General features: G+C 42.1%; 57 protein-coding genes and 4 tRNA genes (1 of these 61 cut by a window edge). 58 read left to right on the top strand and 3 right to left on the bottom strand.

Annotation, left to right across the window (positions count from 1 at the left end):
• From fmt to H0Z23_RS02465, 17 genes are all read left to right on the top strand, one after another.
• Window positions 1-919, top strand: the 3' portion of a protein-coding gene (fmt, locus tag H0Z23_RS02545) for a methionyl-tRNA formyltransferase (protein WP_296867392.1). It extends 8 nt beyond the left edge of the window; the window shows 919 of its 927 coding nt (coding positions 9-927); its start codon lies off the left edge, out of view; it ends in the stop codon at window positions 917-919.
• Window positions 916-1,659, top strand: a complete 744-nt coding sequence (locus tag H0Z23_RS02540) for a hypothetical protein (RefSeq protein ID WP_296867391.1) — start codon at window positions 916-918, stop codon at window positions 1,657-1,659. Before fmt ends, H0Z23_RS02540 begins: the two co-directional genes overlap by 4 nt.
• A 73-nt stretch (window positions 1,660-1,732) precedes the next feature.
• Window positions 1,733-1,954 (top strand): 4Fe-4S dicluster domain-containing protein, encoded by a 222-nt coding sequence (locus H0Z23_RS02535; protein WP_296867390.1) that lies wholly within the window; start codon window positions 1,733-1,735, stop codon window positions 1,952-1,954.
• 19 nt (window positions 1,955-1,973) lie between these two features.
• On the top strand, window positions 1,974-3,023 hold the full coding sequence (vorB, locus tag H0Z23_RS02530; RefSeq protein WP_296867389.1) for a 3-methyl-2-oxobutanoate dehydrogenase subunit VorB: 1,050 nt from the start codon (window positions 1,974-1,976) through the stop codon (window positions 3,021-3,023).
• Between the two features lie 16 nt (window positions 3,024-3,039).
• Window positions 3,040-3,798 (top strand): thiamine pyrophosphate-dependent enzyme, encoded by a 759-nt coding sequence (locus H0Z23_RS02525; protein WP_296867388.1) that lies wholly within the window; start codon window positions 3,040-3,042, stop codon window positions 3,796-3,798.
• 1 nt (window position 3,799) lies between these two features.
• Window positions 3,800-4,360: a 2-oxoacid:acceptor oxidoreductase family protein gene (locus tag H0Z23_RS02520; protein ID WP_296867387.1), complete on the top strand. Its 561-nt coding sequence runs from the start codon at window positions 3,800-3,802 to the stop codon at window positions 4,358-4,360.
• Window positions 4,361-4,363: 3 nt separating this feature from the next.
• Window positions 4,364-4,912: an NUDIX hydrolase gene (locus H0Z23_RS02515; protein WP_296867386.1), complete on the top strand. Its 549-nt coding sequence runs from the start codon at window positions 4,364-4,366 to the stop codon at window positions 4,910-4,912.
• Between the two features lie 22 nt (window positions 4,913-4,934).
• The gene (locus H0Z23_RS02510; protein WP_296867385.1) at window positions 4,935-5,828 is read left to right on the top strand and encodes a tyrosine-type recombinase/integrase; all 894 of its coding nucleotides are present in this window, start codon (window positions 4,935-4,937) and stop codon (window positions 5,826-5,828) included.
• 20 nt (window positions 5,829-5,848) lie between these two features.
• Window positions 5,849-6,682 carry a purine-nucleoside phosphorylase gene (locus tag H0Z23_RS02505; RefSeq protein WP_296867384.1) on the top strand — a complete coding sequence of 278 codons (834 nt, stop codon included), beginning with the start codon at window positions 5,849-5,851 and terminating at the stop codon, window positions 6,680-6,682.
• Window positions 6,675-7,985: a thymidine phosphorylase gene (locus H0Z23_RS02500; RefSeq protein ID WP_296867383.1), complete on the top strand. Its 1,311-nt coding sequence runs from the start codon at window positions 6,675-6,677 to the stop codon at window positions 7,983-7,985. The genes H0Z23_RS02505 and H0Z23_RS02500 overlap by 8 nt, the downstream gene beginning before the upstream one ends.
• 32 nt (window positions 7,986-8,017) lie before the next feature.
• Complete coding sequence (locus tag H0Z23_RS02495; protein WP_296867382.1) at window positions 8,018-8,506, top strand: sigma-70 family RNA polymerase sigma factor; 489 nt, start codon at window positions 8,018-8,020, stop codon at window positions 8,504-8,506.
• Window positions 8,507-8,573: 67 nt separating this feature from the next.
• Window positions 8,574-8,670, top strand: a tRNA-Sec gene (locus H0Z23_RS02490).
• 177 nt (window positions 8,671-8,847) lie between these two features.
• On the top strand, window positions 8,848-9,678 hold the full coding sequence (locus H0Z23_RS02485; RefSeq protein ID WP_296867381.1) for an acetoacetate decarboxylase family protein: 831 nt from the start codon (window positions 8,848-8,850) through the stop codon (window positions 9,676-9,678).
• A 115-nt stretch (window positions 9,679-9,793) separates the two neighbouring features.
• The gene (locus H0Z23_RS02480; RefSeq protein WP_296867380.1) at window positions 9,794-10,876 is read left to right on the top strand and encodes a BMP family ABC transporter substrate-binding protein; all 1,083 of its coding nucleotides are present in this window, start codon (window positions 9,794-9,796) and stop codon (window positions 10,874-10,876) included.
• A gap of 161 nt (window positions 10,877-11,037) precedes the next feature.
• Window positions 11,038-12,573: an ABC transporter ATP-binding protein gene (locus H0Z23_RS02475; RefSeq protein ID WP_296867379.1), complete on the top strand. Its 1,536-nt coding sequence runs from the start codon at window positions 11,038-11,040 to the stop codon at window positions 12,571-12,573.
• Complete coding sequence (locus H0Z23_RS02470) at window positions 12,574-13,644, top strand: ABC transporter permease (RefSeq protein ID WP_296867378.1); 1,071 nt, start codon at window positions 12,574-12,576, stop codon at window positions 13,642-13,644.
• A complete protein-coding gene (locus H0Z23_RS02465) occupies window positions 13,644-14,573 on the top strand; it encodes an ABC transporter permease (RefSeq protein ID WP_296867377.1) in 930 nt (309 codons plus the stop codon). The genes H0Z23_RS02470 and H0Z23_RS02465 overlap by 1 nt, the downstream gene beginning before the upstream one ends.
• On the opposite strand, the gene gpt is transcribed toward H0Z23_RS02465, so the two are convergent.
• On the bottom strand, window positions 14,574-15,071 hold the full coding sequence (gpt, locus tag H0Z23_RS02460) for a xanthine phosphoribosyltransferase (protein ID WP_296867376.1): 498 nt from the start codon (window positions 15,069-15,071) through the stop codon (window positions 14,574-14,576).
• A 25-nt stretch (window positions 15,072-15,096) separates the two neighbouring features.
• Complete coding sequence (gene cysS / locus H0Z23_RS02455) at window positions 15,097-16,530, bottom strand: cysteine--tRNA ligase (protein ID WP_296867375.1); 1,434 nt, start codon at window positions 16,528-16,530, stop codon at window positions 15,097-15,099.
• Between the two features lie 135 nt (window positions 16,531-16,665).
• Between cysS and H0Z23_RS02450 the strand changes: the two genes are divergently transcribed.
• From H0Z23_RS02450 to H0Z23_RS02260, 39 genes are all read left to right on the top strand, one after another.
• On the top strand, window positions 16,666-18,129 hold the full coding sequence (locus tag H0Z23_RS02450; protein ID WP_296867374.1) for an excinuclease ABC subunit UvrC: 1,464 nt from the start codon (window positions 16,666-16,668) through the stop codon (window positions 18,127-18,129).
• Complete coding sequence (gene ribD, locus H0Z23_RS02445) at window positions 18,122-19,261, top strand: bifunctional diaminohydroxyphosphoribosylaminopyrimidine deaminase/5-amino-6-(5-phosphoribosylamino)uracil reductase RibD (RefSeq protein ID WP_296867373.1); 1,140 nt, start codon at window positions 18,122-18,124, stop codon at window positions 19,259-19,261. Before H0Z23_RS02450 ends, ribD begins: the two co-directional genes overlap by 8 nt.
• On the top strand, window positions 19,234-19,893 hold the full coding sequence (locus H0Z23_RS02440) for a riboflavin synthase (RefSeq protein ID WP_296867372.1): 660 nt from the start codon (window positions 19,234-19,236) through the stop codon (window positions 19,891-19,893). The genes ribD and H0Z23_RS02440 overlap by 28 nt, the downstream gene beginning before the upstream one ends.
• A gap of 22 nt (window positions 19,894-19,915) precedes the next feature.
• Window positions 19,916-21,160, top strand: coding sequence for a bifunctional 3,4-dihydroxy-2-butanone-4-phosphate synthase/GTP cyclohydrolase II (locus H0Z23_RS02435; protein ID WP_296867371.1), 1,245 nt, complete (start codon window positions 19,916-19,918; stop codon window positions 21,158-21,160).
• Window positions 21,161-21,214: 54 nt separating this feature from the next.
• On the top strand, window positions 21,215-21,706 hold the full coding sequence (ribE, locus tag H0Z23_RS02430; protein WP_296867415.1) for a 6,7-dimethyl-8-ribityllumazine synthase: 492 nt from the start codon (window positions 21,215-21,217) through the stop codon (window positions 21,704-21,706).
• On the top strand, window positions 21,699-22,970 hold the full coding sequence (gene serS, locus H0Z23_RS02425; RefSeq protein ID WP_296867370.1) for a serine--tRNA ligase: 1,272 nt from the start codon (window positions 21,699-21,701) through the stop codon (window positions 22,968-22,970). The genes ribE and serS overlap by 8 nt, the downstream gene beginning before the upstream one ends.
• Window positions 22,971-23,089: 119 nt before the next feature.
• Complete coding sequence (locus H0Z23_RS02420) at window positions 23,090-24,814, top strand: WecB/TagA/CpsF family glycosyltransferase (protein ID WP_296867369.1); 1,725 nt, start codon at window positions 23,090-23,092, stop codon at window positions 24,812-24,814.
• Window positions 24,804-25,271, top strand: coding sequence for a CBS domain-containing protein (locus H0Z23_RS02415; protein ID WP_366928869.1), 468 nt, complete (start codon window positions 24,804-24,806; stop codon window positions 25,269-25,271). Before H0Z23_RS02420 ends, H0Z23_RS02415 begins: the two co-directional genes overlap by 11 nt.
• Window positions 25,258-25,626: a hypothetical protein gene (locus H0Z23_RS02410; protein WP_296867367.1), complete on the top strand. Its 369-nt coding sequence runs from the start codon at window positions 25,258-25,260 to the stop codon at window positions 25,624-25,626. Before H0Z23_RS02415 ends, H0Z23_RS02410 begins: the two co-directional genes overlap by 14 nt.
• Window positions 25,623-27,539: a V-type ATPase 116kDa subunit family protein gene (locus H0Z23_RS02405; RefSeq protein WP_296867366.1), complete on the top strand. Its 1,917-nt coding sequence runs from the start codon at window positions 25,623-25,625 to the stop codon at window positions 27,537-27,539. Before H0Z23_RS02410 ends, H0Z23_RS02405 begins: the two co-directional genes overlap by 4 nt.
• Complete coding sequence (locus tag H0Z23_RS02400; RefSeq protein ID WP_014163060.1) at window positions 27,524-27,742, top strand: ATPase; 219 nt, start codon at window positions 27,524-27,526, stop codon at window positions 27,740-27,742. The genes H0Z23_RS02405 and H0Z23_RS02400 overlap by 16 nt, the downstream gene beginning before the upstream one ends.
• Window positions 27,743-27,758: 16 nt before the next feature.
• Window positions 27,759-28,397, top strand: a complete 639-nt coding sequence (locus H0Z23_RS02395; RefSeq protein ID WP_296867365.1) for a V-type ATP synthase subunit E — start codon at window positions 27,759-27,761, stop codon at window positions 28,395-28,397.
• Window positions 28,378-29,430 carry a V-type ATPase subunit gene (locus H0Z23_RS02390; protein ID WP_296867364.1) on the top strand — a complete coding sequence of 351 codons (1,053 nt, stop codon included), beginning with the start codon at window positions 28,378-28,380 and terminating at the stop codon, window positions 29,428-29,430. Before H0Z23_RS02395 ends, H0Z23_RS02390 begins: the two co-directional genes overlap by 20 nt.
• Before the next feature lie 6 nt (window positions 29,431-29,436).
• Entirely contained in the window at window positions 29,437-29,730 is a 294-nt protein-coding gene (locus H0Z23_RS02385; protein WP_296867363.1) for a hypothetical protein, read from the top strand.
• Window positions 29,723-31,486 (top strand): V-type ATP synthase subunit A, encoded by a 1,764-nt coding sequence (locus tag H0Z23_RS02380; RefSeq protein ID WP_296867362.1) that lies wholly within the window; start codon window positions 29,723-29,725, stop codon window positions 31,484-31,486. Before H0Z23_RS02385 ends, H0Z23_RS02380 begins: the two co-directional genes overlap by 8 nt.
• Entirely contained in the window at window positions 31,483-32,877 is a 1,395-nt protein-coding gene (locus tag H0Z23_RS02375) for a V-type ATP synthase subunit B (protein ID WP_296867361.1), read from the top strand. Before H0Z23_RS02380 ends, H0Z23_RS02375 begins: the two co-directional genes overlap by 4 nt.
• On the top strand, window positions 32,874-33,545 hold the full coding sequence (locus tag H0Z23_RS02370) for a V-type ATP synthase subunit D (protein WP_296867360.1): 672 nt from the start codon (window positions 32,874-32,876) through the stop codon (window positions 33,543-33,545). The genes H0Z23_RS02375 and H0Z23_RS02370 overlap by 4 nt, the downstream gene beginning before the upstream one ends.
• A 23-nt stretch (window positions 33,546-33,568) precedes the next feature.
• Window positions 33,569-34,033 (top strand): 23S rRNA (pseudouridine(1915)-N(3))-methyltransferase RlmH, encoded by a 465-nt coding sequence (locus H0Z23_RS02365; protein WP_296867359.1) that lies wholly within the window; start codon window positions 33,569-33,571, stop codon window positions 34,031-34,033.
• A 42-nt stretch (window positions 34,034-34,075) separates the two neighbouring features.
• Window positions 34,076-34,384, top strand: coding sequence for a YbaB/EbfC family nucleoid-associated protein (locus tag H0Z23_RS02360; protein ID WP_296867358.1), 309 nt, complete (start codon window positions 34,076-34,078; stop codon window positions 34,382-34,384).
• A 3-nt stretch (window positions 34,385-34,387) separates the two neighbouring features.
• Window positions 34,388-35,023: a recombination mediator RecR gene (gene recR, locus H0Z23_RS02355; RefSeq protein ID WP_366928867.1), complete on the top strand. Its 636-nt coding sequence runs from the start codon at window positions 34,388-34,390 to the stop codon at window positions 35,021-35,023.
• 4 nt (window positions 35,024-35,027) lie between these two features.
• A complete protein-coding gene (locus tag H0Z23_RS02350; RefSeq protein WP_296867356.1) occupies window positions 35,028-36,179 on the top strand; it encodes a PIN domain-containing protein in 1,152 nt (383 codons plus the stop codon).
• Entirely contained in the window at window positions 36,176-37,339 is a 1,164-nt protein-coding gene (ispF, locus tag H0Z23_RS02345) for a 2-C-methyl-D-erythritol 2,4-cyclodiphosphate synthase (RefSeq protein WP_296867355.1), read from the top strand. Before H0Z23_RS02350 ends, ispF begins: the two co-directional genes overlap by 4 nt.
• A gap of 157 nt (window positions 37,340-37,496) precedes the next feature.
• Window positions 37,497-38,972, top strand: a complete 1,476-nt coding sequence (guaB, locus tag H0Z23_RS02340) for an IMP dehydrogenase (protein ID WP_296867354.1) — start codon at window positions 37,497-37,499, stop codon at window positions 38,970-38,972.
• A gap of 184 nt (window positions 38,973-39,156) precedes the next feature.
• Entirely contained in the window at window positions 39,157-39,678 is a 522-nt protein-coding gene (gene rimP, locus H0Z23_RS02335; RefSeq protein WP_296867353.1) for a ribosome maturation factor RimP, read from the top strand.
• Window positions 39,678-40,778, top strand: coding sequence for a transcription termination factor NusA (gene nusA, locus H0Z23_RS02330; protein ID WP_296867352.1), 1,101 nt, complete (start codon window positions 39,678-39,680; stop codon window positions 40,776-40,778). The genes rimP and nusA overlap by 1 nt, the downstream gene beginning before the upstream one ends.
• Window positions 40,771-41,439 carry a DUF448 domain-containing protein gene (locus H0Z23_RS02325; RefSeq protein WP_296867351.1) on the top strand — a complete coding sequence of 223 codons (669 nt, stop codon included), beginning with the start codon at window positions 40,771-40,773 and terminating at the stop codon, window positions 41,437-41,439. Before nusA ends, H0Z23_RS02325 begins: the two co-directional genes overlap by 8 nt.
• Window positions 41,432-43,402 (top strand): translation initiation factor IF-2, encoded by a 1,971-nt coding sequence (gene infB / locus H0Z23_RS02320; protein ID WP_296867350.1) that lies wholly within the window; start codon window positions 41,432-41,434, stop codon window positions 43,400-43,402. Before H0Z23_RS02325 ends, infB begins: the two co-directional genes overlap by 8 nt.
• Window positions 43,403-43,405: 3 nt before the next feature.
• Window positions 43,406-43,732 carry a DUF503 domain-containing protein gene (locus H0Z23_RS02315; protein WP_296867349.1) on the top strand — a complete coding sequence of 109 codons (327 nt, stop codon included), beginning with the start codon at window positions 43,406-43,408 and terminating at the stop codon, window positions 43,730-43,732.
• A gap of 1 nt (window position 43,733) precedes the next feature.
• Window positions 43,734-44,096 (top strand): 30S ribosome-binding factor RbfA, encoded by a 363-nt coding sequence (gene rbfA / locus H0Z23_RS02310; protein ID WP_296867348.1) that lies wholly within the window; start codon window positions 43,734-43,736, stop codon window positions 44,094-44,096.
• Window positions 44,093-45,082 (top strand): bifunctional oligoribonuclease/PAP phosphatase NrnA, encoded by a 990-nt coding sequence (locus tag H0Z23_RS02305; RefSeq protein ID WP_296867347.1) that lies wholly within the window; start codon window positions 44,093-44,095, stop codon window positions 45,080-45,082. The genes rbfA and H0Z23_RS02305 overlap by 4 nt, the downstream gene beginning before the upstream one ends.
• A complete protein-coding gene (truB, locus tag H0Z23_RS02300; protein ID WP_296867346.1) occupies window positions 45,054-45,992 on the top strand; it encodes a tRNA pseudouridine(55) synthase TruB in 939 nt (312 codons plus the stop codon). The genes H0Z23_RS02305 and truB overlap by 29 nt, the downstream gene beginning before the upstream one ends.
• A gap of 1 nt (window position 45,993) precedes the next feature.
• Window positions 45,994-46,914 (top strand): riboflavin biosynthesis protein RibF, encoded by a 921-nt coding sequence (gene ribF, locus H0Z23_RS02295; protein WP_296867345.1) that lies wholly within the window; start codon window positions 45,994-45,996, stop codon window positions 46,912-46,914.
• 76 nt (window positions 46,915-46,990) lie between these two features.
• Window positions 46,991-47,066: transfer RNA gene (locus H0Z23_RS02290), tRNA-Arg, on the top strand.
• A gap of 118 nt (window positions 47,067-47,184) precedes the next feature.
• Window positions 47,185-47,841, top strand: coding sequence for a protein-L-isoaspartate(D-aspartate) O-methyltransferase (locus tag H0Z23_RS02285; protein ID WP_296867344.1), 657 nt, complete (start codon window positions 47,185-47,187; stop codon window positions 47,839-47,841).
• 29 nt (window positions 47,842-47,870) lie between these two features.
• Complete coding sequence (locus H0Z23_RS02280; protein ID WP_296867343.1) at window positions 47,871-48,434, top strand: DUF1850 domain-containing protein; 564 nt, start codon at window positions 47,871-47,873, stop codon at window positions 48,432-48,434.
• A gap of 122 nt (window positions 48,435-48,556) precedes the next feature.
• Entirely contained in the window at window positions 48,557-50,536 is a 1,980-nt protein-coding gene (locus tag H0Z23_RS02275; protein WP_296867342.1) for a TRAP transporter permease, read from the top strand.
• 95 nt (window positions 50,537-50,631) lie between these two features.
• Window positions 50,632-53,421, top strand: a complete 2,790-nt coding sequence (gene ileS / locus H0Z23_RS02270) for an isoleucine--tRNA ligase (RefSeq protein ID WP_296867341.1) — start codon at window positions 50,632-50,634, stop codon at window positions 53,419-53,421.
• A gap of 51 nt (window positions 53,422-53,472) precedes the next feature.
• Complete coding sequence (locus H0Z23_RS02265; protein WP_296867340.1) at window positions 53,473-53,838, top strand: TraR/DksA C4-type zinc finger protein; 366 nt, start codon at window positions 53,473-53,475, stop codon at window positions 53,836-53,838.
• A 28-nt stretch (window positions 53,839-53,866) separates the two neighbouring features.
• Window positions 53,867-54,847 (top strand): RluA family pseudouridine synthase, encoded by a 981-nt coding sequence (locus H0Z23_RS02260; protein WP_296867339.1) that lies wholly within the window; start codon window positions 53,867-53,869, stop codon window positions 54,845-54,847.
• On the opposite strand, the gene H0Z23_RS02255 is transcribed toward H0Z23_RS02260, so the two are convergent.
• On the bottom strand, window positions 54,798-56,471 hold the full coding sequence (locus tag H0Z23_RS02255) for an NFACT family protein (protein WP_296867338.1): 1,674 nt from the start codon (window positions 56,469-56,471) through the stop codon (window positions 54,798-54,800). The genes H0Z23_RS02260 and H0Z23_RS02255 overlap by 50 nt on opposite strands.
• A gap of 224 nt (window positions 56,472-56,695) precedes the next feature.
• On the opposite strand from H0Z23_RS02255, the gene H0Z23_RS02250 reads away from it, so the two are divergent.
• Window positions 56,696-56,782 (top strand) — tRNA-Leu (locus tag H0Z23_RS02250).
• Window positions 56,783-56,830: 48 nt separating this feature from the next.
• A tRNA-Met gene (locus H0Z23_RS02245) sits at window positions 56,831-56,904 on the top strand.
• Window position 56,905 lies beyond the last annotated feature (1 nt).

The raw sequence follows: 56,905 nt of genomic DNA, 5'->3' as shown, positions 1-56,905 counted from the left end.
TTGGTTTTTTGGGTCGGGAGGTTTTGCTGCCAGGTGTTTGGAGCAAATAGTAGAGTATGTATCCATTAGTTTAGTTGTCACCAATGAACCTTCTAAAGCAGGAAGAGGCCTTAAGGCACGTCCTACTCCGGTGGACGTCCTGGCAGACAGGCTAGGCCTAAAGGTATATAGAACCCATAACCTTTTGAAAGATACATCCCTTGTGGACCTTCTAAAGCAAGATTCACCGGAGGGCATATTTGTTATAGACTTTGGCCATATGGTGAATGAGCCCTATCTTTCTTGGGGAAAAGTAGGTTGCCTCAATGTGCACCCTTCTTTGCTACCCCGCTATAGGGGCGCTGCTCCTGTTCAGAGGGCTATCATGAATGGGGAAAAGAAAACGGGCATAACTGTTTTCAGGTTGAACAAAGAGATGGACGCTGGTCCCATTTTACTGCAGGAAGAAGTTGAAATACCAGAAAATGCTACAGCTGGAGAAATGCTGGAGTCGATGGCAGTTAAAAGTGGCAAAATATTATTAAATGCTCTACAATTATTTTTGGAAGGTAAACTGTTGCCTAGAGAGCAAGGCGAAGTAGGGGCGACATATGCGCCAAAAATAGATAAAGCCGAGAGTAAGTTGAGTTGGGATCTACCTTCCGAAAGATTCCATAATATAGTGAGGGCCCTGAACCCTAATCCAGGGGCATACTTGATGTACAGAGGCAAGAGGTTGAAGGTGTGGAAGACCTTACTGGTGGTTCCCGCCGAGGGCAAGCCTGGGCAGATCATAGGTCTGGATAAGGGTTTTCCTGTTGTGGCTTGTAGTGATGGTGCTGTGGCTTTGTTAGAGGTGCAAATGGAAGGCAAAAAACGCCAAACTGGAGCAGCTTGGCTGTTGGGAACAGGCTTAAAGGAAGGGGATATGATTATTTGATTATCAGGGAGGAGATCGTAAAGCACTTAGTAGGAAACTATTCTTGGCCGAAGGCAATAGCGGTTACAGGGGCGCTGGGCTCTGGAAAGACAGAATGGGTTTTAAACCTTGCATTTGCGCTAAAGGCAATGAATGTGCCGATTACGGTAGCAGACGTAGATATAATAAACCCTTATTTTTGCGTGAGGCAGATTCAAAAGCTTTTAGAGGATGATGGGCTTACTATAATATCGCCACCTGAGAGCGCCAAATGGTCGGACATGCCGGTTCTTTCACCGAAAGTGGGTTGGGCGCTTAAAGACCCTAGAGGTAAATTGTTGTTAGACATAGGTGGTGATGCCATAGGTGTCAGAGCATTAAAACAGTTTGCCGACCTTTTAGAAGAGGTGGGCTATCTTTTGATTTTGATTGTTAACACATTCCGCCCTCAAACTTCAGATCTAGAGGGAATTTCTGACATGATTCGACGGATGGAAAGCATAAGTTCTTTGAAGATAGGAGCCATTGTTGCTAATTGTCACCTGATGGAGCAGACAACGTTGGATGAGTTGGTGCAAGGAATATATAAAGCTTCGAATGCTGCAAAAGAGCTTGAGCTTCCTTTGCTTTATGCTACAGTACCTCCTAACCTTCATAATGAAATAAATAGAATTTCATCTTCTGTTGATGTTCCTCTTTGGCCTCTCGAACGTAGGATGATGCTGCCGTGGGAGGAAAATTATAACTGGACAGGGCGTTGAAGTCCCCCCCATTTCGATGGGTGGGGTTTTATGAGGCAGAGAAGATAATATTAGGGGAAAGGTGGGTGTGGTAATGGCAAAAGGTCGTGTTGAAGTTCTTGAGGAATACTGTAAAAGTTGTGGGCTTTGTGTGGCAGCTTGTCCGATGAAGGTGTTGCGCATATCTGAAAAGATAAACAGCAAGGGATACAGGCCTGTCGAGCAATATAAGGAAGGTTGTATAGCTTGCAAGATGTGTGCTATGACGTGTCCAGATGCTGCTATAGAAGTTTACAAAATTGAAGATAACCAATAGGCCTCCGGAGGTGAACCACATGGCAAGAGTTTTGATGAAAGGAACAGAGGCTATAGCTGAAGCTGCCATACAGGCAGGATGTAAGTATTTTTTCGGTTACCCCATAACTCCACAAAACGAAATTCCTGAATATATGTCTGCTAAATTGCCTAAAATAGGGGGAGCATATGTTCAAGCTGAGAGTGAGGTTGCTGCGATTAACATGGTAATGGGAGGCGGAGCTACTGGCACAAAAATTATGACGTCTTCCTCGAGTCCCGGAATTTCTCTTATGTCAGAGGGGTTAAGTTATATTGCTGGCTGTGAGATCCCGGCTGTCATAGTTAACGTAATGAGGGCTGGACCTGGCCTTGGCGGCATTTTGCCTGCTCAGGGGGATTACTTTCAGGCGACTAAGGGCGGAGGCAATGGTGATTATCGCCTTTTAGTGCTTGCGCCAAGTACTTTGCAGGAAGCGGTTGATTTAACTCAATTGGCTTTTGATCTTGCATTTAAGTACAGGAATCCAGTGATGATATTGGCAGATGGCTTCATGGGACAGATGATGGAAGCCGTCGAAATTAAGGAATATAAAGGGCAAGATTACGATGTCGTACCATGGGCGCTTGGGAACATGGAGAAAAGAGGTAAACGGACTATATTGAAGAGTTTGTACCTTGATCCTGGGGATCTGGAGCATCACAACATTAAGCTTAATGAAAAATATAAAAAGATGCAGGAAGAAGAAGTTCGGTATGAGGAGTTTTATGCTGATGATGCAGACGTTTTAATTGCAGCCTTTGGTACTACTGCCAGAATAGCTAAATCTGCTATCGTTAACCTCCGCAAGGAAGGAAAGAAGGTTGGAATGGTAAGGCCTATTACCCTTTTCCCCTTCCCGTATGATGTTATCAAAGAGCGGGCAAGCAAGGCCAAGCATGTGCTTGTTATGGAAATGAACATGGGACAAATGCTTGAGGATGTCAAGCTGGCGGTAGGGGAGAGAACACCGGTTTCTTTCTTTGGCCATGCGGGTGGTATATCCCATTCGGTTAAAGAAATAGAAGAGAAAATAAGAGAAATCCTCTAGTAGAGGAGGTTGAATGATGAAAGAGACGAAAATATACGAACGCCCAAAGAGTTGGAAAAAAGGTGTTCATACCCATTATTGCCCTGGGTGTGGACATGGCATTACTCATAGGATTCTTTGTGAAGTAATAGATGAACTTGGAATTCAGGAGAAGACCATAGGAATAGCTCCTGTTGGATGTGCGGCAATGATGTATGATTACATTGATGTAGATTTTTGTGAGGCTGCTCACGGAAGGGCGCCAGCTCTTGCTACAGGCTTAAAAAGAACCAGGCCCGACCAGGTTGTGTTTACATATCAAGGGGATGGAGACCTGGCTTCCATTGGTACTGCTGAAATTGTACATGTGGCAAATAGAGGCGAGAAGATAACCACCATATTCATTAATAATGCAATTTATGGCATGACCGGAGGACAAATGGCTCCCACCACTCTTGTAGGGCAGAGAGCTACTACTTGTCCAGAAGGCAGGGACCCAAATCTGGCCGGTTATCCTATGAGAATGTGCGAGCTTTTAGCAACCCTTAAGACTCCTGCGTACATAGCCAGGGTTAGCGTGGCACAGCCAAAGTATATAATTGAGGCCAAGAAGGCCATTAAGAAAGCCTTTGAATATCAGATCAGCGGTAAAGGTTATTCCTTTGTGGAAGTGTTGTCTAACTGTCCTACGAACTGGGGCATGCAGCCAGTTAAAGCCTTTGAATGGACTGTTAGTGCCATGATGCCATATTACCCTCTGGGTGTTTTCAAGGATTTTGACAAGGAGGCTGAATAATATGGGAGGCTTCTATAGGAGTTTAATAGCGGCTGGTTTTGGTGGACAGGGCATCATGGTTTTAGGGCAACTGGTGGCTTATACGGCTATAAACGAAGGTCGCCATGTGACATGGATACCCTCTTATGGCCCAGAAATGAGAGGTGGAACGGCTAATTGTGGAGTGGTTGTAAGCGACGAAGAAATAGCGTCTCCAGTGGTGGCAGAGGCGGATGTGGCTGTTATCATGAACAATCCTTCGTTGGAGAAATTTAAGGATAAAGTAAAACCAGGAGGGTTACTTATTTATAACTCTGATTTGGTTAACTATCCTAATCCGCGTACTGATATAACGGTCTTACCGGTACCTGCTCACAGTGTAGCCTTATCCCTGGGTAGTGAAAAAGTATCCAATATTGTAGTTTTGGGGGCTTTAGTGGAAGCATGTGATATAGTTTCCAAAGAAGCTTGCCTTGAGACAATAAAAGAGAAATTGGGGAAAAGAAAACCCGAGTTTCTGCCTATGAATCTTGAGGCATATAAAAAAGGACAAGAAATAGCAAAGGAATATTTATCTAAATAAAGGATGACAGGTAAGGTATATATGAAGAAGGAAGAGAAAGTGTATACAAATACGGTTTATAAGGGGCGCATCGTCAATCTGAGGGTTGACGGTGTGCTTCTCCCCTCGGGGAGAAAAACGTTAAGGGAAGTTATAGAACATGCCCCTGCTGTAGGCATATTAGCTGTAACAGATGAGAGTAAAGTTGTTTTTGTAAAACAATATCGCTACGCTGTTGGTGAATTTTTGATGGAGATACCAGCAGGTATAGTAGAAGAAGGGGAATCTCCTGAGGTTGCTGCAAAGAGAGAATTGATGGAGGAAACAGGTTACAGGCCTGGTAAGTTAGTAGAAGTATGCCGAGTTTATCCGTCGCCGGGTTTCAGTAACGAGGTTATTATATTGTATTTGGCCACCGAACTTACTGAGGAATCTATGGAACAGGATGATGATGAAAATATAGAAGTTGTGCTCCTTACAGAACCAGAGATAATAAAGATGGTGGAAGAAGGTAAAATAAAGGACGGAAAAACTCTTTTGGCCATATTGTGGTATTTGGAAAACCAGAAATAAATAGAGAGGTGCGTAACCTCATATGTCCCAAAAAAAAGAGATAACCCTTCTGGATAGTTTTTTGAAGTACCTAAAGTATGAGCGTGGCTGTAGTGACAACACCTTGAAAGCTTATGAGCGGGACCTCAAAAGGTGGTTTGATTACTGTGAACAAATGGGTTTCCCTCATTTCCTTCCATCTGCGGATAAAGCAGATGGTTTTTTAAAGTACCTCACGTCAATGAATTTAAGCAGATCGACGATTCAGCGCCATGCGGCTACTTTGAGATCATGGGCAAGTTACTTGTTCTACGAAGGTATAGCGGGTGCTGGAGATTTTAAAATCCCTCTACCTGCACGAGGCAAGGCCCTTCCTAAGATATTAGGCGAAGGAGAAATATTAAGAATAATAAGTGCTTGTTCTGGAAGTGCTTCTTTAGATTTGCGCGATAAAGCAATGATTCAGCTTGCTTATGGTTGTGGCCTTAGGGCTAGTGAGGTTGTGTCTCTTAAAGTGCGCGATGTTGACTTTTCGGGGCGTTCCATAAGACCTATGGGAAAGGGAATGAAAGAGAGGGTTGTTCCTCTACTTGGAGAAGTAGCGGAAACTTTGAAAATATATATAGAAAACGCTAGGCCGTTGTTGAATAAAAACGAGTTAGATATTTTATTTCTTTCCAGGAACGGCCATTCCCTTAGGCGAGAAGATTTTTGGAAGATTGTTCAAAAGAGGGGCAAATTGGCAGGTATTTCTGCTTCCAGGCTGCATCCTCATGTATTGAGGCACTCTTTTGCTACCCATCTGCTTAGGCGAGGGATGGATCTGAGAACATTGCAGGAGCTTTTAGGACATGCTTCCATAGCTACTACGGAGAAGTATACACATTTTGACCTAGAGTTGAGGGATATCTACGATAAGACTCATCCTAGAGCTTGAATGTAAAGGAGGACAAAGCCGTGTCAATGTTTGAGAAGGTGCAGAAAGCAAAGGAATATTTAAAATGCAAGATAAAAGAGACCCCAAAATATGTAGTAGTGCTTGGATCTGGCCTTGGAAGCTTTGTTGAATGCCTAAAAGACCCTATAGAAATAAAATATGAAGATATACCAGGCTGGCCATTATCAACTGCTCCAGGTCATGCGGGAAGATTGGTATATGGCAAGAAAGAGAATGCTAATGTTTTAGTAATGCAAGGAAGGGTTCACTATTATGAAGGCTACTCCATGGAAGAGGTGGTATTTCCTGTAAGGGTCTTTGGAGCGATGGGAGTAAGGTACTACATTGCAACTAACGCTTCGGGAGGAATAAACAAGGAATTGTCTCCTGGAGATATAGTTTTAGTGGAAGACCATATTAATCTTCTCGGTGACAACCCTCTGCGGGGAAGAAATGTTGATGAGTGGGGACCCAGGTTCCCTGACATGACGAAAGCCTATGATCGCGAGATGATAAGGTTGGCAGAAAAGTGTGCCTTAGAAACAGGAGAGAAACTTAAAAGAGGGGTATACATAGCCTTTACAGGGCCTTCTTTTGAAACTCCAGCGGAGATAAGAATGGCCAGGGTAATGGGTGCAGATGTGGTTGGGATGTCGACCGTCCCAGAAGTGATAACAGCTCGTCATATGGGAATGAGGGTTTGTGTCTTTTCTTGTGTTGCAAATTATGCTGCCGGGATAACTGATTCTCCACTTACCCATGAGGAAGTCTTGGAGGCCATGGGGAAAACAGCGGGCAAGTTAAACAGAATTTTGGAAAGCCTGATACTTGCTCTGGAGGCAAACGATGTTTGATGTTTTAGGTTTCATAGAACAAAAGAGGGATGGCAAATTTCATACCCCCGAGCAGCTTGAGGATTTCGTTAATGGCTGCATGAAAGGGGAAGTTCCAGACTATCAAGCGGCAGCGTGGCTGATGGCAGTTTATTTTAGAGGCTTGAGTGAGGGAGAGCTTCTATCCTTCACCAAGGCTCTAGCGGATTCGGGAGACAAGATAACTTTTCCTAAGGATATAGTAGTTTTAGATAAGCACAGCACAGGTGGAGTTGGAGATAAAACAACGTTGATAGTGCTTCCCATAGTCGCATCTCTCGGGGTACCAGTTGCGAAACTAAGTGGTAAGGGGCTTGGTTTCACAGGTGGAACTATAGACAAACTTTCATCAATTCCCGGCATGAACTTGCAGCTTAGCGCTAAAAAATTCATCAATCAGGTCATGGAAATAGGCTGTGCTATAAGTGGGCACTCGGAAGCTCTTGCTCCGGCGGAGGGTTTTTTCTACTCTTTAAGAGATGTCACTGGCACAGTGCCATCCATCCCTTTAATAGCTAGCAGCATAGTTAGCAAAAAGCTTGCAGGAGGAGCAAGTAGCTTTGTGTTTGATGTGAAATTTGGCAAAGGATCTTTCATGAAGGGGAAGGAAAAATCCTTTCAATTGGCTGATGCCTTGGTTAATTTGGCCAAGGCTTTTGATAAGAAGGCTTTAGCACTTTTGACAAATATGAATGCACCGTTGGGAACATGGGTAGGTAACAGTGCAGAGGTGCAGGAGGCTTTGGATGTTTTAAGAGGAGAAGGCCCTCAAGATACTAGGGAACTTTGTTTAAGCTTAGCTGGAGCCATGTTATTTATCGCGGGAAAAGTTAAATCTATAGAGGAAGGGAAAGCTGAAGCTGGAAGAGCCATATCTGATGGCAGGGCACTAAGGCAATTTGAGAGGTTGGTAAGAGCCCAAAAAGGGACGCTAGACGAGGGTATCATAAGTGGAAGTAAAAAAATGCCCCTTGCAAAGAATGTCAAGGAGATAAGATCCCTCGAGGAAGGGTATGTGGCTGAGTGTAATGCGCTCAATATAGGATTGGCTTTAAGGAAGCTTGGTGGAGGTCGGTCAAGAAAGGGTGAAAGTATTGACCTTACTGTGGCTGTGGAGATACTCAAGAAGAAGGGTGCCTTTGTAAATGAAGGAGAACCTTTGGCTAGGATATATTTTAATAGGACAAATTTGTTGGAGGAAGCAACGGAATTGGTCTCCAGTGCATTTATTGTAGGTCACGAAAAACCCTCTGGAGAATTGCTTGTGGAAAGGGTCGTGGAATAAGATTTAAGAGTCAACGAGGAGAGCAATAGCTAATGGCAAACTTAGATTACTGCGGGAGAAATGCAGCTCTCTCAAAAGAAGATATATCCTTTATAAGGAGCATAGCAAAAAGCCTTATTAATCCCAACTCGCCGGATTTTGATGATCTGGTGCAGGAAGGGAGTATTGCTTTTATGAGGGCCCTTGCTACATACGATTCAGAGAAGGCTTCCTTTAGGACTTACGCCGCTAGGTGCATAAAAAACGCAATGCTTGACTATCTCAGGAAGAAAATAAGGCATGATAGATCAGAATTTACAGAGAGAGTAGATTGTTATTCTACACAAAAACCAGACGATATATTGGATTTAAAGATGGAATTGGAGGAGTTGAAAAGCAAACTTACGAATACTGAAAAACAAGTGTTGGATGCTATTTTATTATGTGGGTCTGCTAAGGCTGCATCTGAACACCTTAAATGGCATCCTAAGAAGCTAGAAAATGCCATGGCACGCATAAGAAGAAAGGCTAGAAAATCCTAAATGTGTAGAAATTTTCCAGAGTACGTATGGACAGTTTTTGGGATAATCAGTAAAATTGACCAAGCGGGGAGGCGAATGGTGACTGGTGTTGCCCACGGGCTTCAAACCCGTTGAGAGTCTGTAAGGCAGGCTCTGGTGGGTTCGATTCCCACACGCCTCCGCCATAGGTTTTAAGCTAGCTATAAAAGGAAGCGGCAAGTTCGTAAGGCTGCTTCCTTTTTTGTTTTGAAGATCTCAATATGGATTTTTTCTGAGGCGGGTGCTTGCCGGCTAGATAGTAAGAAGGTAAACTAAAATTGTTTAACGCGTAAAACTACAGGTGATTCACAAAGAAGAAGGAGATGATTGGAATGCACCCAGATTTCAAGCTTAAAGGTTTTTCCTATCCCCTCACCCCTAAGGGTATTTCGTCAGTGATTCAGTCTTTTCCTTGGCATTATGGAACAGAATATCTCAATATATTATTTAGGACAGATCCTGATGTAGTTAAAAGCTTCTTGCCTGAGCCTCTAGAGTTGGGGCCTGATCCAGGCTTGGGTTATGTTGCTTTCAGTAAATGGTGGTCCATCTCAGATGAGAACAAGGATATGCCATTGATAAATCCTGAACGTACTCAGTACAAGGAGGCGGCTATATGGGTGGGTTGCAGCTTTAGGGGCAACCCAGGGCAAATATGTCTTTTTGTGTGGGTAGATAATGATTTTACTATGGCTAGAGGTTGGTTCATGGGATTTCCTAAGAAATTGGGACAGGTTTATATAACCGATTACCACTTTCTAAACCCAGGCATGCCGCAAAAAATGGAAGGTGCGACCTTCAAGGGTATAGCAAGTGCCCATGGAGAGAAGCTGATGGAGGGAACCATGACGGTAGAAAGAAAGATAAAACAATCCGATTTGCCGCCAATAATGACGGCTCCTCCTTATCATATTAGGCATTTCCCAAATATAGAAAGCCCCACAGCTCCGCCGTCAGTATTGGAATTAGTAAGATTGGGAGCAGAAAACAAGAAGGTTGGGGAAGAAATATGGGAAGGAAGTGGCACATTGAAGTTTTATGAATCAGAGATAGAGGAGCATTTCGCCTTAAGGCCCAAAGAAATTTTAGGAGCATATAGATTTTCCTCTGGTTATACATTTCCAGGAGGTGAAATAGTTTATAGTTGGGTTTAAATATAAAAATTGATATTCTCTGGGATGGGAAAAAGTTGTATAATTACGCAAAACCCTTAAATAAAATACAATTGTTGGGTAATTGTAAGGGAAAATATGACGGGAGGCTGAGGGTATGTTGAGAAAAGTAATGTTATTTTTGGCTATTGTGTGTTTTGCTGTGAGTTCAATGGCGGCATACGCTGCTGAAGGAATTCCAGAAGAGAAATTGACGGCAGGTTTTGTTTACATTGGCCCTATTGGTGATGGAGGATGGACTTATATGCACGACCTTGGTCGCCTTGAAATGGAAAAAGCCTACCCTAAAATGAAGACATTTTTTGCCGAATCTGTGCCTGAGGGGCCTGACTCAGCGAGAGTTATGGAGACTTTTGTGAGAAACGGCGCACAACTGGTTTTTGCGACTTCTTTTGGATACATGGATTTTGTGCAGGAAGTAGCTAAGAAATATCCGAAAGTTAAGTTTATGCATTGTTCTGGATACAAGCGAGCAGAAAATGTTGGCACTTATTTTGGTAGAATGTACCAGGCCAGGTATCTTTCCGGTTTGGTGGCTGGCAAGGCGACTAAGTCAAATATCATTGGCTATGTGGCGGCTAATCCAATACCGGAAGTAATAAGGGGTATAAATGCATTTGCTTTAGGTGTGCGAAAAGTGAACCCCAAGGCTAAAATTAAGGTTGTGTGGCTGTTTTCTTGGTTTGACCCTGGCAAGGAAAAAGAGGCTACTTTGGCTTTGATAGATTCTGGTGCTGATGTTATAGCAATGCATGCTGATTCTGGTGCTGCTCCTCAGGCTGCTGAAGAAGCTGGAGTATATGTTATCGGCTACAATAACGATATGAGTAAATATGCTCCTACTAAGCACCTTACTGCTCCTATATGGAACTGGGGCACAGTTTATAAATATGTGGCAGGACAGGTGATCAACGGAACGTGGAAATCGGAAGATATATGGTGGGGGCTTAAAGAAGGGCTAGTAGATCTTGCGCCTTTTGGAAAAGATGTGCCAGAATTAGTTAAAGAAATGGTAAAAGTCGAGAGAGACGCTATAATAAACGGTAAGCATGTCTTTGTTGGGCCTATAAAAAACCAGAAAGGCGAAATAGTAGTTAAGGAAGGCACTGCCATGACCGACGAAGAGATGCTGGGAATGAACTGGTTTGTAGAAGGTGTAGAGGGCGATATACCTAATTAGCCTTCTTCATATAAAGGGATTTTGAAATTTAAATAAGTGACCAGAGGGGCGCATCTGGCGCCCCTCTGGTTTGCGATGACAATTTCCTATCTTGGGATCGGGGTTGATATGTAGTGCTTTTGGGGAATTTGCAAAGCAGCAATCATAAATCCCTTGTTGAAATGAAAGGGATTACAAAAAGCTTTTATGGAATAAGAGCAAATGACGAAGTCAATTTCGAAGTAAGGCCAGGGGAAATACATACTCTTTTGGGCGAAAACGGTGCGGGTAAGAGCACATTGATGAATATTCTATGTGGTTTGTATACGCCAGAGAGGGGAACAATAAAGATAAATGGAGAAAAATGTTTTTTTAAATCGCCCAAAGATGCCATAAATGCAGGGATAGGCATGTTGCATCAGCATTTTATGCTTGTTCCTGTCATGACGGTGTGGGAGAATGTTGCCTTAGGTGATAAAGAGCTTCCTCAGGTTTTGCCTAAGAATAAAGTGATAGAACAAATAAAGGAATTGTCAGACGTTTACGGATTGAGTGTTAACCCTCTAGCTCCTGTGTGGCAGTTGAGCGTTGGAGAGCAGCAGAGAGTCGCCATTGTAAAGCTCCTTTATAGGCGAGCAAAAGTACTCATACTGGATGAGCCTACTGCTGTTTTGACTCCTCAGGAAGCGAGGCACTTGTTTAGGGTGATAAAAAAAATGGCAGAGGAAGGCCACGGAATAGTCTTTATTTCCCATAAATTGGACGAAGTGCTTGAGATATCCGATAGGATAACAGTGTTGAGAAAAGGAAGAAACGTTGGAACGGTAGCTAAAGAAGAAGCTTCTAAGGAAAAACTTGCCGAAATGATGATAGGAAAAAGAGTTGCTTTTGCGATAGATAAACCTATACAGAACCCTGGGAAAGAGGTTCTTAATGTAAAAAACATAAAGGTGCTTGGTGATAGGGGAAGACTTAAAGTTAATGGTATTAGCTTTAGCTTGAGGCAAAGAGAAATACTTGGCATAGCAGGGGTTTCAGGCAATGGGCAGGAGGAGCTGGCGGAAGCCTTGACTGGATTGAGAAAACCTATTAGCGGTAAGGTTTTTGTTGATGGCGATGATGTAACTACTGGGAATCCTAGAGATTTTATGAAAAGAAGGGTCAGCTACATACCAGCAGACCGAAAAGGTACGGGCCTTATTGCAAACATGAACTTGCGAGAGAATATAGCCTTGAGAAAATATTGGAAAAGTGAATACACAAGGTTTGGATTTTTTATAAATTGGGAAAGAATAGCTGGCCATACGGGAAAACTCGTCGAACGATTCAGTGTGGCTAATCCGAGTTTGAGTTATCCTGTAAGGCTCTTGTCTGGCGGGAATATGCAAAAATTGATGCTGGCCAGGGAGTTGTCAGATAACCCAAGAGTTATAGTAGCTGTTCAGCCCACTTGGGGACTAGATATAGGAGCGACACATTACGTAAGGGAAGTTTTGGTTTCTCAAAAAGAAAAAGGCTCTGGGATTTTATTAATTACTGATGATCTAGAGGAAATATTGGCCCTTAGTGATAGAATTGCCGTCATACATGGTGGCGAAATTGTGGGAATAGTAGATAATCCTGATAAAGTTACAGAAGAGGAACTAGGCTTAATGATGGCGGGGACAAAGCTGGAAAAATACCCTGTCTACGATCTGAAGGAGGATGAGCTTGAATAAATGCCCAGGTTAATAATAGAACGACGTTTTAAAACTCCTTTTATTTTAAGTATAGTATTTCCTTTGCTTTCGATAGTCCTTGCGCTGTTAACTTCATCTTTGCTTCTTTTGGCCTTAAATGTGTCTCCCCTTGGTGCTTTAAAGGGGATGATAAATGGTGCCTTAGGTAGTTGGTATGGAATAAGTGAGGTTCTGGTAAAGGCAATTCCCTTGGTTATTTGTGGAATAGCCGTAGCTTTAGCTTTTACAATGAAAGTGTGGAATATTGGAGCAGAAGGGCAGATATATTTAGGGGCGCTGGCCTCAGCTGCTGCTGTTAGATATTTCCCGGTAGAGAATACATTTTTTATGTTATCTGTGATGGCTGTGATGGCTATTCTAGCTGGAGCTTTTTGGGGAGGTATAGCAGGCTACCTGAAAGGCAGATGGAACGTCAACGAGATAATAACAACATTGATGTTGAACTATGTGGCTATTCACCTTGTAGATTATTTTGTCTATGGCCCGTGGCGAGACCCTTCAAGCCTTGGATTCCCCATGACTGCCCCTTTCCCAGATTTTGCAAGGCTCCCTACTTTTGGTGGTACTAGGGTTCATGCTTGGATTTTTCTGGCTTTAATAATAGTGATCTTATACAGGGTAGTTATACGTTGGACCCGGTGGGGATTCGAGATAAGGGCTATAGGGGAAAATCAACGAGCTGCTTTGTATGCAGGTATTCCTTATATAAAAAATGTAGTTTTAGTTATGGCTGTATCTGGGGCCTTGTCTGCTTTGGCAGGTATGGGGGAAATCGCTGGTCTCCAAGGGAGACTCCAGCATGGCTTTTCGCCTGGTTATGGATATACGGCAATAATAGTTGCATGGCTTGCCAGGTTAAACCCCTGGGGAACAGTTTTAGTCTCCATATTTATGGGCATTATCATGGTTGGTGGAGAGACTCTGCAAGTTATAATGAGATTGCCTTTGGCTAGCGTGCAAGTCATTCAAGGGCTTATATTGCTGTTTGTGCTAGCTTCAGAATTCTTCAGGAATTATAAAGTAAGGATATTGTCAGGGGATGGTCGATAATGGAAGTGCTTATTAGCATTCTAGCAGCGGCAGTTAGAAGTGGGACTCCTATACTTTATGCTACTTTGGGAGAGATCCTTACAGAACGGGCAGGAGTCCTGAATTTAGGTCTGGAAGGCCTAATGTTAATGGGCGCCCTTAGTGGTTTTTGGGTTGCTTATTCGACATCCAGTGTTACATTTGCCCTTGTTGCAGCTTTTTTAGTAGGGGCTGCGATTGCCTTGATACATGCCTTTTTGTGTGTCCATTTGGGAGCTAATCAGGTTGTAAGCGGTTTGGCTATAACTATGTGCGGCACTGGAGCTAGTTCCCTCTTAGGAAGGGGATTGGTAGGTGAGACAATAAAAGGCATTGGTGTTTTGCCTATACCCGTTCTTTCTAAAATACCTATTATAGGCCCTGTTCTGTTTAATCATGATCCTCTAGTATATCTATCCTATGTGCTCGTTATCGGCATGAGTTGGTTTTTGTATTCCACTAAGGCAGGTTTGAATTTGAGGGCTGTGGGGGAGGCTCCTGGAGCTGTGGATGCTGTGGGACTGGATCCCGTCAAATTAAGATATCTATATACAGTAATAGGCGGGGGCCTTGCGGCGATAGGCGGCGCCTATCTTTCTTTAGTGTACACAAAAATGTGGGGAGAACACATGACTGCGGGAAGAGGATGGATAGCTGTTGCGCTAGTTATTTTTGCCATATGGCATCCTGCGAGAGCAGCGTTAGGGGCATACCTTTTTGGTGGAGTAGGAGCCCTTCAGTTGAGGATGCAGGCAGCTGGTACAAGCATACCTGCCCCGTTATTGCTTATGCTTCCCTATCTTTTAACCATACTGGTCCTTTTAGGCATTTCCATTAAAAAAGGGAAGGGGATTTTGTTGGGTGCCCCTTCCGCCTTAGGTGTTCCTTATCAAAGGGAAGAACGTACTTAGTTATGGATGTCTTTGGGAAACTATAGGTTTTATATACTGGTATTGAGGTTCTGAGTCCCAGGGGAAAAGGATCCATGTATCTTGGCTAACCTCGGTTATGAATGTATCAACCTCAGGTCGACCGTCTGGTTTGGCATATACCGTCGCAAAGTGGGCGTTTGGGATCATTTGGCGGACCACTCTTGCGGTGGAGCCGGTATCAACCAAGTCGTCAATTATTAATATCTTTTTGTCATTATCATGTGTTATTTTTTTCAATATCTTAGTTTCTCCTTGTGTCCTGAGGGTGTAACTGGAGACACAAACTGTGTCGACAAAACGGATGTCCAGCTCTCTAGCAATTATTGCCGCTGGGACTAATCCCCCTCTTGCTACAGCTACTATCTTATCCCAGGAGCCTATGTCCAATAGTCTCCATGCTAGAGCCTTACAATCCTGGTGCAGTTGTTGCCACGATACAGGATAAACCTTTTTATACTTTTCCTCACTACTTGTCATAAAAATGCCTCCCATTAAATTGAAGTTACAGCAAGGCTCGTTTCCATCTAGTTCCGCTTGGAGTGTCTTCTAGAATTATTCCCATAGAAGAAAGTTTATCCCTAATTTCGTCGGCCTTGGAAAAATCTTTCTTTTTTCTGGCCTCTTCTCGTTCTTTTACCAATGCGTTTATCAGGTCTTCGTCTAATTCATTTGTGTCGCCTTCCATTTTCAACGTGTCGCTAATGTCAATTATTCCCAGTATATTATCTGCATATTCCATGAAGGCCTTTGCGCTTTCAATGAAATTTTTATCCAATTTCCTTTCTTGGGTTAGGGCCTGGTTTATGGACTTTACAGCTTCGAAAAGTACTCCTATGGCGCCTGCAGTGTTAAAATCATCCTTTAGGTTAGCATCAAATTTTTCTTGCAGGTAATTTATGGCTTTTGTTTCCTCCGATAGATTCCCTAGATTTTCGCTTAAAGCTTCTGCTTGCACCAATTCATTCCAACAATTACGAATTCTCTCGGCACCCTTTGCAGCATTGATGAGGTTTTCAACAGAGAAATTTAAAGGTGTCCTGTAGTGAGCACTGAGCATGAACAATCTTATAGCTGCGGGATGGAATTTCTTCCTGGCTTCTCTTGCTGTAAGAAAGTTTCCTAGGGATTTGGACATTTTCTCCGCGTTTATCATAAGATATCCATTATGCATCCAATATTTAACAAAAGGTTTTCCTGTGGCTGCTTCGGCTTGTGCTATTTCGTTTTCGTGATGAGGGAATATCAAGTCGCTTCCACCAGCATGAATATCTATGGTTTCTCCTAGGTATTTTATGGCCATTGCGCTGCATTCTATGTGCCATCCAGGTCGTCCTTCACCCCAAGGGCTGGGCCAAGATGGTTCTCCAGGTTTTTTTGCTTTCCATAGAGCGAAGTCCAACGGATGTTTTTTGTTAGGATTTATCTCTATTCTGGCTCCTGATTGAAGCTCTTCAAGGCTTTGCTTCGAAAGTTTTCCGTATTCAGGAAAGCTTTGGACATCGAAGTAGACATCACCATTTGCCACGTACGCATGATTGTTTTTTATTATTTTTTCTATTAGGGCAATGATGTCTTCTATATGCTCCGTAGCTCTAGGAGCCACGGTTGGCCTTTTTATGCCTAAAGCATCAGCATCTTCGTAGTAGGCTTTTATATAGCGTTCCGCTAGTTGAGGTACGGTGATGTTCAATTCTTTAGCTCTTTTTATCATCTTGTCGTCGATGTCAGTGAAGTTTTGCACGAAAGTGACTTCGTAGCCTTGTGTTTCCAAAAACCTGCGGAACGCGTCAAAAACTATGAATGGCCTTGCATTGCCTATGTGGAAATAGTCGTATACAGTGGGACCGCATGTATATATCCCTACTTTTCCTTCTTTTTGAGGGATAAATGGTTCTTTTTTTCGAGTTAAATCGTTATATATCATGATCGTTTCCAACAGAAACACCTCCATTTAAAGAGAAAAGCAATGTAAAATAATCCTATACCAAAAAGGTGATTTTTCTCAACTAAAATATACGGGTTTATGCGTTTTTTGTTGTATTAGTAGTGTTATAGAAAGGATGGTGCATCATTGGCGATAGGAGAATTAAAAGAGAAGATCAATTTTATGCCTAATAAGCCAGGTGTTTATCTAATGCACAACTCATCAGGAAAGGTGATTTATGTTGGTAAGGCAAAATCGCTAAAAAAGCGCCTGCGTTCATACCTGAGGCACAGTGGGTTTTCTTCGCCACGATTGAGAAAGTTAATTAGCGAGGTTGAGGATATATCGGTTATAAGGACTGAAAATGAAGCGGAAGCTCTCATTGTAGAATCAAAACTTATTAAACTTTACCAGCCTTTTTATAATGTAGAACTTAAGATGGGAGAAAAATATCCCTTTATAAAGCTTACAACAGAAACCTTTCCGAGGTTGGTCATAACAAGACACAAAGAAGACGATGGAGGAACATATTTTGGCCCTTATGTGAATGTTAAACAACTTAGGCAGCTTTTGAGAATAATAAGCAGATATTTCCCTATTAGAGATTGTAGCAGGCAGATAAAGGATGCTGGTGGTTATATGAGGCCTTGCATTAGATATTTTTTAGGGCAATGCCTTGGCCCTTGCGCGGGCTTGTGTGATAAGAGAGAATATCAAGAGAATGTCGCAGATGTCATTTTGTTGCTTAAAGGCCAGCCTTCGGAACTTGTATCAAGGTTAAGGCATCGTATGGATTACGCTGCCAAAAGCTTGGCTTTTGAGAAAGCTGCTAGACTTAGAGATGCAATAAGGGTTATATGGAAATTTTCTAGGCAAAGACCTTCATCCTCGCTATCGGAAACGATGGATGATGAGATATGGAAAGCCTTTTTGTTGCTTCAGTCTAAATTGAATTTGAGGACTGTGCCTTGGCGAATAGAGGGGTTTGATATATCACACCATGCAGGGAAAGAAACCTACGGATCCTGTGTGGTTTTTGAACAGGGACTACCCAACCCATCTCTTTATCGAAGATATAAGATAAACTTAGAGGACGGGCCTGATGACTTCAGAGCGATGAAAGAATTGGTCTTTCGCAGGTACAAAAGGCTTAAGGATAAGCAGAGAGCCTTACCGCAACTTATACTAATAGATGGAGGCCCCCAGCAATTACGTTTCGCTATGGAAGCTATCAAGGAGGTCCAGATTAAGGATATAGATGTAGTGGCATTGGCAAAGAAAGAGGAGTTATTATACTTGCCGGAAAGGGAAGAGCCGATAGTGTTATCCAGAAACGATGAAGGGCTAAAGCTTTTACAAAGGGTAAGAAACGAAGCTCATCGATTTGCTCTGGCTGCTCACACGGCAGCAAGCACTAGGAGGTTTTCTAGATCCTCTTTGGAAGATATTCCAGGAGTTGGAAAAATAATTGCATCCAGATTGCTTGCTAAGTTCGGCAGTGTAGCAAATATAGCCATGATGCCTCCAGAGGATATAGCTCAAGTTAAGGGTGTTAGCCTCGCTATGGCAAACAAAATTGTAGAGAAACTCAAAGGAGACAAGAATGAATAAGAAAATATCCAAATATAAGGATAGCTACTATATGAGAATGGCTATAAGCCTCGCTTCTAGAGGTACCGGAAAAGTAAGTCCCAATCCCAGAGTTGGGGCCGTTATAGTAAAAGATGATGAGATTGTTGGGTTGGGATGGCATAAGCAATGGGGAGGCAACCATGCAGAGGTAGAAGCTTTGGTTATTGCGGGAGAAAAAGCTAGAGGATCTACAGTATATGTCAATTTGGAACCTTGCAGTCATTATGGCAAAACCCCTCCCTGCGCACCTCGTTTGGTTGAAGCAGGTGTTAATAGGGTTGTTGTGGCCCTGGTGGACCCTAATGAAAAGGTGAACGGCAAAGGTATAAACATATTACGTGAAGCGGGAATTGCAGTGGATGTTGGGGTAGAAAAGGAAAGAGCTACGTGGCTAAATAGAGGATTTGTTAAAAGGGTCAAAACAGGAAAACCTTGGGTAATTCTTAAAGCGGCTATAACTGCAGATGGCAATATAGCGATGGAAGATGGTTACAGCAAGTGGATAACTAATTATTTTTCTCGCACTGCGGCTCATCTGCTAAGGGCCGAATGTGATGCCGTACTAGTGGGGGCAGGCACTGTTATGCAAGATGATCCTCGCTTGAACGTCAGAAATGCCCCGGGAGAATCTCCGCTTAAGGTGGTCCTTGATTCTAAGTTTAGAATTCCCACTAATTCCAAGTTGTTCGAAGATGGCAAAGCGATAATATGTGGAAGTGCGCCTGTTCCTGTATCTAAGGGAGGTTGCTTTAGTTTATTGAAAGGTGCTAATGACGGCTCTGCACAAATGAGGAAGATTAGGGCGCGGGAAGACGGTATGGTAGATTTGGAAGAAACCTTAAACATGTTAGGCCAAATGGGGGTAAATTACTTACTTGTAGAGGGTGGCTCTAGTGTTTTTAGTGATTTTATATCACGCAAGCTATTTGACGAGGTTAGCCTTTTTGTTAATCCCAGCTTTATTGGAAAAGGGATTAGAATGTCCGATAAAATTAATGTGAGTGCGCTTGAACATCGCATAGGGTTTAAAATTATACGTACGAGCATTTTAGAAGGAGATATATGGATTGAGGGTGTTTCTGAATGTTCACAGGCCTTATTGAAGATGTAGGGAAGATAGTTTCCATAAGTCACAGGCAAGATGTTACAATCCTTGAGATCGGAGGTACCCATATAGCTTCAGCAGTAAGGAGAGGAAGTTCCGTATCTGTATCGGGAGCATGCCTTACAGTAGTGGAGGTCGTATCTTCTGACAGGTTTAAGGTTGAAATTATGGATGAGACAAAAAATAGGACGACTCTAGGCGAGGCCCGAGCTGGCCTTAGAGTGAATCTAGAGAGGGCCCTTTCGGTACAAGGACGTTTTGATGGACATATAGTGACGGGGCATATAGACACCACGGGATTAGTAGCGGACATAATCAATAGAGGAAGAACCAGGCAAATGTTTATAAAGATTTCTCCTCAGTGGTTAAAATATATAGTCGAGAAGGGGTCTGTAGCGATTGATGGGGTTAGCCTTACAGTTGTAAGTGTAGAAGAGGATATGTTTAGTGTAGGACTTATACCTACCACCCTTGCGGATACTACTATTGGCGATATCCGCAAAGGAGACATGGTGAACATAGAGTGCGATATATTGGCTAAGTACATTGAGAAAATGATCAACAAAAAAGGGATAACAGAATCACCTGAGAATAACGGCTTAAGCTGGGATCGACTTAGCCAATTGGGATGGTCGTAGACAAACTGAGGAGGAGTTAAAAATGGAAAAAGAAGCTAAAGGGATTTTCAGTTCCGTAGAGGATGCTCTAGAGGATATAAAAAGAGGAAAAATGGTAATAGTAGTAGACGATGAGTCTAGGGAGAATGAGGGCGATTTGGTCATGGCTGCCCAATTTGTTAGAGCCGAGGACATAAACTTCATGGCTAAGCATGCTAGAGGCCTTATCTGTGTGCCTATTACGGAAAAAAGGGCTAAAATGTTGGGATTACCGCCGATGGTTGAAGATAACAGCGATCCTCACGGAACAGCATTTACAGTATCAGTCGATGCAAAGGAAGGGACTACGACAGGTATATCCGCTGAGGAGAGGGCTTTGACGGCACAGCTGTTATCCCGTAGGGATGTCAAAGCAGAGATGTTTAGGCGACCAGGGCATGTATTCCCATTAATAGCAAGAGACGGTGGGGTTTTGAAGCGTGCAGGCCATACAGAGGCAGCGGTGGACTTGGCTCGCCTTGCTGGTTGTGAGCCTGTAGGGGTGATATGTGAGATAATGAATGAAGATGGAACAATGGCAAGGCTTGGTGATCTTGAGAAGTTTTCTAAGAAACATGGATTAAAAATAATATCTATTGAGGACCTTATAAGATACAGGCACCTAAGAGATAAGCTTGTGGAAAAGGTTGCAACTGTAAATTTACCTACCGAATATGGTTTTTTTGTTGCTCACGCTTACAGGTCTCTCTTGGACAGCAATGATTCAACCCTGCTTCATATAGCTCTAGTTAAAGGAGAGATAAAAGGAAAGGACAATGTTTTGGTTAGGGTACACTCTGAATGTCTTACAGGCGATGTTTTTGGCTCGTTGAGATGTGATTGTGGCCCACAGCTTCATACAGCAATGAAGATGATTGAGCAGGAGGGCTGTGGTGTTATTCTATACATGCGCCAAGAAGGTCGTGGAATCGGGCTTTTAGAAAAGCTTAAAGCTTACGAATTACAAGAAAAGGGGCTGGACACAGTTGAGGCCAATGAAGCTTTAGGCCATCCCCCTGACCTGAGAGATTATGGCATTGGTGCCCAGATATTGGTTGACCTGGGGTTGCGAAGGATTCGGATCATAACCAATAACCCGCGTAAAATAGTGGGTTTGGAGGGATATGGCCTTGAGATAACGGAAAGAGTCCCATTGATTATAGAACCCAATGAGTATAATAAACGTTATTTGGAGACTAAAAAACTAAAACTAGGTCATATGTTGCACTTAAGAGATTTTATTGGTTAAGGGAGCAGGAATGTTTGAGTTTTTTAGAAAATAATGAAAGAAGGGGTAGATAAAATGCGTGTGTTTCAAGGCAAAATGGTAGGTGCGGGATTAAGGTTTGCTATAGTGATTTCTCGTTTTAATGAGCTCATATCATCTAGATTGCTTGAGGGGGCAAAGGATTGTTTGTTAAGACATGAGGTTAAACATCAAGATATAGATGTTGTCTGGGTTCCTGGGGCCTGGGAGATACCTTTGGCTGCGAAAGAATGCGCGCTAATGGGTGTTTATGATGCGGTGATAGCTCTTGGCGCTGTCATAAGAGGAGGTACTCCTCATTTTGATTATGTTGCTTCTGAAGTCTCTAAGGGGTTAGCTGCTACAGGGTTAAACCAAAGAGTACCTATAACCTTTGGCGTACTCACGTGCGATAATCTGGAGCAGGCTCTGGAAAGGGCTGGGAGTAAAGCAGGTAATAAAGGTGTGGAGGCTGCTTTGGCAGCTTTGGAAATGGCGAATTTGCTAAAGAAACTTAGGAACGAACAAGGAGATGACAGTAATGCTTGATATTCGTCTTTTCAGAGATGATCTTGATGGCTTGAAGCAGATGTTGAAAAACAGGGGGTATGAGTACCCTGTAGATAAGGTTGCATCCTTGGATGAAGAAAGACGGCGCCTGCTGGTCGAGGTGGAGGAGCTGAAGGCAGAACGTAATAGAGGTTCCAAGGAAATAGCGGAAGCCATGGCTAAAGGAGTGGATGCTAGCCATTTAAGAGAACGCATGAAGAATATAGGTGTTGAGATAAAAGAACTTGATGAAAAATTGTCGATGATAGAGAGAGAGCTGAAGGAACATCTGCTTAGAATTCCAAATTGGCCTCATGCTTCCGTTCCTATAGGCCCAGATGAGACACATAACGTAGAGGTTAGGCGCTGGGGAGAGCCTAAAGATTTTGGTTTTACTCCTAGGCCGCATTGGGAGATAGGCGAAAACTTAGGAATATTGGATTTTCAGCGTGGTGTTATGCTGGCTGAAAGCAGATTTACTGTTCTGGTAGGGTTTGGGGCAAGGCTGGGAAGGGCCCTTATAAATTTCATGTTGGATTTGCACACAAAAGAGCACGGTTTCAAAGAAATTGAGCCTCCTTTTTTAGTTAACTCAGAGACTATGCAGGGGACAGGGCAGCTTCCTAAGTTTGGGGAAGATCTTTATTCCTGTTCTGGTGAAGATCTTTGGCTTATCCCCACTGCAGAGGTTCCGTTGACCAACATGCATAGAGGGGAAATCTTAAACGAAAACGTGTTGCCTTTATACTATACTGCCTACACTCCATGCTTCCGTAGGGAGGCTGGTAGTCACGGCAGAGATGTGAGAGGAATGTTAAGACAACATCAGTTTGACAAGGTGGAGCTGGTTAAAATATGCACACCTGAAAAGAGCTATGAAGAATTAGAGACCTTAACTCAAGCAGCAGAAAAGGTTTTACAGCTATTGGAGCTTCCTTACCGTGTGGTATGTTTGTCTACTGGGGACATGGGGTTTGCAGCTAGTAAAACCTATGACATAGAGGTATGGTTGCCTTCTCAGGGCAAATACAGAGAGATAAGTTCTTGTAGTAATTGTGAAGATTTTCAGGCTAGGCGTATGAACATGAGATATAAGCCGTCAGAAGGTGGGAAGAGCCGTTTTGTGCATACGTTGAATGGCTCTGGTGTTGCGATTGGACGTTGTTTGATAGCTATAATGGAGAACTACCAGCAGGAAGATGGTAGTTTTATCGTTCCTAAAGTATTGAGACCTTATATGGGAGGCATAGAGAAAATAGGGTAGGTATCGCTGGCTTTGCTCCCATACATGGTAAAATAGCATAAGGAAGGGCATGAATAGAAAGTTGTGCTGAGCTGAATGTAAAGAGGTGAGACATCATAGAAGCATATAAAGATGTTTACGTGCTTTTTGCCTTTGTAATTTTAATGCCCATAGGCATGTTCTTGATCCAAAGGCGGATTAAAAAAATTTTAGCTAAAGACCAATACTACTACGTAAAAGATTTATTATTTGTCGGTGTGTGGTCTATAGCTGCCCTTTGGCTTAAAGAAGAGGGCATTTTGCCAGTTGTTGCATTGAGTGTGCTAGGCGCAGCTGCAGGAATGTTTCAAAAGTATTTCCCCTCCAAAGGGGGGGTGCTATTCTACTTTTTTATAGGTTTTTTGTTTGCTTTGCTGGGATTGAGAATTGAATTTATTAGATTCTCAGGAGCGGAGTACTTCTATTTTCAGGGATGGATGTCTCTGATAATAACGTCCTTGTGGGTTGGCTTATATCCGTTGTTGCTTCAGGAGTTGGACCGAGTTCCAGGCTTGGCGGGTTTTTTACTTGCAATAACGTGGACAATAATGCTTCTTGTAACTGGGCTTTCGGGTCAAAATTTAGGAGGAGCCTTCCAGATATCTCTTCTGGCCGTGTTTATTTTGGCAGTTTTTTGGAGCAGGCACGGACATGCATATCGGCGGTTGGGAGAGCCTCTGGCGGCTATGTGGGGTATCCTTATTTCTGGTACTTCCATCCTAGGTGTGAGTAAAGGGGTAACATTCTCTACTTTGATGATACTTCCGTTGGGATTGTTTGCAATACCAATAGTGGAAAAATCCCTAAACTTTATAAGTATTGCCTTTGATGTAAATAGTGGAGGAACCATATCTCTTTACCGAAAATTGCTTGATAAAGGATTTGATCACGCTACGTCAGTAAGAGTAGTAGGGGGGATAAGTGCTGCCCTTGGAGTAGCAGTTGCAGTGATACAAATGCGACCTCATAGGACCATTCCTGTTTACGTGGGGCTTGCGGTTATAGCTGGTATATGTTGCTATGCTTGGTTTGTGTTGAAAGGTAAAAGAAAAACCTTGGCGATAGAAAGGCGACCTAAACTTTGGGGAATACCCATAGACAACGTATCTGCAGATTATGCTGTTTCTAAAGTCTTGTATTGGTTAAAGGCAAAAAAACAAGACAGCAGATATATAGTAACTTTAGATGCGTTGGCCACCCTCAGGGCAAGAAAAGATAAAGTGTATGCTAACTGTGTTAAGTGTGCTGATATGGTATTGCCTGATGGGAAGGGACTAACCTTAGCTTTGCGTTTTTTAGGAATGCCCGTGCAAGAGAGGATAGCAGGTATAGATTTTGTCGAGAGGATGTGCCGAACTGCAGCGTATGAAGAAATCCCTATATATTTTTTAGGTGGCGCTGAGGGTGTTGCTGCTATGGCGGCTGAAAATATGGCAAAGAAATATCCGGGGCTTAAGATTGCAGGTACTCATCACGGGTACTTTGATGAGGCTGAGGAAGAAAAAGTAGTAGAAAAAATAAAAAATAGCGGTGCACGTTTCCTTTTGGTGGGTCTTGGGGTGCCTAAGCAAGAGATATGGATGAGTAAATATAGAGATTCTTTAGATGGAGTTGTATCTATAGGAGTAGGCGGAAGCTTTGATGTGTTATCAGGAAAATTGCGCAGGGCCCCAATTATATGGCAAAACTTTGGCATGGAATGGCTGTTTCGCCTTATACAAGAGCCTTGGCGATGGAAGCGAGTTAGGGCTCTTCCCATATTTGGAGTTTTTGTTTTACTGACTAAATTAGGTTTAGACAGAGGATGGTATGAGGATGGAAATTAATGCAGAAAAATTGATGAATAGGGACCTAACAGCTCTTTCGGAAGATGAATTGGTGATTGATGCTTTGCATGTGCTCTACAGCCAAAGGCTTTCCGGAGTACCCGTTGTACGAGATGATTGGGTATTGGTGGGCTTTCTTTCGGAGAAAGACATATTACAGGGAGCTGTGCCTACATATCTGGAGATTTTGGCGCAAAGTACGTTTTTAGATGCTTGTGAGGGAAACTTGTTGCGAAGACTTTGTGCAATGGGAAAACAAAAAGTTAAAGATTTGATGACCAAGGATCCTGTATATGTGACCCCTGAAGCTAGTCTTATGACGGTTGCTGATTTAATGTTGCGAAAAAAAATCAAGAGACTCCCTGTGGTGCAAGATGGGAAGCTTGTGGGAATTATAGATAGGGGCGCATTTTTTGAATTTATAATGGAAGGCGATTTGTGCGATGCTATGGAGTAAGCTGAAAAAGGGAAGGAACCAAGAAGATCTTTCTTGGGATGTATCTTCAGAGCTTATGAGTTTTAAAGAACAATTAGAAGCACGTTACGAAGAAGAGAAGGCACTCTTAGAAAAGCAGAAGCGTGAAGCAGAGGGGAAATTTAAGCTGATGAGCGAAGAGACAATAAAAAAAAGTTTGGATGAGTGGAGTGCGTTTGAGAACAAATTGGAGAGAGAGATTCGACTTTATAGAGATAAAGCTAAAGCAGAGATAGAAGCTGCAATAGCTAAAATAGATAGAGAAACTCTAATAGAAGAGGTGAAAAGTGTAGTTTTTGATAAAGTTATGGGCAATGAATCGGAGGTAGCGACGTGATTCTGGATATGCTGCGTATTGCCGTTTGGGGGCTCTCTAGTGATCGCTCTAGGCTCGTCAAGGTTTTACATGACCTTGGCGTTGTTCATCTTGTGCAGATGGATACGACTCCAAAAATTCAAGACTCACCTTCTTTGAAAAGCCTTCAGAAATTGCGGCATGCTATATTAGGCCTTATTGAGGCCTTGGAATGGAAAGATTGGGAAAGCTTAACAGATGATTACCTTGAAAAGCAGAGAGAATTTATTCCTGACTTCAGTGATGGTGTTTTAAAAGCCTTGCAAGGAAGTTTAGATGAGTTTAACGAACGCTTGGGTAAACTTAAAGATCGACAGATGGAATTGAAAAAACAGGCAGAGAAACTAAGGCGAGTTCTTAAGATAGCCCATCATTTCGATTCTTTTTGGAAAGCAGAGAAGGCTAAGGGCCACTCCATAGGCTTTTGGTGGATATATGAAACGAACCTGTCAAGACTTTTGAATAGATTGAAATCATTGCGACAGGAAGCAGATAGTTTTGCTAAAAGCGATGCTGCCTTTAGGTATCACGTTGCAAAATTGAGCGAAGGAGAATCTGTGATCGCCCTGGCAGGGCCAGAAGAATGGCTTTCTAATGTCGAGAAAGTGATGGAGGAAGAAAACGCCGTTAGATGGACTCTTCCAGAGGAATATGCAGTTGGCGATTTCATTGCTTCTGTTAAATATATGGAAAATCTTTATAAAGATATTCCTAAGGAGCTTTCTAAAATTGAAAATGAACTAAGGGAAACAAAAGATAATTGGGGGCCTAAATTAGCAGCTATATACATTTTTGTGGAAGAGCGTCTTGAGGAGGTTGTGGTAGAAAAAACTACCAAGACAGAAGGTTACATGTTTTGCCTTGAGGGATGGATACCAGAGATTGAACTAAAACGAACCATTTTAGCCTTGAAAAATCATTTTGGATCTAGGGTGCTGCTAATGTGGAGGCGACCCAAGGAGACAGAATGGCATAAAGTTCCTACTGCACTTTTGAATCCGCCACTCTTTAGGCCCTTTGAGAGATTTTTGCAACTTATGCCCCCTCTTAGGTATTCAGGCATAGACCCCACTTTTTTAATTGGGATATTTTTCCCCTTCTTTTCTGGGTGTATGGTGGGAGATGTGGGATATGGAGCCATAATAGCTCTTATTGGATATGTGATAAAAAAGAAGGCTAAAAGCAGATTATGGGCAGATGTAGGGAGCATAATGCTTTTTGTTGCTTTTTGGAGTGTTGTGTGGGGGGTGCTGTTTGGCGAATACTTTGGCGATATAGGGAAGAGGCTCTTTCACTTGGAGCCTATGTGGCTTGAGCGTTCTCACGTCGTTATGCCAATTATGATATTTGCCGTGGCTGTAGGGTTAGGGCACGTGGTGTTGGGATTGCTTTTGGGTTTTATCCAGGGGGTAAAAAGCAAGAAAAGGCACTTGTGGTTGGAGAAACTGGGAAACTTATTTGTTTTGCTAGCTCTAATTGGAGCTTTAGTAACATTGAAAGGCTGGCTCCCGAAGGAGATTTTTGTTTCATGGGGAGTTGTTTTGTTTGTAGGGGTGGTTTTGCTTATTGTTGGTGGCGGAATAGGCGCTTTAGCGGAATCAATAGGCTCTATTGGGAATATCTTAAGTTATGTCCGAATAGCTGCCATAGGACTTTCCTCTGCTATATTAGCTGCTGTAGCAACTAAATTTTTGGATGTCTTGGGAATGTCCATCTTTGGTCTCTTTTTGGCTTTAGCACTGCATCTTTTGAATTTTGTTCTTGCTATAGCAGGGTCAAGTTTGCATTCTGCAAGGTTGCACTATGTGGAGTTTCTAGGGAAGTTTTATGAAGGCGGAGGTAAACCGTATAAACCTTTTTCAAGGAGGAGATTTAAAAAATGGAAAAAGCACTGATAGCTCTTGCTGCTGCTTTGGCGGTTGGACTGCCAGCCCTTGCTACTGCTTATGCCCAGGCTAAGATAGGTAGCTCCGGAGCAGGAACCATTGCAGAAAAGCCGGAAACTGGAGGAATCATTATAATACTTGAAGCCATACCGGAGACCATGGTTATACTTGGCTTTGTTGTGGCTATCATGTTGATATTGCAGTTCGCATAAAGGTTGTGGCTATCCTATGGTTTTGGAATCAATGGACGAGAGTAACTCAATAGAACTTTTTAAGAAGGCTTTAGAGGAGGAGTACGAAAAGAGGCTAGAGGCTTTAAGGAAAGAGCATGAAGAGATATTGACGGAACTGGCGGCTCAATATAGGCAAAAGACGGAAGTTGAAATTAACCAGATAAGGAAGATGTTGCAAGCCAAGTATGAGCAAACTTTGCGGATGGAAAAGGATAACGTCAAAGGGGAATTAATGGACTTAATTTACAAGGAAATAAACGATGTTTATGAAAGGACCCTATCCTCTTTGGAGGATCATCTGCGCAGGCTTGCTTCTAACGACCAAGAGGGGTATAGCGTTCTTCTTGGACGGCTCGTAAAGGAAGCCTTGATGGTGCTTGGTGAGCCGGCAGTTGTTGTTGTTCGTCCAGAGGATAAAGATTTGTTGTTGAATCATCCCCTTATTGCAGGGGTTGAAGTGGACCAAGAAGATCAAACGTTAGCGTTTGGAGGATGTAAGGTTTTAGATGTAAACACAAGGAAAAAGATAGTTGATAACACTATATATACCAGGGCAGAAAAACTAAAAGAAGAAATAAGAAAAAGGTTGTCAACCAAGTATAAAGAGGTTTTTGATGTTGCTGAAAAAATATGATGAAAATTACGGTTACTTAAATGCAAGGCTCAGGGCCAGAATGGATCTTTTTTTAAAAAGGGAGGATTATTTAAAGCTAGCAAATGGGGACTTGTACGGGCTCGAAGCTTTTATATTAGAAGGGCAATTTGGGGGAAATTATAGGGAAGAACTTCTCCAGAGCAATCTTTCCTTAGAAAAAAGAATAGATGAGGCTTTGGCCAGGGGCATTGCTAGTAATTTGCAAAAAGTGAAGGCTTTCGCCGTTGGTGAGCCACGCCTGTTGTTAGAGTTACTTTTAATGCGAGCAGATCTTCATAATGGTCGGCTTTTATTGAGAGCTTTAAAAACTGAAAGCAACAAAACACAAAAGGCTCCGAAGTGGTATGCATTTGGAGCCTTGCCCGTTTCATTGTTAGAGGAGTTATGGGACTGCAAATCAAACAAGGAGATAATAGGAAAGCTTTTATTGAACGGGCATAAAATAGCGATATGCTTGGCCAGGGCTGTCATGGAATTAGAGCAAACAGGAGTTTTGCCGCAAGCAGAAAGGAAATACCTCTCACAATTGGTCCGTTATGCTATGGATAAAATAGAAGACATAACAGGCAAGAACAAAAAAATAATTTTGGAATATATACATAGAACTATAGATATTTGGAACTTTAATGTGTTTTCTAGAAAGAGTAGGCGTAATGGTGAAGATGCTGCTTATGCTAAGTATTTTATGGATGTCCAGGGACTGATAGAGCGCAGCCGATTATTTAAGGCTACTTCCTGGGAGAATCTTTTGGTAGGAACGCCGTGGGCAAGAGTTTTAAAGAGTATAGGTGTAAATTACAACGAGCATGTTGTGTTGAGGAATGTGATAAGAGAGTTTCTTTTTTGGCAGATTTATCAGAGAAGAAAAGACCTCATGGGGATAGGCGTTGCTATTGCTTATATAGCTATGCAATTGGTCGAGTGGCAAAATCTTAATACTATATCTGTGGGATTACAGATAGGGATGCCTTCGGATCAAATATTATCTCGCTTGATTTTGTTAGAAAGGTAAAACGCGATGGATGGTTTTAAGAGTGAAAAAGCTTTGGTAGTGGGTAGGGATTTGTTCGTTGATCTATGGTCCCTTTCAGGGTTTGAGCCGGTGGAGTGTAACGATCCCAAAGCTCTAGGTTCTATCTGGGGCACTCTAGTAGAAAGTAATGTTTCTTTGATATTACTCGAGGAAGAGTGGTTTTGTGAAATTCCGGAGATATTCAAAAAAAGAATAGAGAAGATGTCTAGGCCTTCTTGGATCGTTTTGCCATCCTTTAGTTTGCCTGAAGAAAGTTGGGGTGGGTTCTTTGATGGATAGGGAAGGGGTTATAAGAGGAATCGCTGGTCCTGTAATAACAGCAGAATCTAAAGTTTCTACTCGTCTTTATGAGGTGGTTAAGGTCGGGAATGAAAGGCTCCTTGGCGAGGTTATTCGTATAAGGGGGCCTTTTGTGGATGTGCAAGTTTATGAAGATACGAATGGCTTAAGAGTGGGCGAGCCAGTTTTTTTTAGTGGAGAGCTTCTTTCTGTGGAACTCGGTCCTGGTATTCTTGGTTCTGTTCTGGATGGGATAGGTAGGCCGCTGGATAGAATGGGTGATGAGGGAGATATATTTCTGAGGAAAGGTTTTGAGGCTCCTACGGTTCCACGGGATCGAAAGTGGAAGTTTATCCCTTTAATGGAGAGGGGGCAGAAGTATTTCCCAGGAGATATTTACGGGGTAATGCTTGATGTGGGGGGGCTTGAACATTATCTTATGATACCTCCACTAGAGAGACCTGGTACGATAGCATGGATAGCCGAAGAAGGAGAGTACGGTGCGGGAGACTCTCTTTTTAGCTCTACTGATGGGCTAACTCTGCAATGTCTGCAGAAATGGAACGTTAGGGTGCCTAGGCCATTCAAGGGGCGCCTTCCGTTTAATGAACCATTGATCACAGGACAGAGAATAATAGATACACTGTTCCCCGTCGCGTTGGGTGGAGCTTCTGTTGTCCCAGGAGGGTTTGGGACTGGCAAGACGGTTACGCAACAGTCATTAGCCAAGTGGTGTAATGCTGATATTATAATATACATTGGTTGTGGCGAGCGAGGAAACGAGATGACCGAAGTTCTGGAAGAGTTCCCTCATCTTAAAGATCCCAGAACAGGAAATCCTCTAATGAATAGGATGATATTGATAGCTAACACATCCAACATGCCGGTAGCAGCTCGAGAGGCAAGCATTTATTTAGGCATGACGTTGGCTGAATATTTTAGGGATATGGGGAAAAATGTAGCTATAATGGCTGATTCCACCTCAAGATGGGCTGAGGCCCTTAGGGAAATAAGCGGAAGGTTGGAAGAAATGCCTGGAGAAGAAGGATATCCTGCGTACCTCTCATCAAGGTTGTCCCAGTATTACGAAAGAGCCGGTAGGGTTAAAGTTTTGGGTTCGAGGGAGCGCGTGGGTTCCATAACGGTCATTAACGCGGTTTCCCCTCCTGGAGGGGATTTTTCTGAGCCGGTGACCCAAGCAAGCCTAAGACTTTCTGGAGCTTTCTGGGCTCTTGATAAATCTTTGGCGCAACAAAGGCATTTCCCTTCCATCAACTGGAACCTTAGTTATACCTTATATGAGCGATCCCTCTCTGACTATTTCAAAAGAGAATTGGGTGAGGACTGGAATATGTTGACGCTTTGGCTTAGAGAACTGCTGGAATCAGAAAAGAGGTTGCAGGAGTTAGTTCAGATAGTTGGAAGAGATGCCTTAGAGGATTTGGATAGATGGAAATTGCACTTGGCATGGCTGATTAAAAGTTTTTATCTACAGCAAAATGCCTTTGATGATAAAGATGCCTTTTGCCCTCCAAAGAAGCAAAAAATGTTGCTGGAATTTTTTAGAGAAATTGATGACAGAGTTACTAAAAAGATAAGAGATGGGGCTCTTTTCTCTCAAATACATAGGATTTCTCTGCCTTTATGGCTAGAACGCATGAAAGGTTTGGAAGTAGAGAAAATGGAAACGAAGAAAAGGGAATATATCGCTGAGCTTGAAGAGGAATTGAGCTCTTTAGAGGTGATACAGTCATGAGCCTTTATAAAGAAGGGAGCAGAGCTATTAAGGGAGTCACTGGGCCGTTGTTGTTTGTCTCTAATATAAAGTGCGGAGGTTATGGAGAAATAGTTTCTATAGAAACGGATACCTCAACACTGATGGGACAGATATTGCAGGTTGAAGGGGATCTTTGTGTAATTCAGGTTTTTGAGGACACTATGGGACTTAACCCTGAATCTACTACCGTGTGGTTGGAGCGAGATGTCATGAAGATCTCCTTGAGCCCGGCGCTCAAGGGGAGGATATTGAATGGAAGAGGAGAGCCCATAGATGGTAAAGGACCTATTATTTACGAAGAGTTGAAATTGCCTATTCAAGGTTTGCCATTGAATCCGGTGAAGAGGTCCAGTCCTAATGCGTATATAGAGACAGGTATTTCTTCTATAGATTTAATGAACACGTTGGTAAGAGGACAAAAGCTTCCTATTTTTTCCGGCGCAGGTTTACCCGCAAATGAGCTTGCGACTCAGATTGTTAAGCAAGCTAGAGTTCCAGGATCTAAAGGACAGTTTCTCCCAATATTTGCGGCAGTAGGGATAACAGCCAGAGAAGCTCAGTATTTTATAAATTTTTTCAATGATACTGGTACCATACATAATGGCATTTTTTTTATAAATCTTGCAAGTGATTCGGCTGTTGAGAGAATACTAACCCCAAGACTAGCATTGACAGCAGCAGAATATTTTGCTTTTTTTCTGGGATACGATGTTTTGGTGGTTATTACAGATATGCTTTACTATTGTGAGGCTTTGCGAGAAATAAGCGCTGTTAGAGATGAGGTGCCGGGCAGAAGAGGCTACCCTGGCTATATGTATTCTGACCTGGCAAGCATATTTGAAAGGGCCGGATGTGTGAGAAGTGGAAGAGGTAGCGTTACGCAGATTCCTATAATAACTATGCCTGGAGATGATATGACTCACCCGGTAGTTGATTTGTCCGGATACATAACGGAAGGTCAAATAGTTTTAGATAGAGGTCTAAATGACAGAAATATCTATCCTCCAATAAATGTTTTACCAAGCTTAAGCAGGCTAATGAACAAAGGAATAGGAAGAGGAAAAACGGTAGAGGAGCATAGAAGCCTAGCAGATCAATTGTATGCATCTTATGCAAGGGCAAAGGAAGTAGAACGGTTGAGATTGATAGTTGGAGAGGACGGGCTTACCGAAGAAGAAAAATTCTTTTTGCGTTTTGGTGAAATGTTTGAGGAAAAGTTCTTGAACCAAGGAGATGAGTATAGAGATATAAAGGAATCAATGGAAATAGCGTGGGATTGTCTGTCAATACTTCCCAAAGAGGCCTTGTATAAATTGTCTGAAGATATTATAGTTAAAAAATTGTCTGGAAGGGAAAGAAAAACTTCATGAATTCCCAGCAAATAGCTACTAGAGACAGAGTAATACTTCTACGAAGACAGATAAATATAGTAAAGTTTGGCAGGGCGCTGTTGGAGAAAAAAAAAGACGCCTTGCTTAGAGCCATAGAGGAGGATAAGAGAGCTTTTTCAGAGAAAGAGAAGCGTTTAAAAGACCTAGTTTTGAAATTAAGTTACTCATATGCTTTGGTGAGAATGTATGAGGGATCTTCTGTTATACGATTATTGTCGCTGGGGAAACCGAAGTTAGAATTAAAGTCTACAGTGCATACTCTCATGGGTTGCAAGTATTTGCAGTATCAATGTCAAAAAGTCAAAAACTTAAAACTAGAGGAAGTGGCGCTAGATCCTGCATTGACATCTTTTTATATAGACGATCTCCTTCAGACGCTAGCTGATATAGAGCCTGTACTTTGGGATTTTATAAATATAAAAACCAAATTGAACTCTCTTGAGATGGAGCTTAAAAAGACAATGATGAAAGTAAACACGTTGGACCACGTCGTTTTGCCTAAGTTGCAGACCAACCTAAGTTATATCTTAAATATATTGAGCGAAAGAGAGCGGCAGGAAAGATATATAGCCAAAAAGGTTTCTCGTAGAAAAGGGGCCAAAAATTATTTCAAAGGTTCAGCTGATGGGGAAAACAATCAACTGTAAATTGATTGAAAGGACAATAGGGTGTGAAGATAGAGATATTGACAGTGGGCAAGCCTAGAACCTCATACATAAAGGAAGGGGTTTCAGATTATTTAAAGAGGTTAAGAAGTTACGTGTCATTAAGCGTACGCCATGTTCCAGACTATTCTAGGAGGAAAAGGCCTGAAAAAGTTTTGGAGGAGGAAGGAAAAGAAATACTGGGAGCTATGGGGAGGTTGGATTTTTTAGTTCTCTTAGATGTACAGGGTAGACTCATGGATAGTCTGTCTTTTGCTAAATGGATGCAAAAAAGCTTGTGTGAGACACAAAAAAAGCTAATATTTTGTATTGGGGGAGCCTATGGGGTATCTTCGGATGTCAAAAATAGAGCGAATTTGCTCTTGTCGCTATCGCCCATGACGTTTCCACACGAGATGACTTTGTTGATTTTAGCCGAACAGCTATATAGAGCTGTTATGATAAATAATGGTAGTGCCTATCATCATTGAGAAAGAACGATTAATTTTATTTAGAGGAGGTAACTTGAAAAAATGAAAATGGATCAAATTTTAAAGCAGGCAAAGAAACTTCAGGCAGAGATGGCCAAAGTACAGGAAGAACTAACCCATGAAGTAGTAGAAGGAAGTGCTGGTGGAGGGCTTGTTAAGGTAAAAGCAAACGGACAAGGAGATATAGTAGGAATCACTATAGATGAGCAAGTTATAGATCCAGAGGAAAAAGAAATGCTTGAAGATTTAGTTCTTGCAGCCATTAGTGATGCTTTGACGAAAAGTAGAGAGTTGGCTCAGAAGAGAATGGGAGCTTTTGGTAAGGGTTTTGGTATACCTGGTCTTATGTAGGAGATGGTTTTATTGGATAGAGAACCATTGAAGAAGGTAATAAGCCTTCTTGCCAAAATCCCGGGGGTTGGTGAGAAGTCAGCGAGGCGTTATGCTCTTTTTTTACTGCAGCAGCCCAAAGAGTATGCATTAGAACTGGCTAGAGCAATTATAGAGTTGAAAGAAAAAACAGGATTTTGCCCTATATGCGGAAATATCGCGTCCTCTGAGGGAGATCTTTGCGCTGTTTGTAGTGATCCTACGAGGGACAGAAAGACACTTTGTGTTTTGGAAAGTCTTGAGGATTTGATTAATTTTGAACAATCAGGTGTTTATTCAGGGCTTTATTTTGTCTTAGGAGGGCGAATCTCTCCTATGGAAGGAGAAGACCTTGATGAGGAACAACTTGAAAAACTGAAGCATTATGTTGTGGAAAAGGATTTTAAAGAGGTTATAATTGCTACTAATCCTAAGGTTGAAGGTGATTTGACCTTTTACGCTGTTTACGATGTTTTGAAGGATTGTGATGTTGCTATAAGCAGGTTGGCCTTTGGGCTTCCTGTGGGAGGAAGTATTGGGTATGCTGACAGGGTAACCCTACATGCTTCTCTTGATTCAAGAATGGCAGTAAATGGGGGCAAAAAAGCGAGAAGGGAGTGATAAAATGGCCAAAAAAAATGTAAAAAAAGTCTTGGGTATTTTTGCTCGAAGCCTGTTTGTTTTTATTGGAGCCATTATAGGTTATGAGGTAGCTTTTGTTTTGATAAGCAAAAAACTGTGGCCTTGGGAAAATGTGCCTCATGTAATTGTCCTTTATTTGCTTTCTGTGGTTTTATTTGGACTTATAGGTTATATAGTAACCCCCATCATTATAAGAATTCTCGGCTTTATGGGATTATATTTTGAAAAGAGCATGGAAGGGATGAGTTGGCGCGATATTTCGGTAGCTATTTTTGGTCTCATAGCAGGGTTGTTTGTAGCAAATTTGGCAGCTTTGCCTTTTTCAAGCCTTCCTGGTGTTGGGAGTTACATAGCTATAACGTTGAACATATTTTTGGGATATCTTGGAGTGAGGCTTTTTTTGAATCACAAGGAAGAAATATCTGGTATGTGGACCTCCATAGGTGGTTTGAAAAGTCGCCTCGCAAAGACGAAAAAGGAAAAAGAACCTCACGAAGAATTATCAGATGTTGCTTTCAGTGGAGGAAGTTTAAAAATCCTTGATACTAGCGTGATTATTGACGGAAGGATATTAGATATTGCAGCTACAGGTTTCGTGGAAGGAACGTTTGTGTTGCCAAAGTTCGTTCTTAATGAGCTTCAATCCATAGCTGATTCAACAGATCCCTTGAGGCGGACAAAAGGAAGAAGAGGCCTTGATGTGATCAAAGAGATGCAAAAAGTTAAAAATATCTCTGTGCAGATTGTTGATAAGTCTCTTGGCGAGCTGGGGGTTGATTCTGTGGATGCTGGTATTGTTGCTTTGGCGGAGGCTATGGGAGCAAAGATTATTACCACTGACTATAACCTCAACAAGATAGCTCAAATACAGGGAGTTGAGGTACTGAACGTAAACGAGCTTGCGAATGCGTTAAAACCTATTTTGCTACCTGGAGAAAATGTTGTTGTAGATTTGATAAGGGAAGGCAAGGAACCCAAGCAAGGAGTGGGATACCTTGATGATGGAACTATGCTAGTAGTCGAGGATGGAGAAAAATATATAGGAAGCAGAGTGGAGGTAGCTATTACTTCCATGCTTCAAACTCCAGCAGGCAGAATGGCCTTTGGCAGAGTAAAAAGAGAGGTTAAACTTTGAGAACGTGGTCTTTTGTGCTTCTAATAGGAGGAAGAGGAAGCAGGTTTGGGGGAACTCCAAAGCAATATAGGTTGTTGTGGGGGAGGCCTTTGTGGACTTGGAGCTTCCACCTTGCTAAAAGGCTTATTGCCATGAAGGCTATAGAAGAAGTGGTCGTAGTAGCTCCCGAAGGAGATGTGGCTTATTTAAGAGGTTGTTTGGAACCTTATCCATGGGCGCGAGTCGTTCCTGGAGGTAAAACTAGGCACGACTCGGCACTTTCGGGATTAAAAGCTGCGAAAAGTGACTATGTCCTTGTCCATGATGGCGCAAGGCCCTTTGCAGATGTTAATTTGTGCTTGAAGCTTAAGGAAGAGGCTGTCTTAAATGGAGCAGCGGTTCCTGTGTTGGAAGTCAATGATGCGTTGAAGAAGCTCGAGAATGGTGGGATTTTGATTACAATTCCGAGAGAGGGGCTTCTTTTAGCCCAAACGCCACAAGCCTACCCTCGGGAGGAACTTATTAAAGTTCTCGAGAGAGCAAGTTGTGAGGTCAGAGATGAATCAGAGGCATGGGCTAAGGCTGGTCGTTTTGTAAGCTTGGTACAAGGTAGCCCAAAAAATTTGAAAATCACTTACCCTTATGATTGGGAGTTTGCTAAAATGATGGGAGCCTGTTATCAAAATGCTACAAGATGTGGAATAGGTTACGATGTACATCCCCTTGAGCCTGGGAGACGCCTAGTGTTGGGGGGGGTTGAAATACCTTCGGAGATAGGTACTGTAGGGCATTCCGACGGCGATGCTTTATGTCATGCCCTTTCAGATGCCATATTGGGTGCCTGTGGTGAGCCAGATATAGGTTTTCTTTTCCCTGCTTCTGATGATGCATATAAAGGGGCTAACAGTATGGCTTTATTAAAAGAGGTTGTAGAGAGAGTAAGACGAAAAGGCTGGCAATTAGTATGGGCAGATTCTATTATAATCCTTCAATATCCCAAGCTGGCTCCCTTCATTAAAAAAATAAAAGAATCCCTAGGAAAAGTATTGAATGATTCTAATGGGGTAGAATTGATAAATGTGAAAGCTAAATCTGCGGAACACATTGATAGTGCAGGATGTGGTATGGCTGTTCATTGTCATGCATCTGTTGTCATGCAAAAAATAGTAGATGCATTATGAACGTTTCCTAATGCAGTGCTTAGTAAGCCATATCATATAAAAATATCCCTTGTCATAATTGGGCATTAGTTCTAAACTATTCCCTCAAATAACTAGCAGGTATTTGAAAAGGTTTTTTGTTGTAGTTATAGAGATGTAGGATGGAGGCGAGAGAAAGATGGATTGTGAAAAAATAATGCAGGCTGAAGAGGGAATTACCTTTGATGATGTTCTTCTTTTGCCAGGATACAGTGAAGTTTTGCCGGCAGAGGTCAATTTGAAAACCTACTTGACGCCTCAGATTCAACTTAATATACCTCTATGTAGCGCGGCAATGGATACAGTAACGGAAGGAAGACTTGCAATAAGCTTGGCTAGAGAAGGTGGCATAGGCATTATTCATAGGAATATGACCGTAGAAGAACAGGTAGCGGAAATAGATAAAGTTAAGCGTTCTGAATCAGGGGTAATAGTTGATCCCTTTTATCTTCATCCAGAGGATTCTGTTAGAGAAGCGGTAAGTCTCATGGAAAATTATCACATATCAGGAGTTCCTATTGTAGATAACGATAATAAATTGGTAGGAATAATAACTAACAGAGATTTGAGGTTCGTTACTAACTACGATCAACCTATAAAAGATGTCATGACCAAAGAAAACCTAATAACAGCTCCAGTAGGTACCACATTAGAGGGAGCCACGGAAATACTTAAGAAGCATAAGGTGGAAAAGTTGCCACTAGTGGATTCAAAAGGAATCCTAAAAGGGTTAATTACAATTAAAGATATAAGAAAAGCAAAGGACTTCCCGAATGCTTGTAAGGATGAACATGGAAGGTTGAGGGTGGGAGTTGCTTTAGGGGTAGGAGAGGCTGCTCTTGGAAGGGCGGACAAATTTATAGAAGCTGGAGTGGACGTTCTGGTTGTAGATACAGCTCATGGACATTCCAAATCTGTGATTGAGACCGTAAAGAAACTTAGGAAGAGACACTCAAAGATACCTATAATAGGTGGGAATATTGCGACAGGAGAGGCAGCTGAAGCGCTTATAGAGGCAGGGGCAGACGGAGTAAAGGTTGGCGTTGGTCCAGGCTCTATTTGTACAACCCGTGTCATTGCTGGCGTGGGAGTTCCCCAGCTTTCTGCTGTAATGCGAGTGGCTAGCGTTGCCCACAAAAAAGGCAAGACTGTTATTGCAGATGGGGGAGTACGTTTTTCTGGGGATCTCGTTAAAGCCATAGCAGCAGGCGCTGATGCTGTAATGATAGGCTCCTTGTTTGCAGGAACAGACGAAAGCCCAGGAGAAGTAACTATTTATAGAGGAAGGTCATTTAAGAGCTATAGGGGTATGGGATCCTTAGCTGTTATGAAAGATGGCCTTAGTAAAGATAGATATTTCCAGCAGAATGCACCCGAAGATAAGCTTGTGCCAGAGGGAATAGAGGGATTAGTCCCCTACAAAGGGCCTTTAAGTGGAGTAGTTTATCAACTTATTGGAGGCCTGCGTTCGGGCATGGGATACGTTGGAGCTGCAGATATATCTGAATTACAGAAGAAGGCAAGGTTTGTGCGCATAACTTCTGCAGGAGTAAAAGAAAGCCATCCTCACGATGTTGTTATAACTAAAGAGGCACCTAATTATTGGGTGGAGTAATGCCGTAGATGAAGATATGTGTTATTGTTGCTTGGTTAAAATTACAGTGATATAATAACTTTGTGTTAGCGCCTTAGAAATGATTATTGTGCCTTGTCCAAGGCGAAGAGTGGGAGTACCTGCTCTTCGCCTTTTGTCTGATAGGCTCAGTGTTAAATGTAAATAATGGGAGAAGGTTGTAAAGATGGAAATTCTAAAAGGATTACTTAGCAAGGACAAGATCAAAGATCTAGTGGAAGGTTTAGGGTATGAGTTCGTTGGAATAGAATTTACAGTGGAAAGCGGTCGGAATATAATGCGGGTTTATATAGACTCTTTGGGGGGAATATTGATATCAGATTGTGAGGAGGTATCAAAAAGAATAGACCTGCTGCTTGATGAACATGATGAGAAGATTCCCAAAAAGTTCTTTTTAGAGGTGAGTTCTCCAGGAATAGAGAGACCCTTATTCGAGGTTAAAGATTACGTAAGGTATAAAGGCAATAGGGTTAAGGTAAGGCTAAGAAGTGCTTTGCAGGGACATAAAAATTTCAAGGCAGTTATAGAAGATGTTGAGGGCGATAGAATATTTTTTAAAGTTGAAGAGGAAGTGCTTTGCGTTCCTATATCTTTTGTGTCTAAGTGTAATCTTATATCGGATGAACTTGAAAAATTTAGTTCAAAAGGAAAAAACATCAAGGATGATAGAAAAGGGAGGAAAAAATAATGCAATTAGGGCGTGATTTTGCTCGCGCTTTACGGCAAATTACTCAAGAAAGAAACCTGCCACTTGAAATAATATCTTCGGGTTTAGAGGCAGCGATGGTCCATGCTTATAGAAAGTTTAAAAATGGGAATCAGAATGTGGAAGTTTATTTAGATCTAGAAAATGGCGAAATGAGTATTTGTGAAGTTCGAAAAATAGTAGAAGATGTACAAGATCCTGATACGGAAATCACCTTAAAAGAAGCTTTGGAAAAAGGTTTCAATGATGTGGAGGTAGGGGATATTATAAGGATTGAAGTCAATCCTGAGAATTTTGGTCGTATAGCTGCTCAAACAGCTAGACAAGTGATCATTCAAAGGCTTAAGGACGCCGAAAGACAGGTAATATATGAAGAGTTTGCTGACAAGATAGGTGATTTGGTTACGGGGACTATCTTCAAGGCTGAAAATGACTATGTGTTAGTTAGGTTGAACGATAGGACTGAAGCTCTTTTGCCTCGAGAAGAAAAAATAATAGGCGAAGAATATAATCTAGGGGATCGTATGAAATTTTATCTCCTGGAAGTTAGACAGACATCCAAGGGTCCAAAAATAATAGTTTCAAGAAGTCATCCAGGGCTCTTGCGTAAGTTGTTGGAGCTTGAGGTCCCTGAAATCCGTGACGGAATCATAGAGATAAGAAGTATCGTAAGAGAAGCTGGTGCCAGATCTAAGGTTGCTGTAAGCAGCTTAGATGCTAATGTGGAACCTGTAGGTGCTTGTGTGGGACCCAATGGTTCGCGAATAAAATCTATAAGTAATACCCTTGGAGGAGAAAGGATCGATATTGTGATATATAGCGGCGATCCCTTGCAATTTATAAAAAATGCCCTTTCTCCAGCAAAGGTTATGAAAATAGAGCCTGTTTTGGAACAAGAAAAGGCTGTGAAAGTTTATGTGCGTCCGGATCAGCTTTCTCTTGCCATTGGAAAAGCTGGGCAGAACGTTAGATTGGCAGCTAGGCTGACAGGATGGAAGATAGATATAAAGACACTGGAACCAGACAGATTGCCAACGCTTCAGGATTTGTTTGAAGATATTGTAGTTAAGGAAGATGATTGAATATATGATGATAGAGGGAAGAAAGAAAGCGGGGATATTTCAGAAACGTAAAAGGCCAAGAACCTGTGTGGGGTGTGGAGCGGAGGAGGGTAAAAAAAATTTATTGAGGATCGTGCGCTCTCCCGAAGGAGTAATAAGCGTCGACCCCACAGGAAGAGAGCCTGGAAGAGGGGCCTATCTGTGTATTAGTCTGGAATGTTTGAATTTGGCAAGGAAGAAAAATGCTCTCTCTAAGGCTCTGAAGGTGCCTGTTTCTGCGTCTTTTTATGACGAGGTGGCAATGTACATAAAAGCAAAATTAGATGGCCAAACGAATGAAAAAGAGAAATACATAAATTCTAAATTTTTAGATTTAGTAGGCCTTTCTGCAAGAGCCGGCATGCTTTCAGTCGGCCAAGATAAGGTGTTGCAGGAACTAAAGAAAGGTAAAAAAATGCTTGTTTTATTGACAATGGATTGTTCTAACAACGTCGAGAGGGCGATAGCAGGATATAAGGAGAGGGAGCATTGCACTGTAATAAAGTTGGATTTTCTTGACAGAAAGACAGTGCACTCAAAGCTTAATCTTGGAAAAACCCAAATTTTGGGGCTTCCTCTTGACAGCGGAATAGCTAAAAAAATTGAAGCGCTCGTGACAGAGGGGGTTGGGGATTATGAGTAAAATTAGGGTATATGAGTTGGCGAAAATGTTAGGTTTATCCAATAAAGAGCTGATGCGGATATTAGAAGATTTGGGGGTTGATGTTAAAACTCATATGAGTTCCATAGATGCTGAAACTGCCCAGATAATAGAGGAGTCTCTTGGAGAGACAAAGGCGAGCAGTAAATCTTCTGAAGCTAAAGAGGAAAGTAGGAGAACTATAAATGTTCCCTCTGGGGCAAGCGTTTCAGATGTCGCTAAAGCTCTAGGGGTTAAACCTGCGGAAGCTGTTAAGGCTTTGCTGGAAGCAGGCAAAATGGTCCCAGCCGGAGCTGTAGTAGGCCCAGAAATAATGGATATTTTGTCTAAAGTGTTTAATGTAAAAATAGTATTGGCAGATTCTGCAGAAGAGGAGCAAGAAAAAGATAAGCTGGAGTTTTTACAGAAAAAGAAGCCAGAAGGGAAGAATTTACAGCCCAGGGCACCCATTATAACAGTTATGGGGCATGTCGATCATGGCAAAACCTCCCTTCTAGATTACATGCGTAAGACTAAAGTAACGGAACGAGAAGCTGGTGGAATAACGCAGCATATAGGTGCTTCTACACTTGAATACAATGGTAGAAAAATAGTCTTTTTAGACACTCCAGGGCACGAAGCTTTTACCTCTATGCGTGCAAGAGGAGCACAGGTTACGGATATAGTGATTTTGGTGGTTGCGGCTGATGATGGTGTCATGCCCCAGACTGTAGAGGCACTAAATCATGCTAAGGCTTCTGGGGTACCGATAGTTGTGGCTGTTAACAAAATTGATAAACCTGAAGCCAGGCCAGATAGAGTAAGGCAGCAACTTTCTGAACATGGCTTAATTCCTGAGGAATGGGGCGGAGATACTATTTTTGTTGATATTTCCGCAAAGACGGGAGTGGGTGTGGATCAGCTTTTAGAAATGGTATTACTTGTGGCTGATATGAACGAATTAAAAGCGGATCCTACAGTTCCTCCTTGTGGAGTAATTATTGAAGCTAAACTCGATAGGGGTAAGGGGCCAGTGGCTACAGTCATAGTCCAGGAAGGAACTTTACGAGTAGGGAATATTCTGGTATCAGAAACTTCCTGGGGTAAGGTTAGGGCTATGATAGATGATAGAGGTCGCACTTTGAAAGAAGCGGGGCCTAGTACAGCGGTCGAGATCTTAGGTTTCAACGACGTTCCTTCTCCAGGCGAGACTTTTAAAGTTGTAAGTGCAGAGAAGGAAGCCAGAGCGTTAGTAGATCGAGTTAAACAGGAAGAAAAAGCTGCCTCTGCAAAAGCTGAGAGGCATATAACGCTGGAAGAACTTTATGACAAAATGTCTGAAGGAGAGACTCCAGCTTTGAGATTGGTATTAAAATGCGATGTGCAGGGCTCGTTAGAGGCATTAAAAGGTTCCCTCAAGAAACTTCAAACGGAAGAGGTAGAGATAGATTTTATTCATGAAGGCGTTGGAAGGATTTCTGAATCTGACGTAATGTTAGCTTCGGCCTCGGATGCTATTATTATAGGGTTTAACGTGAGACCGGATGCTAAGGCCAAAAAATTGGCGGAAGCTGAGGGTATTCAAATTAGGCTATATAACGTAATTTATGACCTAATAGACGACGTCAAATCTGCTTTGGAGGGAATGCTTGCACCGACACTTAGAGAACAAACTTTGGGGCAAGCTGAGATAAGGGCTGTCTTTAAGGTTCCTAAAATAGGCAAGGTCGCGGGATGTTACGTGTTGGAAGGTGTCATAAGAAGAAATGCTAAGATTCGCATAGTAAGGGATGGTATAGTGATTTGGAATGGTTCTTTGGATACTCTTAAGAGATTTAAAGATGATGTTAGAGAAGTAGCTGCCGGTTATGAGTGTGGTATGAGCTTTACTAACTTCCAAGATTTCAACGAAGGAGATATCGTAGAAGCGTATGAAGTTGTGGAGGAAAAGAGAACATTGGAATAGAAAATGTTTAAAAGATGCGAGTCGCCTGTAGTGGGCCTTTTGATTCTTGAGATAAAAATACATGGTGCGAAGAGCCTTAAGGATAGAAGGCAGGTTGTACGCTCTTTGGTGACTATCCTTAGGAGACGATGGAATGTTTCTGTCAGCGATCTAGGCCCTTTGGATTCGTGGAGTGATGCCATAATGGCTATCGGGGTGATTGGCAGTAGTTTTGATAGTGTCGAAGATCTTTTATCTGAAGTGAGCCAATTTTTAACTATAAAAGAGGACCTTGCAGAATTTAGTATTGTCCGAATGAAACGAGAGGTAGAGAAACATGATATCTTTTAGGATGCAACGCATCAATAGAGAGCTTTTGCGGGAAATTTCTATTCTGTTACAGAGTGAGATAAAGGACGAGCGAGCTAGAAAAGCCGTACTAATAGAAGTTGATTGTTCTCGGGATCTTAGTCACGCAAAAGTCTATTACACTACCCTGAGAAGAGAAGATAGGGATGAGGTGCAAAAGGGCTTAGAAAAAGCATCTAAGTTGATTCGTGCCATTTTGGGAAAGCAGATGCACCTAAGGCAAATACCAGAGCTAAGATTTGAATATGATGTGGTTGAGGAAAAAGCCAGAAAGTTAGAGGCAGTGCTGGACTCTATAAAATTTACTGAGGATGAGAGGAAGGAAGGTTCGGAGAAAAATCAATGAAGAAGCTTTTGGCCTCTATAAGGGAAGTCCTCCTGCGCTCTGATTGTTGGGTTATTTTGGCCCATGAGAAACCTGATGGAGATACCTTAGGATGCGGTAGTGCTTTGGTGCGAAGGGCTAAAATGTTGAACAAAAATGTTATATGGTGTGGCCCTGATAAAGCTCCAGATATTTATAAATTCCTTTTTGGGATAGAGTATTATAAGGATTTAAAGAGTGTTGTGGTACCTGCTGGCGCGGTAGTTATAGCCGTTGATATTGCTTCTTTGGATAGGACTACCAAATTGTTGTTATCTGAGGATGTTGGGAACGTTATAGTTAATATAGATCATCATGGGGATAATAGTAATTACGGCAAGTTGAACTTAATAGAGGAGGATGCTTCCTCGGTAGCTGAAATTGTTTGGTCTTTGTACAGAGAGTATGGCTGGGAAATGTCTAAAGAAGAAGCCCTTGGATTTTATGTTGCCCTGGCAACAGACTCGGGGCATTTTCGCTTTTCTAACACATCTTCTCAAACCCACATTGTAGCCTCTGATCTGCTAAGGATAGGGAAGTTAGATCCCCAAAAAATTTTTACGCAAATATACGAAAACAGATCCATAGAGAAGGTACGCTTATGGGGGAGGGCATTTACAAATACAGAACTTCACTTGTCGGGTAGATTATGTATGTGTTCTTTGACAGGTAGAGATTTTGATGAATGTGGCGCAGAGAAAGAAGACACGGAGCATCTTGTAAACGAACTTCTGTCTATAAAGGACGTGCTAATAGCTGTCTTACTTGTGGAAGAGGGAAAGGGCACCAAAGCAAGCATTAGAACTAGAGAACCAATGGATGCTAGAGAAATTGCCCAAATATGGGATGGTGGAGGACATATAAGAGCAGCAGGTTGTAGAATAGATCATCCTGTAGAAATTGCGAAGAGGATTATGCTAGAAAAAGTCGGGGAGATATATGCAAGGCGGAGTTATTTTACTGAATAAACAGCGTGGGGAACGAAGTACTACATGTGTCAATAAGACTAAATTGTTATTGGGCAAGAATTTTAAGGTTGGACATGCAGGTACGTTAGATTCTACGGCGGAAGGCCTGCTGGTGATTTTATTTGGAAATATGACTAAAGCTTCTAGTTTTATAATGGGACTTCCTAAGGTCTATGAAGTAGAAGCTCAGTTGGGATATGAGACTGATACGTTGGACTTCAGTGGAGAAATAGTTGCGAAAGCCGATGCAGTGAAGTATGTGACGAAACAAGACTTAGAAATGTGTCTTTTCACCATGTTGGGTTGGATAAATCAGGTTCCTCCAAGGATTTCTGCTGTAAGAATAAATGGTAAGCGATCTCATTTATTGGCGAGAAAGGGGTTAGATGTTGTCCCCGCTGCAAGGGTTGTCCGCATTTATAAAATAGAAATGGGCGAATACAATTTGGAAAGTAAACTGTTTTCTTTTAGGGTCTTTTGTGGAAAAGGCACATATATACGCAGCATAGTTAGAGATATAGGCAGAGCTTTAGGCTGTTATGCTACAGTGGTTTCTCTGAAAAGGACCTACGTGGGCTCTAGTGGAGCGCATGAAGGTGTTACTTTAGAACAACTACAAGAAGGTAATGTTGAAAGATATGTAAGAGCTCCTTATGAAATAATAAAAAATTACACGATATATTCCATTCCTCAAAATCTGCAAAAGTGGGTTAAATGTGGTAATTTTGTATATCCTTCGCAGCTTTTAAGAATGCAGTGGTCTCCTTTTGGTGTAAGCAGGCACGTAGTTTTAGTTGGAGAGGACTTTTTTTCATTTGCTGAATATCAAATAGTTTCAGGTAAATGTCTTTTGAAACCTATTAGGACCATCCTCTGTGACAGAGAAGACCTAGGGAAGGAAGATTTCTAAGGTGATAATAGTTTTAGGAGCTTTCGACGGTTTTCATAGGGGGCATCAAAAGTTGTTTAAGACAGCTGAACAAATGGCGTCAGGTATGAAGGACTCTTGGGGAGTAGTTACTTTTTCTCCTCATCCGCAAGCCGTTCTTTCAAGTGATGGGTTTTCTTTTCTTTTTACGGAAAGAGAGAGAGAAGTTCTGGCTCGATTCTTGGGTGTTCCCGAGTTAGTGCGAATACCATTTACAAGGAGTTTAGCGGAGATGAAGCCAGAAGATTTTGTGAATTTTTTAGAGGAGAGATTTTTCGTACGCGGGTTAGTAGTTGGCGAGGATTTTAAGTTTGGACGCCTTAGAAAAGGCAATGCTCTTATGCTTAAAGAACTTGCTCTGGCGAAAGGATGGCAGACCTCCATTGTGTCCAAGGTGACCTTTGGGGGAGTGAAGGTGAGCAGCTCAAGGATAAGGGAACTTATTTCTTTAGGTGACGTCAAGGTGGCTGCAGGGATGTTGGGGTATCCATTTTTTTTGAATGCGACCGTATCTCATGGAGAAGGCCGAGGTGTGGCTTTAGGCTTCCCTACAGCCAATATTGTTCCATGTGCTGGCAAAATTGTACCAAGTAGGGGAGTGTATGCAGGTGCAGTGGTCATAGAAGGTAAGATTTACCCTACAGCGATAAACATAGGGTTCAACCCTACGTTTGAGGGAATTAGGTCTTTGAGAGTAGAGTCCCACGTTATAGGGTTTAATGGCGATCTTTATGGCAAAAAAATAGCCTTATTTTTCTTAGATAGAATAAGAAATGAATCCAGGTTTGCATATATCCAAGATTTGATAGCTCAAATAAAGAAAGATGTAAAAGTAGCTGTAGATTGTTGGGAAAGAGCGGAGGAATATAGGAAGAGTATAAAGATGCTCGGTATTCATGTGTGAATGTTTTTTAATTACAAAAATTTTTCTTCCCCATTGAATTAAGCCTTACGGCATGGTAATATTACTTTTGTTTTGCGGGCCTGTAGCTCAGAGGATAGAGCAACGGCCTCCTAAGCCGTAGGTCGCCCGTTCGAATCGGGCCAGGCCCGCCACTTGTACCGCAAAGTATCACTCACCTCTTTTAACTATTCTCTTCGTTTGTCTGTTATGGGTTTTCCAGTATAATTTTGTTGCGAAGGTTTTATACTGCGCGGGAAGATGTGGTGTGATATGGCTATTTGGGGAGAAAATTGGGTTGAACTTTCTAAACGTATGGTAAGAGAGCAAATTGCAGCTAGAGGTATTTCTAATAGTAAGGTTTTGGATGCCTTAACAAAGGTGCCAAGGCATCTTTTTGTTTCTGATGATTTGCAATTTATGGCCTACGATGATTGTCCTTTACCTATAGGTTATGATCAAACCATATCTCAACCTTATATGGTTGCTCGAATGACAGAACTGCTAGATCCTAAGCCTGGTGAGAAGATATTGGAAATAGGTACAGGTTCAGGATATCAGGCAGCTATATTGGCTTATTTGGGTGCAGAGGTTTTCTCTATCGAGAGGATCGAGCCTTTAGCTGAAAGGGCTAGACGAAACCTAAAAAGAGTGGGATTGAAGGCTTCTATTTTTTTAGCTGATGGCAAGTTGGGGTTACCAGAAAAAGCTCCATTTGATGCGATTATTGTGACGGCTGCATCGGCAAAAGTATCAAAAGCCTGGGAAAAGCAACTGAAAGGTAACGGAAGGATATTGTTGCCTTTGCATTTACACCCTGGTGTTGAGCGATTGTTGTTAAGAGTTTATAAAAGAGAAAAAATTGAGGAAAAATGGTATGATTACTGCCGTTTTGTTCCATTGTTGTCTGGATTAGAAAAGTTGGGTTAGTTGTTAATAAATCAAGGAGTGGGTTGTATATGGTATTTCCATTGAGAAGACTAAAGTTTACTATTTGGTTTTTATTAGCGCTTTCGTGTTTTGCCTTTATTTTTTTTGTTCCCATTCAGACTGTTGAAGTTAAGGTGGCTAATAGCCTTTGGCTTAGGATACCTGTGTCTGTAGGGGGAAGGTTTGAGACATTATATGTGCATTCCGTTCAGAAAACCCCGGTCATAGATGAGTATGTGATCAGTTGTGGGAGAATATGGCAGTGGCAAGAGAAAGTTAAATCTCATAATGCCGGCCTTCCTTTTGAGGTGCCCAGGAACGGAAAGTTTATTGCATCAGATGAGTGGTTTTATTTTAGAGGAGGGCGGTTTAATTGGAATGTTTTCTTTTTGAGGGTTGGCAATCACATCTTGGGAAAAAATGTTATTACTTTTAGACGTGGTTTTATAGATAACGCTGCAGGAGCAAGAACTTATAAGTTGTTCGCTATCGTGCAAGGAAAGAAACTTGCTGTAGGTTTGTCTCCTATAACAATTGCGATGAGCTTGTTTTCAAAGGAGAGCCTTGTCATCTTGCCCAATATGGTAGAATAAACAGCACGCTTATATACCCAAGAGAGTGTCTGCATTTGGAGGTGGAGCAGGTGTAAGAGAGCTCGGGCGACAATATGACAGCTATCATCTTTATATTTAAATCATAAAGAGGAGGTATTTCGATGAAAGAAGAAGCCAAACCGAAGAGCGGTACCACGATAAAGATCGAAGAAATTGAAAAAGAAGCAGAAAAAATCGATCTTGATGAGCTTCGCAGGAAATATGATAGTGAAGCCAATACCCGTGATTTGAGAGGATGGTACGCTGCGATGGTTACCGTTCTTGCGGTAGCCTTGTCGGCATTTCATATTTATACGTCGGGGTTTGGTTTGTTGCTTGCAATAAAACAAAGAGCTATTCATTTAGCATTCGTTCTCTTTCTTGTTTATATATTGTACCCCCCCAAGAAAAAGGGAGTCATAGAAACTAAGGTTCCTTGGTATGATTTTGTTTTGGGGGGATTAGCAGCATTTGCAGCTCTTTACCATGTCATATTTTTCAACGATATAATTATGAGGGCCGGTCTTCCAACTACCATGGATCTTACTGCGGGATTCATAGGAATCCTGTTGCTCCTTGAAGCAACTAGGAGAGTGTCAAATCCCATTTTGCCAGGCATAGCTATATTCTTTCTCTTCTATTGTTATGCAGGCAGATATTTCCCCGCCATGTTTGCACATAGGGGTTTCAATGTGATGAGAATAATAAATCACATGTATATGGGGACTGAAGGTGTATTTGGCATCCCTCTTGGCGTTTCAGCAACTTTTGTTTTTATGTTTATACTCTTCGGATCGTTTCTTGAACAGACTGGAATGGGGCGTTTTATTATAGACCTTTCTATGGCTTTGGCGGGATGGTCAACAGGTGGACCTGCCAAGGTGGCTGTTGTGAGCTCTGGTTTAATGGGATCCATCTCGGGGTCCTCTGTTGCTAACGTTTGTACTACAGGAATGTTTACCATCCCACTGATGAAAAGCGTAGGTTATAGACCCTATTTTGCTGGGGCGGTAGAGGCCGTAGCGTCCACTGGAGGCCAGATAATGCCTCCAGTTATGGGAGCTGCTGCTTTCATAATGGCTGAGTTTTTGGGTGTTCCTTATCTTAAGGTCGCCCTTGCTGCAGTTGTGCCGGCTTTGCTCTACTATTTCGCAGTTATAGTGCAAGTTCATTTTGAAGCTTCTAGGTTGGGCTTAAAGGGTCTTCCACGAGAACAGCTGCCCAAAATATTTCCTCTACTAAAAGCTAAGGGACATCTTTTAATTCCGTTGTTTGGAATAATCTATTTCCTTTTGAGCGGCTATACGCCACTTAAGGCTGCTTTTAATGGGATATTGCTCACTGTTGGCGTGTCTTTCTTGAATAAAGAGACAAGAATGACTATTCCTAAGTTAAAAAATGCGCTGGAATCTGGTGCCAAAGGGGCTTTGGGAGTAGCCTGTGCATGTGGTACTGTGGGGATAATTGTCGGAACGGCTACCTTGACAGGTCTTGGTTTGCGAATCGCCAGCGCAATAATTGCCCTTTCGGGAGGAATATTGATTGTTTCTTTGCTTCTTACTATGGTGGCATGTATTTTGCTTGGGGCGGGCCTTCCAACTACAGCCAACTTTATAGTGACAAGTACTATGGCTGCTCCAGCTTTACTACAGTTAGGCGTTGCTCCTATGGCTGCTTATATGTTCGTGCTTTACTTTGGAATTGCTGCAGACTTGAGTCCTCCTGTAGCTCTGGCAGCATATGCGGGAGCAGGCATTGCTGGGGCTGAACCTATGAAGACAGGCGCAACAGCGGTGAAATTGGCTATTGCTGGTTTCCTTGTTCCTTATATCTATGTATTTAACCCAATGCTGGTATTGGTTGGTTTTGAGCCAATTCCATATGCAGTATCAATAGTGACAGCATTACTTGGAGTCTTCTTGCTTGGTATGGGATCCATAGGTTATTATAAAGCTGAGATGGCAATATGGCAGAGAGCGGTTGCTATAGGTGGGGCTATAGCTCTGCTGGTACCAGGGCTTACAACAGATATAATAGGTTTGGTAATACTGGTGATGATGTTCTTAATACAGAGGAAAAAGGCCAAAGCAGTCGTTGCGTAAAGCTCTGTTATTTTGATCGCTGTAGAAGAATTAATTATGCTGAGAGCTGTCGAAGAGGGTGGCAGCTCTCAGTTTACAATAGGAGGAGATAAAGGATGCCTGAAGATTATAAGAACACCTTAAATTTGCCCAAAACATCCTTTCCAATGAGAGCCAATTTGGCCAAGAAAGAACCGGAGTTTTTAAGGTTTTGGGATTCTATGGGGCTATATGAAAAGCTAAAGGAGTCTCGTAGTGGAGCTGAAAAATTTGTACTACATGATGGTCCCCCATATGCCAACGGGAATATTCATATAGGTACTGCCTTTAACAAAATACTGAAAGATTTCATACCTAAATACAAATGGATGAAAGGCTATTATGCGCCATACGTTCCCGGTTGGGATACTCACGGATTGCCCATAGAACTGAGGGTGCTGAAGGAAAAAAAAATAGATAAGGAAAAGATACAACCACCCAAACTTAGAGAGCATTGTATGGAATATGCCCAGAAATATATTGATATACAGAGGTCTGAATTTCGGAGATTAGGAGTTCTGGGAGATTGGGAAAATCCATATATAACATATAAATCCCAATACGAGGCTGCTCAAATTGGGGTTTTCGCGGATATGGTCGAGCGGGGGCTCGTCTACAAGGGCAAAAAGCCTGTTTTTTGGTGTACAGATTGTCAGACAGCCTTGGCCGCAGCAGAAATAGAGTATGAGGATGAGACTTCTCCTTCTATATATGTAGCATATCCATTTAAAGATAACCAAGATTTGGCTGATGAGCTCAAGGGAAAAGAGTGCTATACGGTAATTTGGACTACTACGCCTTGGACTTTGCCAGCAAGTATGGCTGTTGCAATCCATCCGGATCACAAATATGCCTTTATGGAAGCGGAAGATGGCAGAGTTTTTCTTCTGGCTGATGAATTGAAGGATGAAGTTGAGCAAAATACAGAGATAAAGTTTGTGAGAACAATTCTTACCTTAAAAGGCAAAGATCTTGAGCGACAGAAATTGCAACATCCTTTCTACGATAGGGAAATTCCCATAGTGTTAGCAGATTATGTAGGATTGGATCAAGGGACTGGATGTGTACATACAGCACCAGGACATGGTATAGAAGACTTTGAAACTGGTATCAAATATGGTTTGGAGATTCTGAATCCTGTTGATGGTAAAGGGTTCTTTGTTGAAAATACGCCATTAGTGGGTGGCCTCTCTTTAGATGAAGGCGGTAAGAAAATTATGTCTATCCTTTCAGAGAATGGCCGCCTTTTAGGAGTATCAAAAATTACCCACTCATATCCCCATTGCTGGCGTTGTAAGAAGCCAGTTATATTTAGAGCTACAGAGCAGTGGTTTGTGTCTGTTGAGGCTTTTAGAGCTAAAGCATTAAGCGAGATTGATAAGGTAGAATGGATCCCTGACTGGGGACATGATAGGATCGCTAATATGGTAAGAGATAGATCCGATTGGTGTATAAGTCGCCAGAGGGTTTGGGGAGTACCAATTCCTGCTTTTTACTGTGAAGAATGTGGGCATACTATCGTATCTCCAGATAGGATAAGAAGAGTACAAGCCCAAATAGAGGAGAAGGGGTCCAATTGTTGGTGGGAACTTACCCCAGAGGAACTGCTTGGAGACCTGGCATTCTGCCCTAAATGTAAAGGCAATAAACTGAGAAAAGAAACAGATATCATGGATGTGTGGTTCGATTCGGGATGCAGTCATATAGCAGTATTGGAGACTCGACCGGAACTTAAGTGGCCTGCTGACTTATACCTTGAGGGGAGTGATCAGCATAGGGGTTGGTTCCAAACATCACTGCTTACATCTGTGGCAACGAGGGATGAGGCTCCTTATAAGTCTGTTTTGACTCATGGGTTTATCGTTGATGGCGAGGGAAGAAAAATGTCCAAATCTCTTGGGAACGTTATAGCACCCCAGGAGATAATAGGTAAATATGGTGCTGATATTTTGAGGCTATGGGTTGCATCAACAGATTACCGTAATGATATTAGAATTTCCGAAAATATTTTGAAAAATCTTGTTGAATCGTATAGGAGGATAAGAAACACAGCACGGTTTCTGTTGGGTAATTTGTATGATTTCGAGCCCCTAAAGAATAGGGTAGCGTATGATAAACTGGAGGAAATGGATAAATGGATTCTCTCCAGGGTTCAGAACCTTATTAAGAGGGTAACTAAGGGATTTGATGAATATGCGTTTCACCTGCCTACCTACATGATTCACCATTTTTGCGTTAATGACTTGAGTGCCTTCTACCTTGACGTAAGCAAAGATAGACTTTATGCGGAAAAACCTAAATCTCATAAGAGACTCAGCTGCCAGACGGTTTTGTGGGAAATTCTCGTGAACCTTACTAGAATATTATCTCCAATATTAAGTTTTACAGCAGAGGAAATATGGCAGGAGATGAGGAAAATAGATGGTTCTCTGGAAGAGAGTGTGTTTTTGGCAAGATGGCCTTTGATAAATCAGGAATACGTAAATGAAACCCTAGAATCTAAATGGGCAAGGATATTGGAAGTCAGGACAAAGATAACTAAGGGGTTGGAAATTGCTAGAAGCCAAGGGTTAATTGGCCATCCCTTGGAGGCTCAAGTAATTATAGAAGGGGCTTCTGTGGATGACGAGGATATAAAATTACTTACCCCTGAAGAATGGGCAGAAGTAATGATTGTGTCCGGTTTCTTCTTGAAAAAGGAACATTCTCCAGAGGCAGACCATATTAGGTTTAAGGACGATGATATAGGTATTCAAATGGTCGTGGAAAAAGCAGGAGGTACGAAGTGCCCTAGGTGTTGGAAGTATTCTAAGTCAGTTAATGAGAATGGCTTGTGTGAAAGGTGTTATAATACGCTACATGAATAAATGTTATTTGCATTTGTTATAGCCATAGAGCAAAATATTGGAGGCTATGAAATGAACAAGGCTGAGCTTATGCTTAAACTTGAAAAAGAAAGACGAAAACTGGCCGAGCTAATATCGTTAGCTGAGAGCAAGGGAGAAGATGTTCCTGGGCCAGATCACCCTGATCATCTGGCGGAGCATGCCTCTGAACTAGCGCATAAAGAATATAAAGCAGGAGAGGTTGCATCTTTAAAATATTTGCTCAAGGAAGTGGAACATGCACTAGCAAAGCTTGAAACTCACTCTGATAAGTTTGGTTACTGTGAAAAATGTGGCCAAATTATAGAGGAAGAACGACTCAATGCAAAGCCGTGGGCTAGATACTGCCTCCGATGCAGAAAGAATTACGAAGGGTCTATAACAAGGCGCAAGAAATGAATTCTGGATCTATGGGTGTCAATATAGAATGATTGATTGTAGGAATAACAGCACGAAAAATGCATTGGCCGACGAAGAACATGAAGTTACGTGTTTGGTCGTCGGCCAAAATTATGAAGGATATAGGCTGGATGTGTTTCTTTCTGAAAAGATTGAGAGATCAAGGTCTCAGATACAGAAACTCATAAAGGATGGCCTTGTATCCGTAAGAGGATTATCTTCCGTTAAGTCCTCGGCTCGTTTACAAGCAGGGATGGAAGTAATGGTAAGAATGCCTTTAAATGAAGCTCTTACTTTGGCTCCGGAAGACATAGAATTTGAGGTGTTATATGAAGATGAAGACCTAATAATAATTAATAAGCCTGCGGGATTGGTTGTACATCCGTCCCCTGGACATTGGAAAGGGACTCTAGTTCAAGGACTTTTAGCCCGGTATCCAGATTTATTTCAAGGAGAAAAATCACTACGGCCTGGAATTGTTCATCGGCTTGATGCAGGAACGTCAGGACTTATGGTGGTAGCAAAACATGTTAAAGCCCATGAGAGAATGTCTATGTTATTCAAGGCCAGGTCCGTAGCAAAAGAGTATTTAGCCCTTGCATGGGGAGCCCCCAAAAACCGTACTGGATTAATTGATTTACCTATTGGAAGGGATAGCAGAAACAGGCTTCGAATGGCGGTTACACCAAAAGGCAAGAGAGCCATTACTAGGTATCAAGTGCTATGGACATGTAATGGCTTCAGCTTTATTAGATGTCGCATATACACTGGGCGCACCCATCAAATAAGAGTCCATCTTAAGTCCCTAGGTTGTCCATTGGTAGGCGATAAACTTTATGCGCCCAGAAGAGACCCGGTTTTCGAGTCTGAGAGGATATTTTTACATGCATGGAGGCTTGCCTTCCCACATCCTATTACTGGTGTGAATTTATCCTTTCAATGTTATTTGACGGAAGAACTTATAGCTGTTCTTCAAGATGTTTTTTCCAATAAGTTGGGGAGACCATAATAGATTTATAATTGTTATAAGTTACTTGTGCTACAGTTCCTTTCTGTGGTGCGACGTGTTTTTTCTTTGTATAATCAACAGCGATTCGACTTTCCGATCTTCCTTTGCTGTAGTAGGCAGCTATAGATGCTGCGAATATCAAGCGAGGGTCTTCAGGTGAAAAATCCTTTCCTTTTGAATCGGTTCTTCTGAGTATTACGTGAGCCCCGGGTTTGTCTTTCACGTGAAGCCAGATGTCATCATTTTTAGCTAACCTGAAAGTTATGTAGTGATTCGATTTTTGGTTTATTCCAGCAAAAATTATGGCTCCTTCAAGATCGTAGCGAATTATAGGCAAACCTTTGCTTCGTTTGTTTTTTTTGTCAAGATTATGGGATACAAGTTCTTTCGATAACGCTAAAATTTGGGTTGGATCATCTATTGATCTTATACCTTCAACGGTTTCTTGTAACTCTTCGTAACGGCCTTTATAGGCTTTAAGTAGCCTTTGCGCTTCGCCGTTTTTGTCTTTATATTTTTTTGCCTTTTTGAAATATATTTGAGCATTTTCGACGACACTTTTTTGGGGGTTAAGCTTTATAGTTATTTTTTGAGGTGGCTCCACGGTCCAGTCTTCCAGGATTACTTCTTCAGAGTTAGAGGGTATGTTGTGTTGCCATGCAATTAACAGGTTCCCCATCTTCATCCACTGCTCAGACTTTTGAGCCATGGTAACCAAATTTGCTAACCCCTCTATTCGTGCTTTATATAAGTGCATTTCAGCCAGCAAAGGTTCCAATATCGTATTTTTTAGGGCGGTGCTTTCTTTTTGCAGCAAAGGGTAAAAAACGAAAGCTTTAGTAAACTCAATGGCTTTTTGGCTTTGAGCCATAATAGGGTCGGCACCTGGCAGAATGATGGGGAAAAAGGTTATATAGTTTCCTATTTTTTGAAACGATATATGTTCCATGTTTTCGGGAGAATAGATCATTTTTGATAGCCATTCACGCCATGTCTCAGGGGTATACTGATTCCATAACTCTTTTATTTTTTTCTCTAGATGTTTTCCTACGCCAACAAGCCTTTGAGGCAGTTCCGATGGAAGGTTCCTACGTATTTCTGCTAATGTGGCCCCTTCTATTGGGGCTGGGGGTGAGTATACTGTGCCCTGCAGCACCAGAGAAGATGACCTTCCATCGAAGCTTTTCAGTTTTATTGCATCAATTATCTTTTTCTCTTCAGTCATCAGGATAAGGTTGCTCTTGTGGGCCATTATTTCAAAAACAACGTAGTATCTTTGAGAAAAGCCTGCTCCTAAAGTTTTTTCAAAGGCTATTTCAAGGATGCGGTCGTTATTAATTTGGGTGCATGCAACTAGTTTTGCTCCTGTAATATGTTTTTTGAAAGTTTGCTCAACACGCAGAGGCCTGGAAAAATGGGAGACAAGCAGTTTTGCTGAAGCTTTTCCAATAGAGGCTATACCGTAATACTCTGGGTCCAAAGAGAAGAACAGAGCTTTAGAGTGGTTGGTGAATTGCACCACCATCCATTTTTCTCCGAAATCTAATCTTGCAATTCTTTTGTTTTTGAATTCCTCCGATATATCTGAACTCCAAGCCGCTACCATTTCTGGACCAAATGCCATTTTTCTGTCTCCTATATACAAGGGGTTATGTGTGTTGAACTTAAAAAACAAGAGTATTTTAAAGGAACAGTTCCTTTTTGCATATAGTTTGTGGGTTATAATATGTACGCGATATAAGTGAAAAACGTGTAGGAGTGGATTTGGATTTCCCGTTTTTTTGAGTTTAAGATTTATTCGACATCTTGACAGAACAAATATAGCAGTGTAATATCCTGTACGCACGCGGGAGAGTGGTGGAACTGGTATACACGAGGGACTTAAAATCCCTTGGCTGTAAAGCCTTGAGGGTTCGAATCCCTTCTCTCCCACCAACAGAGGCTGGTGTGCTATGATATAGTTTAATAATAAAAGTTTAGCATCGCGGGGTGGAGCAGTCAGGAAGCTCGTCGGGCTCATAACCCGAAGGTCGCAGGTTCAAATCCTGCCCCCGCAAC

It is taken from the genome of Thermovirga sp., from assembly GCF_017656375.1.
Lineage (GTDB): Bacteria > Synergistota > Synergistia > Synergistales > Thermovirgaceae > Thermovirga.
The sequence above is the reverse complement of the archived record's forward strand: the minus strand, read 5'-3'. Positions and strand labels throughout refer to the sequence as shown.

Excerpts from the sequence above, each read along its gene's own strand:
- H0Z23_RS02370 (WP_296867360.1), top strand. The coding sequence starts at position 32,874 with ATGAATTCCCAGCAAATAGCTACTAGAGACAGAGTAATACTTCTACGA.
- H0Z23_RS02470 (WP_296867378.1), top strand. The coding sequence starts at position 12,574 with ATGCCCAGGTTAATAATAGAACGACGTTTTAAAACTCCTTTTATTTTA.
- H0Z23_RS02435 (WP_296867371.1), top strand. The coding sequence starts at position 19,916 with ATGGAAAAAGAAGCTAAAGGGATTTTCAGTTCCGTAGAGGATGCTCTA.
- H0Z23_RS02500 (WP_296867383.1), top strand. The coding sequence starts at position 6,675 with ATGTTTGATGTTTTAGGTTTCATAGAACAAAAGAGGGATGGCAAATTT.
- H0Z23_RS02305 (WP_296867347.1), top strand. The coding sequence starts at position 44,093 with ATGAAGAAGCTTTTGGCCTCTATAAGGGAAGTCCTCCTGCGCTCTGAT.
- rimP (WP_296867353.1), top strand. The coding sequence starts at position 39,157 with ATGGAAATTCTAAAAGGATTACTTAGCAAGGACAAGATCAAAGATCTA.
- H0Z23_RS02260 (WP_296867339.1), top strand. The coding sequence starts at position 53,867 with ATGATTGATTGTAGGAATAACAGCACGAAAAATGCATTGGCCGACGAA.
- H0Z23_RS02485 (WP_296867381.1), top strand. The coding sequence starts at position 8,848 with ATGATTGGAATGCACCCAGATTTCAAGCTTAAAGGTTTTTCCTATCCC.
- H0Z23_RS02535 (WP_296867390.1), top strand. The coding sequence starts at position 1,733 with ATGGCAAAAGGTCGTGTTGAAGTTCTTGAGGAATACTGTAAAAGTTGT.
- H0Z23_RS02285 (WP_296867344.1), top strand. The coding sequence starts at position 47,185 with ATGGCTATTTGGGGAGAAAATTGGGTTGAACTTTCTAAACGTATGGTA.
- H0Z23_RS02475 (WP_296867379.1), top strand. The coding sequence starts at position 11,038 with ATGAAAGGGATTACAAAAAGCTTTTATGGAATAAGAGCAAATGACGAA.
- rbfA (WP_296867348.1), top strand. The coding sequence starts at position 43,734 with ATGCAACGCATCAATAGAGAGCTTTTGCGGGAAATTTCTATTCTGTTA.
- H0Z23_RS02380 (WP_296867362.1), top strand. The coding sequence starts at position 29,723 with ATGGATAGGGAAGGGGTTATAAGAGGAATCGCTGGTCCTGTAATAACA.
- guaB (WP_296867354.1), top strand. The coding sequence starts at position 37,497 with ATGGATTGTGAAAAAATAATGCAGGCTGAAGAGGGAATTACCTTTGAT.
- H0Z23_RS02410 (WP_296867367.1), top strand. The coding sequence starts at position 25,258 with ATGCTATGGAGTAAGCTGAAAAAGGGAAGGAACCAAGAAGATCTTTCT.
- H0Z23_RS02375 (WP_296867361.1), top strand. The coding sequence starts at position 31,483 with ATGAGCCTTTATAAAGAAGGGAGCAGAGCTATTAAGGGAGTCACTGGG.
- recR (WP_366928867.1), top strand. The coding sequence starts at position 34,388 with ATGGTTTTATTGGATAGAGAACCATTGAAGAAGGTAATAAGCCTTCTT.
- H0Z23_RS02350 (WP_296867356.1), top strand. The coding sequence starts at position 35,028 with ATGGCCAAAAAAAATGTAAAAAAAGTCTTGGGTATTTTTGCTCGAAGC.
- serS (WP_296867370.1), top strand. The coding sequence starts at position 21,699 with ATGCTTGATATTCGTCTTTTCAGAGATGATCTTGATGGCTTGAAGCAG.
- H0Z23_RS02510 (WP_296867385.1), top strand. The coding sequence starts at position 4,935 with ATGTCCCAAAAAAAAGAGATAACCCTTCTGGATAGTTTTTTGAAGTAC.
- H0Z23_RS02525 (WP_296867388.1), top strand. The coding sequence starts at position 3,040 with ATGAAAGAGACGAAAATATACGAACGCCCAAAGAGTTGGAAAAAAGGT.
- H0Z23_RS02390 (WP_296867364.1), top strand. The coding sequence starts at position 28,378 with ATGTTGCTGAAAAAATATGATGAAAATTACGGTTACTTAAATGCAAGG.
- H0Z23_RS02385 (WP_296867363.1), top strand. The coding sequence starts at position 29,437 with ATGGATGGTTTTAAGAGTGAAAAAGCTTTGGTAGTGGGTAGGGATTTG.
- H0Z23_RS02440 (WP_296867372.1), top strand. The coding sequence starts at position 19,234 with ATGTTCACAGGCCTTATTGAAGATGTAGGGAAGATAGTTTCCATAAGT.
- vorB (WP_296867389.1), top strand. The coding sequence starts at position 1,974 with ATGGCAAGAGTTTTGATGAAAGGAACAGAGGCTATAGCTGAAGCTGCC.
- H0Z23_RS02395 (WP_296867365.1), top strand. The coding sequence starts at position 27,759 with ATGGTTTTGGAATCAATGGACGAGAGTAACTCAATAGAACTTTTTAAG.
- H0Z23_RS02480 (WP_296867380.1), top strand. The coding sequence starts at position 9,794 with ATGTTGAGAAAAGTAATGTTATTTTTGGCTATTGTGTGTTTTGCTGTG.
- truB (WP_296867346.1), top strand. The coding sequence starts at position 45,054 with ATGCAAGGCGGAGTTATTTTACTGAATAAACAGCGTGGGGAACGAAGT.
- H0Z23_RS02400 (WP_014163060.1), top strand. The coding sequence starts at position 27,524 with ATGGAAAAAGCACTGATAGCTCTTGCTGCTGCTTTGGCGGTTGGACTG.
- H0Z23_RS02315 (WP_296867349.1), top strand. The coding sequence starts at position 43,406 with ATGTTTAAAAGATGCGAGTCGCCTGTAGTGGGCCTTTTGATTCTTGAG.
- H0Z23_RS02265 (WP_296867340.1), top strand. The coding sequence starts at position 53,473 with ATGAACAAGGCTGAGCTTATGCTTAAACTTGAAAAAGAAAGACGAAAA.
- H0Z23_RS02280 (WP_296867343.1), top strand. The coding sequence starts at position 47,871 with ATGGTATTTCCATTGAGAAGACTAAAGTTTACTATTTGGTTTTTATTA.
- infB (WP_296867350.1), top strand. The coding sequence starts at position 41,432 with ATGAGTAAAATTAGGGTATATGAGTTGGCGAAAATGTTAGGTTTATCC.
- H0Z23_RS02495 (WP_296867382.1), top strand. The coding sequence starts at position 8,018 with ATGGCAAACTTAGATTACTGCGGGAGAAATGCAGCTCTCTCAAAAGAA.
- ribE (WP_296867415.1), top strand. The coding sequence starts at position 21,215 with ATGCGTGTGTTTCAAGGCAAAATGGTAGGTGCGGGATTAAGGTTTGCT.
- H0Z23_RS02465 (WP_296867377.1), top strand. The coding sequence starts at position 13,644 with ATGGAAGTGCTTATTAGCATTCTAGCAGCGGCAGTTAGAAGTGGGACT.
- H0Z23_RS02515 (WP_296867386.1), top strand. The coding sequence starts at position 4,364 with ATGACAGGTAAGGTATATATGAAGAAGGAAGAGAAAGTGTATACAAAT.
- H0Z23_RS02520 (WP_296867387.1), top strand. The coding sequence starts at position 3,800 with ATGGGAGGCTTCTATAGGAGTTTAATAGCGGCTGGTTTTGGTGGACAG.
- nusA (WP_296867352.1), top strand. The coding sequence starts at position 39,678 with ATGCAATTAGGGCGTGATTTTGCTCGCGCTTTACGGCAAATTACTCAA.
- H0Z23_RS02325 (WP_296867351.1), top strand. The coding sequence starts at position 40,771 with ATGATTGAATATATGATGATAGAGGGAAGAAAGAAAGCGGGGATATTT.
- H0Z23_RS02360 (WP_296867358.1), top strand. The coding sequence starts at position 34,076 with ATGAAAATGGATCAAATTTTAAAGCAGGCAAAGAAACTTCAGGCAGAG.
- ribD (WP_296867373.1), top strand. The coding sequence starts at position 18,122 with ATGAATAAGAAAATATCCAAATATAAGGATAGCTACTATATGAGAATG.
- H0Z23_RS02415 (WP_366928869.1), top strand. The coding sequence starts at position 24,804 with ATGGAAATTAATGCAGAAAAATTGATGAATAGGGACCTAACAGCTCTT.
- H0Z23_RS02275 (WP_296867342.1), top strand. The coding sequence starts at position 48,557 with ATGAAAGAAGAAGCCAAACCGAAGAGCGGTACCACGATAAAGATCGAA.
- H0Z23_RS02255 (WP_296867338.1), bottom strand. The coding sequence starts at position 56,471 with ATGGCATTTGGTCCAGAAATGGTAGCGGCTTGGAGTTCAGATATATCG.
- gpt (WP_296867376.1), bottom strand. The coding sequence starts at position 15,071 with ATGACAAGTAGTGAGGAAAAGTATAAAAAGGTTTATCCTGTATCGTGG.
- ileS (WP_296867341.1), top strand. The coding sequence starts at position 50,632 with ATGCCTGAAGATTATAAGAACACCTTAAATTTGCCCAAAACATCCTTT.